Source organism: Bacillus sp. Root131, assembly GCF_001429475.1.
GTDB lineage: Bacteria > Bacillota > Bacilli > Bacillales > Bacillaceae_G > Bacillus_A > Bacillus_A thuringiensis_S.
The window spans coordinates 1-57671 of the sequence record NZ_LMJQ01000010.1; the positions used below are offsets into that span (position 1 = coordinate 1).

Consider the following 57671-nt stretch of genomic DNA (forward strand, 5'->3'; position numbering starts at 1 on the left):
GAATTCAAGAAAAATTAAACCACCTATCCCCTAAAGAATTTAGGGAACAAGTGGTTTAGGTGTTTTGATTGGTGTCCCGTTTTCGGGGTTCACTTCATTTCTTGAGGGTGTTTTTGTTTCATTCTACTGCTGCCCATACCCTTCAAACTTCTTCGCCAAATTCTCCATCTCATCTTCTGGCAAAAGCTTCGGTTCTCCGACGCTTTTCGTTTGATAATAAATTTGAGCACAAAACTCAATCTCTTCTGCAACAGTAAACGCCATTTTTATATTATTTGCACCAGCAATTAAACCGTGATTTGCAAGTAGCACAGCACGACGATCAATCATGCCTTCAAAAGCAGCATCCGCTAATTGCTTCGTACCAAATGTTTCATACGGTGCACAGCGAACATTCGGGCCTGCGAAAGCAATTAAATATGAAACAGCAGGAAGCTCCCATCCTAATGACGCAATCGTCTTTGCGTAAGGAGAATGTGTATGCACAAGCGCATTTATATCTTCACGATTTCTATAATAAATAAGATGCATATCTAGTTCGCTTGATGGCTTTCTCTCTCCCTCTACCACTTCACCATCTAAGTTTAATATAACTACATCTTCAGGTTTTGTTTCATAATACTCTAAACCACTTGGACTAATCGCAACAAGACCTTGTTCGCGATTGAAAATACTAATATTACCCCCAGTCCCCTTTGTTAAACCACTAGAGATCATTTTCTTTCCATACGCTACAATTTCTTCTCTTTCTTTTTGTAATAACATATACATCCCCCTAAGTATGAAGCTTATGATGACTGACTTTTATATTTATCTATTTATTGAAATAGCTTTTTTAAATTCTCCGTAAACGGTGCCTTTACAATCCCTTTTTCTGTAATAATCGCTGTTACATTTTCATATGGAGTAACATCAAATGCTGGATTATATACTTTACTTTCTTTCGGAGCTGAATATTGTCCGAAACGATTAATCACTTCAGAAGCATCCCTTTCTTCAATCGGAATTTCTTTTCCTGTCGGTGTTTTTAAGTCGATTGTTGGTGTTGGCGCTGCTACATAAAACGGAATGTTGTAGTATTTAGCTAAAATAGATACGCCTAATGTGCCAATTTTATTTGCTACATCACCGTTTGCTGCCACGCGGTCACATCCAACGATTACAGCATCGATTTTTCCTTGTGACATGACCATAGCTGCCATATTATCCGTAATGACAGTAACATCAATTCCCGCTCGCTGTAGTTCTAATGCTGTTAACGTTGAACCTTGTAACCTAGGACGAGTTTCATCTGAATAGATTTTTAAGTCCCATCCTTTTTCTTTCGCTAAGTACATTGGTGCTGTCGCAGTACCATACTTAGTCGTCGCTAACGCACCAGCATTGCAATGTGTTAATACTCCCATTTCATCATGGAATAATGTTAATGCATGCTCTCCAATTTGACGATTAATTTCTTCATCTTCTCTATGAATCTCTTTTGCCTCTTCTAGTAATCTGTCTTTCAACTGGACGATTGATAAGTGCGCGTTCTCTGTCGCTACCGCTTCCATTCTTTCAAGTGCCCAGAATAAGTTTACTGCTGTTGGCCTTGATGTTGCCAAATATGCACATACCTTTTTGACTTCCTCTATAAAGTCTTCCATCTTACTTTGAATAACTTCCTTTGTTCCTAAATACACACCGTACGCTGCCGAAACACCAATTGCTGGTGCTCCTCGTACTTTCATTACTTGAATGGCATCCCACACACTTTCAGCTGTCTTGAAAGATTCATAGACAACCTCATTCGGTAATAATGTTTGATCTAATAAAACTAAAGCATCATCTTTCCACTGAATGGGTATTAATTGCTCTTCCATCATATTCTCCCCTTACTTCGCGTAGTGCATTGACTGTTCTTTTAACGTTTCTACAAAACGTGCACCCGTTCTATATTGATTCGCTCGTAAAATAAAACTCTTCGCTACTTGAAGACAAATTCGCTCCGCTCTAGCACGTGCTTCCTCATTCTCAATACAAGTAATATCTTTTACTTTCGCTAATCCAACAATACGGCGAATTAATTCCAGACCTGTCACTGCAGCCGTATCCTCTAATACAGATTGTAAATATACTTCGCTAAAGCCTTCTTCCTTCGCCATAATCTCGGTCACATGAATATCCCAAGCATCTAAAAACTTCTTCTTAAATAAATCAATTACCTCTACCATCGTAGTTTGTAACCAATCCATATACGTATCTTTCTCCGCTCCAGGTGGCATCGTTGCATCTGCATTCACCCAAGCAAACATTAAATTCGCCATTACATTCCCAACGTCATATCCCATAGGTCCATAAAAAGCAAACTCAGGATCAATAACCTTTGTAGAATCATCTCTTACAAAAACAGAACCAGTATGTAAATCACCATGAAGTAATGCCTGTGCATTCGTCATAAAAGAAAATTTACGTTTCGCTACTTCCATACGAAGCTCTTTATCACTATAAATATGTTCCCTAATCCATCCCTCATTTAACGGAAATAACTCATTACGCTTATTATGATTGGTAAATGGTTCTGAATATACGAGGTCCTCTGTAATCTCACATAATTCAGGATTTATATAATTCTTCACAAGTTCCTTCTTCTCTTTATGATTCATTACAACATCCGATGTTAATAAAAGTGTATTTACCATAAAAGTAGTTAAATCATCCGCAAGCCTCGGAAATATTTGATGATTTATAAGTGCTGTACGTAATATTGTGTGATCCGATAAATCTTCCATTACGCAACAATTCATCACACTATCAAATAAATACACCTTAGGAACAAGTCCGGGTGCTAACTCATCCTCTAACTGCAAAACATCTGATTCTATACGAATACGTTTTGTCGACAACTTAAACTCATCTGAAATGCGAGCTGTATCCCCAGCTTGCTTTACGATGACTGACATGTTCTCTTTTTCATCCCAAACGCGGAACACATAATTTAAATTGCCATCACCTATTTCTTTACACTGTAACTCCTTTGCATGTTCAAACTTAGACAATTTCTCTTTCACATATGCAATCACATCTTTAGCTTCCATTAAAAAATACTTCGTGAACTTAGACATGGTTTCCCCTCCACACTAATTGTAAGCGTTTTCTAAAAGCTATAAAAAATAATAGGTTGAATTTTTTCATCCTATAAATATGTATTCTTCTTTTTGAAAGATATATCTAGGTTTTATTATATCTTGTTAGCACTTTGAGTCAATGTTTCTAACTATCATCTTAATATACTTCCTAATTATATATTTGAGATGACAAAAATTGTTCAAAAAATTTCCGATTCATTTTATTTTATTTATCACAAAATTCTTTGTAAAATAGAAGTAAGCAGTTCCTTTTCAAAACCACAACTTCTAAGAAATATTTCCTTCCTAAAAAATTAAACTTACACACTATCTCTAACATACACACTAAACTTTTCAAACACTCATCTAAAATTTATAGACTTAAAATTACCTTTCTATTCCCTGATAGCCTTAATTGAGAATAAATATTAATTAAATTGGAATAAAGTTGGTTTATTCGCTTGACAAAATAACCAATTCTATATGATAATTAATATCGAATTAGAATTATTATAGTTAATTAAAAAATATATTTTATGAGCACACTATTTTTTGATGCTCAAACCAACATTTAGGAGGAATTTTAACATGTTATTAATCGGCACAGAAGTAAAACCGTTTAAAGCTAATGCTTACCATAATGGAGAATTTATCCAAGTTACTGACGAAAGTTTAAAAGGAAAATGGAGTGTAGTTTGTTTCTACCCAGCTGACTTCACATTCGTTTGCCCAACTGAACTTGAAGACTTACAAAACCAATATGCAACTCTAAAAGACTTAGGCGTTGAAGTATACTCTGTATCTACAGACACTCACTTCACTCACAAAGCATGGCATGATAGCTCAGAAACTATCGGCAAAATCGAGTACATCATGATCGGTGACCCAACTCGAACAATCACTACAAACTTCAACGTTTTAATGGAAGAAGAAGGTCTTGCTGCTCGTGGTACATTCATCATCGATCCAGACGGCGTTATCCAATCTATGGAAATCAATGCTGACGGTATCGGCCGTGACGCAAGCATTCTTGTTAACAAAATTAAAGCTGCTCAATACGTACGTAACAACCCAGGTGAAGTTTGCCCAGCTAAATGGCAAGAGGGTTCTGCAACACTTAAACCAAGCCTTGACCTTGTAGGCAAAATCTAAGGAGTTCGATCAAAATGATACTAGATGCAGATATAAAAACACAACTATCCCAATACCTTCAGTTAATGGAGAACGATATTTTACTTAAAGTAAGCGCAGGAGACGATAACGTATCTAAAGATATGTTAGCTCTAGTAGACGAATTAGCTACTATGTCATCTAAGATTACAGTAGAAAAAGTTGAATTAGAGAGAACACCAAGCTTTAGCGTAAACCGCCCTGGTGAAGACACTGGTGTCGTATTCGCTGGTATTCCATTAGGACACGAATTTACATCATTAGTGTTAGCTTTACTACAAGTAAGTGGACGCGCTCCAAAAGTTGAACAGAAATTAATCGATCAAATTAAAAACATTCAAGGCGAATATCATTTTGAATCTTATATCAGCCTAAGTTGTCATAACTGTCCTGATGTTGTACAAGCTCTTAACGTAATGAGCGTTCTTAACTCTAGTATTACACATACTATGATTGATGGCGCTGCATTCAAAGAGGAAGTAGAAAGCAAAGACATCATGGCAGTACCAACTGTTTACCTAAACGGCGAATCTTTCGGAAGCGGTCGTATGACACTTGAAGAAATTTTAGCTAAAATGGGTAACGGTCCAGATGCATCAGAGCTTTCTGATAAAGATCCATACGATGTTCTTGTTGTTGGTGGCGGCCCTGCTGGTGCAAGTGCAGCAATTTACGCAGCACGTAAAGGCATCCGCACTGGTATCGTTGCTGAGCGCTTCGGTGGTCAAGTAATGGATACTATGGGCATTGAGAACTTCATCAGCGTAAAAAAGACTGAAGGTCCTAAGCTAGTAGCAAGTCTTGAAGAGCACGTAAAAGAATACGATATCGATGTAATGAATCTACAACGTGCGAAACGTTTAGAGAAAAAAGAACTTATTGAAGTGGAACTTGAAAACGGCGCTATTCTGAAAAGTAAGAGCGTAATCGTTTCAACAGGTGCTCGCTGGCGTAACGTTGGCGTACCGGGTGAAGCTGAGTTCAAAAATAAAGGTGTAGCATACTGCCCACACTGTGACGGTCCATTATTCACTGGAAAAGACGTAGCAGTTATCGGCGGAGGTAACTCTGGTATTGAAGCAGCTATCGACTTAGCAGGTATTGTTAAGCACGTAACTGTTCTTGAATTCATGCCAGAATTAAAAGCTGATGCTGTATTACAAGAGCGTCTTAACAGCTTACCAAACGTAACTGTTCTGAAAAACGTTCAAACGAAAGAAATTACTGGTACTGATAAAGTAAACGGTATTTCTTACATCGATCGTGAAACTGAAGAAGTTCATCACGTTGAATTACAAGGTGTATTCGTACAAATCGGTCTTGTGCCAAACACAGACTGGTTAGGCGAAACAGTTGAACGCGCTCGCGGTGAAATCGTAACAGACAAGCACGGCGCTACAAACGTACCAGGAGTGTTTGCTGCAGGTGACTGTACAAATAATCCGTACAAACAAATCATCATCTCTATGGGTTCAGGTGCAAACGCAGCTTTAGGTGCATTTGATTACTTAATTCGTAACTAATAAAAAAACAGGTGCCTTAGCATCTGTTTTTTTTACCTTAATGTATAAACTAAAAACCTCTCATTCCCATTCTTCTCATAAGCACCTGGCAATCTAACTTCTTTCTTCAGCTCAAACGCAGTCTGATTTTCTAAGAAGAAAATATAGTCCTCAGAAGGATAATATAAAATAATATCCACTTCTCTCCCCGTTTCTTCTACCGAAAGCAAAATGTTATTTACTACATTCATAAACACTTGTACAGAAAATGGATTAAAAAAATAAAACCTATTATCATGCGGATCAATCTCATATTCCTGCGCTAAACAACATTGGAACTGGATTTTCCCCTTACTGTTTCGTGTCTTTCGTGCATAACGATCTCGATTATCCATCGCTTCTTTATAAAACTCTTCATTCATTTCAATTCCAACTGCTGATGCACCACATTTATGATGCATATAAAAGTTTAATCTTCCTTTTCCGCACCCAAAGTCTACAATTCGGTCGCTACTTCGTATTTCATATTGATTCAGTAACTCATCTAATCCGCTATAGGGCGTCGGTTCATAGCGGTGATAATGCATAGACTTGTTAAACCCCTTTTGCTCACCGACTGTTTTTATATGTAAAACTGCATCGTAATATTGTTCGTTCATTCGTTTTCTCCTATTAAAAAATGGTACTTATTATTATACACCATGTACTGGAGATTCATTTTTAATCAAATTAATAGGTACGTGAAATTATATTAACGATTTTCTTAATATATCTATCGTAACTTCAAATATATCAACGATTTTTCAAATATATCGATTTACCGACAATCCACGACAAAAAAACAGGAGCTCTCTAGCCCCTGTCTTCTAACACTTTCAATACAGTTTGTTTCAATATTTCTACTCCATCCATAATACAACTATGATCAAACCTCATATACGGATGGTGTAATCCAGGTTGTAGGTCTGCTCCTAGTCCAAGCATGACAGCTTTTAAATGTGGTCTTTTCACTGTGTAATAATGGAAATCATCGCTTCCTGTCGTATAGAGAGGTCCCGTACATCTCTCTTCCCCATACACTTCGATAATACCTTTACGCATAAAGCGCTCTGCTTCTTCGGAAACCTCTGCTCCTGGTGCAAGATCCATCCATTCATATGAAGTTTTCGACCCCATCGATGCAGCTGATTCTATTACATGCTCAATCTTTTCCTTTAATTCTTCTAATAGTATATTACTCTCTGCTCTTACATCTAAACTGAAATGACCATTTCCCGGAATGATATTTAAATTATCGCCACCAGCTTGGCATCTCGTCATTTTTACTGAATAGGAACTTTGCGGTGGCAACCAAATATTTTTCAAACCGATATTAATCATGGAAATGACATCAATTGCATTCACACCTTGGTGTGGTCTCGCCCCGTGTGCATCCTCCCCATGAATCATCCCCTCTAAAAATCCAGCTGCTCCATGGCGAATAGATGAGGCTCCTTGTTTCAAAGATAGTTCTTCAATCGGTCTTAGATGGACACCAAATAAGAAATCAGCATCATCTACAGCACCTTTCTCCACCATCTTCAAAGCACCATTACCCTTCTCTTCTGCCGGCTGAAAAATAAACCTAACCGTACCACTTTTCCATCTCATATTTTTCAATTGTAAAATAACTCCCATTACAATGGTCATATGAGCATCATGACCACATGAATGGTTCGCTTTAAATTCTCCATCTACTTCTTGCCAAAGTGCATCCATATCAGCACGAATCGCAATAACTGGATTCCCGCCTCCAATCTCAGCAATTACACCTGGACAATCATCAAATGTTCTATATGAAATTCCTTCTTCTTTTAAAAAGTCAGTAATATACGCTGTCGTTTCATATTCTTTCCAACTTACTTCAGGGTTTTCGTGTAAATGCTGAAAAATCTCCGTTAAGCGCTCTTGTAGTTCTAATGTTTTCAACGTTCCAGTCTCCTTCCCAAATTATAAACCATCAGGTTAATTATACTTATGAAAAACAGATGTTTTTATGAACATATTGAATTTTAAGAAAAAAGTCAATTATTTATTTTTAGATACTTCAAAAGCTTACTACGCATCTATATTACAAACTAAACAAACAACTATAACATTCATTATTTTCTGATTTTTATATTGACGCTTACATAAACTTTTAGTTATCATAACCTAATAAACGTCTATTTTACGACAATTCTAAAAATACAAACAAACATACGTAACAAGGAGGAACTTTATGAAAAAAGAAATACCTTTTGGAATAGCAATTATCCCTATTATCATTACCGTTGCAGTTATGATGGTTACAATTGTTGTATTAAAACAAAGCCCTCACGTTCCACTTATTATCGGTACAACCGTTGCTTCTATTGTCGCTTGGCGTTACGGTTACAAATGGAATGATCTTGAAGAAGCAATGTATAAAGGGATTCGTCTTGCATTACCCGCTATCGTCATTATTATTCTTGTTGGCTTAACAATTGGTGCTTGGATTGGCGGTGGAATCGTCGCAACGATGATTTATTACGGTTTAAAACTTTTAACTCCATCACTATTTTTAGTTTCCATTACTGTCATTTGTTCTATCGTTGCATTAGCGATTGGTAGCTCTTGGTCTACAATGGGTACAATTGGTGTTGCTGGAATGGGAATTGGCCTAAGTATGGGAATTCCAGCTCCAATGGTTGCTGGTGCCATTATTTCAGGCTCTTATTTTGGCGATAAAATGTCACCGCTTTCAGATACAACTAACTTAGCCGCAGGATTAACAAATACAGATTTATTCGCACACATTCGTCATATGTTATTTACTACAGTTCCCGGTTTAATTATTACTCTTATCGTATACGCGGTCTTAGGAAGAAGCTTCGGCGCTAACAATATTGATGCGAAGAGCATCGATCAAACGTTACAAGTATTGCAACAAAACTTTGTTATCTCGCCTTTCCTACTCATTATACCCGTAGTCGTTATGGTATTGGTCGCTAAAAAAGTCCCTGCTATACCAGCGATTCTCGTCGGTATTATTTTAGGATTCTTATCACAAGTCTTTATTCAAGGTGGTTCTGTCTCAGCATCTGTCGGTGCACTCCAAGCTGGATTTGTTATAGACACTGGAAACAAGCTAGTAGACGAACTATTTAACCGCGGTGGCTTAGATTCGATGATGAATACAGTCTCTATGACAATTGTCGCTATGACTTTCGGAGGAGTATTAGAACATACAGGTATTCTTCGCTCAATTGTAAATCAAATTTTAAAGTTAGCGAAATCAGCAAAAGGGCTTATCGCTTCTACTATCGCATCTTGTTTTGCAACAAACCTTACTTGCTCTGAACAATATATTTCAATTGTTGTCCCTTCAAGAATGTACGCAAATGCATACACGGAAAAAGGACTACATTCAAAAAACTTATCCAGAGCATTAGAAGATGGTGGAACATTAACTTCTGTCTTCGTTCCTTGGAATACGTGCGGTGTATTTATTCTCGCAACACTTGGCGTAGGTGCATTTGAATATGCTCCTTATGCTATTTTGAATTTCATCGTACCTATTATCTCAATCATTTATGGTATAACAGGCTTCACAATTGTAAAACTATCAGACATTGAAAAAGCAGAACTACTAAAGAAACAAAAAGCTCAACTAGAAGCTTAAAAATAGCGGTAAATTCAGTTCATATAGTGCGCGAGGTCGCCCTTGTTGATAGGGCATTTCCTCGCCGCAAATATGAGCATACCCGTAATCAACTAATTTCTTTAACAACCTTTCTGTCGATCTTCGAGTCACTTGTAAGTACTCAGAAAGGTCAGCTGCTGTAAATTTCAATGACGGATGCGATTGACTAAATTGAATAATTTTTGACAAGTTGGCCGGACTAAGCTTCGTTTCCTTCGCTATTTTCATTAGTTCCGGATTATCATTTTTCAAACTTTGTACTCTCTGTTCTTTCGGGAATGGACCAAACAAATCTTTATCACTTGTTAGTATATAAAAACAACGATCTATTGGATTATTCTTTGCAAAACTTTGAGCAATTTTTGCATTTTGCTCCGCTTCTTTCACGGTTTTTCCATAACCAAATCCAATAGCTATCGTTCCTTCTACACTCGCAAACAAGTTATCTATCGCATTTGTTTTAATAATTGATTCGATATCACCACGAGTTGTATACAAAATGCATGTCATTTCATCCACTTGTTTAAATGAACCACGTAGTTCTTTTGAAATGACATCTAGTTTTTCAAGCAAACTCGTTCGTAATTCTAAGGACGAAATAATACAAGTACCAACAGTAGCTGAATAGCTTTTTGCTAACTCAGCTTTTATTTTTGCATCTTTTAGCCCATGTATAATGGATTGTGTTGGATCAATCATACGCTCTGAAGGAACACCCATTTTTTGAAGCTCGTCGTAAACAGCGTGAATACTAGTTAAAGCTAAATGAGCTTCTCCAGATTGATATTTAGCTACATGAAAATCGATAACTCTATTTATTTCATCTTTACTCCACAGCATATTTTCATAATCCAACACTTGCGGACTTTCTTTTATACCGATATCATGGAACACATTTGTAATAAACGAGCGGTCTACTAAATCGATGGAAATGTTATGTGGTTGAATACTTTGATGATACATGATAGAAAGAATGGAAGATGCGACAGTTGTCTCGTCTTGCTGTAAGTATGTACTTGGAATTCGTAATTGTTCTCTTACTTCTTTTGCCATATAATAAGGTAAAGCACCTGAGAAAAAGATGACATCACAAGGCTTTAGACACTTTAATAGTTCAGAAGATTCTGCCGGATGAAGGTAAATATAGGAATCAATTTCTATTCCTTCTAATTTTTGAGCAATAGGAAAAAGGTTCTCCATAAACTCCTTTGAACCGACAACTGCAATTTTTATCATCATTTTCTCTAACTCCTTATCATTAATTAACGACTATTTAACGTCAACTATATCAAATGTATAAAACTATTGTAAACAGGAAGGAGTTTCTATTCAATGAAAATTACAGCTATTCATCTTTACGCAATTCGTTTACCGCTTCGCAGTCCGTTTGTTATTAGTTATGGCTCTTATTCTGATATGCCCTCTATTATCGTCAAAATGGAAACAGATGAAGGTATTATCGGTTACGGTGAAGGCGTTGCTGATGATCACGTCACAGGTGAATCATGGGAAAGTACTTTCCATACTTTAAAACATACGCTAACCCCTGCTCTAATCGGGAAAAATCCAATGAATATCGAAAAAATACACGACATGATGGACAATACAATTTACGGTGTTCCAACAGCGAAAGCCGCAATTGATATTGCTTGTTTTGATATAATGGGCAAAAAACTAAATCAACCTGTATATCAATTAATTGGTGGGCGCTATCATGAAGAATTCCCTGTCACTCACGTTTTAAGTATTGCCGATCCTGAAGATATGGCTGAAGAAGCTGCTTCTATGATTCAAAAAGGTTACCAATCTTTCAAAATGAAAGTTGGTACGAATGTAAAAGAAGATGTGAAACGTATTGAAGCTGTACGAGAACGTGTAGGAAATGACATCGCTATTCGCATTGATGTAAACCAAGGCTGGAAAAATAGCGCGAACACATTAACAGCACTGCGTTCATTAGGACATTTAAACATTGACTGGATTGAACAACCTGTTATCGCGGACGATATTGATGCCATGGCTCATATTCGTTCTAAAACAGATCTCCCGCTTATGATTGATGAAGGACTAAAAAGTTCTCGTGAAATGCGCCAAATTATTAAATTAGAAGCTGCCGATAAAGTGAATATAAAACTAATGAAATGCGGCGGCATATATCCAGCTGTAAAGCTCGCTCATCAAGCTGAAATGGCCGGCATTGAATGCCAAGTGGGATCAATGGTCGAATCCTCTGTTGCCTCTTCCGCAGGATTCCATGTCGCTTTCTCAAAGAAAATCATTACGAGCGTAGAGCTAACAGGACCATTAAAATTCACGAAAGACATTGGAAACTTACATTACGATGTACCATTCATTCGCTTAAACGAAAAGCCGGGACTCGGCATTGAAATAAACGAAGATACACTACAAGAACTAACCGTCTTTCAAGACGTTGTACGCTAAAGGAGGACTATCATATGACGGTTCTATACGAAGGAACATTAAAACAAAATAACGAATCATTTCACGTTACATTACTATCACTAGAGCACATCGAACAAATTTTATCACTACAAAACATTGTAGTTGAAGCACTAGAAGATAAAAGTCGTTTACAACCACTCTCACAAGAAGAATTTCAATACATTCTAAAAGGAAACGGCATGATGATCGGTGCTTTTATCGAAAACGAACTCATCGCATTTCGCGCTCTACTCGTCCCGCCTATCGATGATGAACATTTAGGGCTTGATATTGGTTTGCCAGAAAGTGAACTACACCGCGTCATCTATCAAGAAATCTCAAACGTTCATCCGAACTGCCGAGGAAATGGTATGCAAAAAATATTAGCAAACATCATCATGGACGAATTGCAAAAAGAAGATAGCAAATATGATTATGTATGCTGCACCGTTGCTCCTTTTAACATCCCGAGTTTGAAGGATAAATTTGCGCAAGGGATGGAGATTGCTGTGTTGAAGGAAAAGTATGGTGGTAGTCTGCGGTATGTTTTTGTGAAGAAATTGCGCGGAGATAATGAAAGAGATTGGACGGATGTTCAAAGTATTCTAATGAGTGATGCTAGTGGACAGCAGGCTTTGCTTTCGGAGGGGTATCGTGGGTATGAGATGGAGAAAGTTGATGAAGAATTTGTTGTGAAGTTTGGACGATAATCTATATACTCGAAAAGAGGAGATGTCCCTTGTGGCATCTCCTCTTTTCGATTTGTTGAACAATCCTGTAGTAAATGAAATTATATCAACGATTTTTCGAATATATCTATCAAAACTTACAATATATCAACGATTTTTAAAATATATCTATCAAAACTTACAATATATCAACGATTCGACAAGAAATATCGATTTACCGACAAAAATTGATATCCCTTCCTAAACCGTCATCTTCCAACTAGATAAAGCTAACCAGTTCTCCATTTCCTTATAATCAGGCATTATCTTCCCGACAAGACGCCAAAAAGAGCGATCATGATTTAAATGAACCATATGACACATTTCATGAACGACTACATAGTCAATTACTCGCTGTGGTGCCATTGCTAGCTTCCAATTGAATGTTAGTTGTAAATTCGAATCGCAAGTACCCCAAGTACGACTACTATCTGTAATACGAATAGAACGTGGTTTTGTTTTGAAATTACTTTGATGCGCTTTAATACTCTTCTCTACTAAAGATTTACACTGCTTATAGTAAAATCGTTTTAAAGCTTGTTGTATTTTCTCATCCTTAAGCTCTTTCACATAAATATGTAACTTATCCCCTTCAAATACTGCGTTGTCTTGCTCAATGCTTGCATCTTGGGAAATCTGTATCGGATACGTATTCCCTAAATACAAAAAGCCCTCTCCTTGATCATAATCCTTTTCCTGTGGTCCATGCGCTCGCTCCGCCATTTCCTTACGAGTTGTCTGAATCCAATCCCACTTCTCCTCTAGCAACTGGACTAAGTATTCAACAGGTGTCCCTTTCGGAGCCTGCACTTCCACATTTCCATACGAATCTACAAAAAGACGCACGGACTTTTTCTTCTTATAAGTTATATGAAAATTAATTGTCTCACCTAAATATGTATGTACCATTTCATCACCTAGCGTATTATTTTACAAATAAAAAAGAGTAGGATACAAACGTCCTACTCTACCTATTATATCATTTACTGCTTTAACGAACTCATTATCCTCTATACTTTACACCTAATCCCTTAATGAAATTCCTTGCGTATCTATCGCCGCACTCTTTGTAATTTTTATGACCTTTTTTTCTTAATAGAGCGCCTAACTCTCCTTTTGTTACCGTAACGCCTACGCTATCTAATATATCAAGTACATCCTCACTCGTTAAAGATAGTGCGATTTTCATTTTCTTTAGAAGAAGGTTATTGGCACTCTCCTTACTCTGTACAGGTGCAGGCTGCCCTGGTTTCGGATCTTGCTTTCCTCTTTTTAAAGTAATAAATCCATTGAAAAATGCCTCTAACATCATCATATCGCATGTTTTTACGTACTCATCTTCGATTACATCCGCATCTTCGGCTTCATGCTGAGGAGCTCTCTTTATTTTTGTAAGCATATCAACTACGTCTTCTTTCGTTACTTCCATCCCGCCGAGTTTAAAGATTTCCACCATATCTATATCTCTTATATCTAAAGCGTATCGTACTCTTTTTAATATATCGTTGTTGCTCATTGCCATTGGGTTTCCTCCTGAAATGTTGATTATTTATTCAGCAGTTAAAGTTTATCCTATAACGTGCTTTAAATTATCATGTTTAAATCTAACCTTTTAGTTATTGTCCGCTAAATTAATACTTTAACATTTTAAAGATATGTTTTATAGTCTTACCCGAACTTTTCTCTATCATTGTATCTACAGAGCTCTTACGTGTTTTTTATATGCCTTTAAAAAGATTTCTCTCTTAACATTAACTAAAAGAAAAAAACAGTGCTTTGATTTCTCAAATACACTGTTCTTTTCCAGCTCTACGCTTATTTTCAACTCACTCATGTCATACACTACATATGAAATGATTTAACTGCTTAAAAGTTAAACCGTCTCACTATCCTGAGCAACACCAACACTATCCTCAAACTTATCCAACAAAGCACGCACCTCATTGGTCGATTTCGTACTCATCAATTGATTTCTCAATTCCGCAGCTCCTGGGAAGCCCTTCACATAAATTTTGAAGAAGCGGTGAAGTCCTGTGATTGAGCGTGGCAGTACTTCTGCATATTGATCTTGAAGATCAAGTTGTAGTCTTAAAAGATCTAGATGTTCTTTACTGCTATGCTCTCTTGGCTCTTTTTCAAAAGCAAATGGATTTTTGAAGATGCCTCGTCCGATCATTACGCCATCAATGCCGTATTTTTCAGCAAGTTCCAGTCCCATTTTACGATCAAGGATGTCTCCATTGATTGTTATTAACGTATTTGGTGCGATACGGTCACGTAATTTTTTAATTTCCGGAATTAGTTCCCAATGCGCATCTACTTGGCTCATTTCTTCTCTTGTGCGTAAATGAATAGAAAGGTTCGCAATATCTTGTTTGAAAATGTGCGTTAACCAATCTTCCCACTCGCTTAACTCTTTAAAGCCAAGTCTTGTTTTTACGCTGACAGGTAGTCCGCCCGCTTTTGCTGCTTGGATAAGTTCTGCTGCAACGTCTGGACGTAGAATAAGACCACTACCTTTTCCTCTTGATGCTACATTCGGTACAGGGCAGCCCATATTAATATCAATGCCTTTAAATCCTAACTCTGCCATACCAATACTCATTTGACGGAAATATTCAGGATTATCTCCCCAAATATGTGCCACCATTGGCTGTTCATCTTCTGTAAAAATTAAACGACCACGTACACTTTTCATACCTTCTGGATGACAATAGCTATCTGAGTTTGTGAACTCTGTAAAGAATACATCTGGACGACCAGCCTCACTTACTACGTGACGGAAAACAACGTCTGTCACATCTTCCATTGGTGCAAGTACGAAAAATGGTCGTGGTAATTCACGCCAAAAATTATCTATCATTTCAAATTCAAATCCTCTCACTATGAATACAATTTCAAAATCTCAATTTATAATTTGTGAAAATCAGCAATATTTATTTTAACTAAAATCGCTTATGAATGGTATTTTTGTAAACCAAAAAGCAGATGGTATAGATTTTCCTATATCAACTGCTTTCCTATTATACTAACTTAAGCCAAGCCACACACTCCACATGAGTCGTATGCGGGAACATATCAACAGGCTGTACTTCCTGTGTTTTATATCCGCCTTCTTCTAGTACTTTTAAGTCACGTGCTAATGTTGCTGGGTTACACGATACGTATACGACGCGGTTTGGCTTCATGTCGATGATTGTGTTTAGTAATGCTTCGTCACAGCCTTTACGCGGTGGATCTACGACCATTGTGTCGGCGATTACGCCTTCTTTGTACCATTTTGGAATGACTACTTCTGCTTCTCCTACGCCAAATTCAGCGTTTGTCATGTTGTTTAGTGCTGCGTTTCGGTTTGCGTCTTCGATTGCTTCTGGGACGATTTCAACGCCGTACACTTTTTTCGCTTTTTGCGCTAGGAATAACGAGATTGATCCGATTCCGCAATAGGCATCAATTACTGTTTCGTTACCATTTAATTTTGCGTATTCTAACGTTTTATCGTATAGCACTTTCGTTTGTTCTGGGTTTACTTGATAGAATGAACGTGCTGAAATCGCAAATTTAATGTCACCGATAAAGTCATAAATATATTCTGATCCGTACAGTACTGTCGTTTTATCTCCGAAAATTACGTTTGTACGCTTCGTATTTACGTTTTGAACGATTGATTTTACTTCTGGGAATTTCGCTGCAATTTCTTCAACGATTGCTTTTTTGTTTGGCAATTCCGCTGTACGCGTAATGAAGACAAGCATAATTTCCCCTGTTACTTGTCCGTAACGAGCCATTACGTGACGAAGTGTTCCTTTGTTACGCTCTTCGTTATACGCAGTGATACCGTGCTTTTCACAAATACGTTTTACTTCTTGAATTAATGTATCGTTTTCTTCTGCCTGAATTAAGCATGATTCCATATTAATGATGTCATGCGTTCCTTGGCGATAGAAACCAGCTACAAGCCCACCTTCACGTTCTCCGATTGGTACTTGTGCTTTATTGCGGTATACCCACGGGTTCTTCATGCCAAGTACAGGATGAACAGGAACATCACCTAGTCCTCCGATACGCTGCATAACGTCACGTACTTGTTTTTCTTTCGCTTGTAATTGTCCTTCATAAGTTAAGTGCTGAAGCTGACAACCGCCGCACTGATTATATACTGGGCATTCAGCATCTTTACGATATGGACTTTCTGTATGAAGCTTCATTAAACGACCAAATGCAAAGTTTTTCTTCACTTTAATAATTTTAATTTGCGCTTCTTCACCTGGTAATCCGTTTTTAACGAAAATAGGATAGCCCTTTACTTTCGCAACACCGGCACCATCATGTGTTAAATCTTCAAATACTACATCTATAAACTCGTTTTTCTCAACTGGTGGCGTCATTTTAGTACTCATTTTCCGACCTCTCTTTTTCATAACACTGCGTTACATTTTATCATACTTATATGGTCTTTTTCTATTGGAAGAAAAAAAGCTATTGACGATACTTCTCTGTTAATGTTACGCTACTACTAATTTAATACGGACGATGTTACCTCATATATACTTGATAATATGGATCGAGAGTTTCTACCCGGCAACCTTAAATTGCTGGACTATGGGGAAAACTAATGAATATTAGCCTATGCGTAAAAAAGGACTCATATTGATTAGCTTTCTCTCATAGATGAAAGTGAATCCATATGGGTCTTTTTTTATTTTTATTTTTCTAAAAGGTCAGACATCTTACGTATGACATAAAACCTCGTTCTTTTATTTTTAGTAATATAACGAACGTTTTATGTACAAACTTTATACGAACTTCTGAAAGGGGCAACTACATGCAATATGTAATGAGCATTATCGGTATTCTTGCCGTGTTAGGTTTATGTTTTGCTTTGTCAAACAACAAAAGTAAAATCAACTTCCGTGCAATTGCAATTATGATTGGTTTCCAAATTTTAATCGGTTGGTTTATGTTTGCTACAAAGATTGGTCAACAAATCATTATTTTCATTAGTAAAGTTTTCAACAAACTAATTAAACTTGGTACGACAGGTGTCGATTTTCTCTTTAATGGAATTCACAGAGATTTTGTCTTTTTCTTAAACGTATTATTAATTATCGTATTTTTCTCAGCACTACTTTCAATCTTTAGTTATTTAGGTGTTTTACCATTCATCGTTCGTGTTGTCGGCGGTGCAATTTCAAAAATTACTGGTTTGCCGCGCGTTGAGTCATTCCACGCAGTAAACTCTGTATTCTTCGGTTCAAGTGAAGCGTTAATCGTCATTAAAAACGATTTACAGCATTTCAATAAAAATCGTATGTTTATCATTTGTTGTTCTGCGATGAGCTCCGTTTCTGCTTCTGTTACAGCATCATACGTAATGATGTTAGATGCAAAATACGTACTAGCAGCTCTTCCGCTAAACTTATTCTCAAGCTTAATCGTTTGTTCGTTATTAACACCAGTTGATACGAAAAAAGAAGATGAAGTGATTCAAAAATTTGATAGAACTCTATTCGGAGACAGCTTTATCGGCGCAATGATTAACGGTGCGCTTGATGGTTTAAAAGTAGCTGGTATCGTTGCCGCATTAATGATCGCCTTTATCGGTGTGATGGAAGTTGTAAACTACGTAATTAGTGCAGCTTCAGGCGCAATGGGACATGCTGTTACTTTACAACAAATCTTCGGTTACGTACTTTCTCCATTCGCATTCTTAATGGGTATTCCAACTCAAGATATTATCCCAGCTGGTGGTATTATGGGTACGAAGATTGTTTTAAACGAGTTTGTAGCAATCCTTGATTTAAAAGACACAGCTACAACATTAGCTCCACGTACAGTTGGAATCGTTACAGTATTCTTAATTAGCTTCGCAAGTATTAGCCAAATTGGTGCAATCGTTGGTACAATCCGTGCCCTTTCTGAAAAACAAGGAAGCGTTGTTTCTAAATTTGGTTGGAAAATGCTATTTGCATCAACACTTGCTTCTATTTTATCTGCAACAATCGCTGGATTGTTTATTTAATAAAAAATCACCTTACTTTAACGAGTAAGGTGATTTTTTTGATTCTTTATGAAATCGAACGGAATTCGACTACTTCCTCGTTACTAATAAGTTTTCCTTCGTGTATGCCTTTTACTGAAATAACCATAACAGATTTATCTTCTCCTTCAAGCTTTCCTAAAGAGAATAAATAGATTAAATTTTCTTTTTGTAACATCCATTGTTTGCCATTTACTCGACCTAATATTCTTTTTTCTGAAGATGGCTTTATTTCTCCAACATACTGACATTCTCCAAAAGAAGTTTTTATTATATTCTTCTCTGTATCAATTACTAGATGCTGGAATAGTTCTAGGTTTCTACTTGAAACAATTTCAATTTCATGGTTACTTTTTTGCTTAAATCGAAGTTTTCCATCACTTGTATTAGATAAACTACTATTCTCAACGGCGTTTCTAAAAAAGTTATATTCTTCTTCTGTAATACCAAAGTTAGGATGATACGGTTTCACCTGTTTATCTATATGCCCTGATATATAGTTTATGTACCACTCTTTATCATTCTTTACATGATCACTCATCTTTTTAGTAATAACCTCTACTTTTTTACGTGTATCACGATCCATCTCTAGTGTCATAATATCCGCCGTCACTTCCGCATTCATAAGATGCGATGGAATATACTCTTCCACACTATTCGCTTTACTCACTTCACTTTGACAACCAACTATAAATAGCGATATGAAAAAGATATATATTATTTTTTTATATTTCATTTCTATTCTCCACTCCATACATTATCCTTACTTAGTTTTATAGCGGTTTTTATTATAGTATAAAATCTTTATATTTTAATAGAATCCATACCCGTATGCAAAATTGCATATTAATAAGTCTTCTTCTTACTTTAAAATTAGCTTAAATCACTTTCCAAATTATACAAATAACAAGTTTAAAATGTTATAATTTTCAAAAAGCCATTGGAGGATATTATGAAAGCCCACGCAATTTTCGATTTCTTACATTTACTAGTCTTAACCCTAAAAAGCTATTATGTATGGGGAATGCCTATCTATGTCTTTATTATTCCTCTTATCTTTGTAGTCGGTTATATTATTATTAATTCTAATAAGAAACAAAAAAATACATCTATTCAAAGTCACTAATCTATTACCTTAATAGCCTCCTAAAAATCATATTCCCCTCATTTTCTTCAAATGATATGATGAACAAGGGTATATCCCCACCACTCTTATAGCGGTGGGGATTTTAATGTCAATATGCAACATACTACACAATAGAAGGTGATTTTTATGAGAAAATACGCAACAATTGCTTTATGTACGTCTGCCATTCTAGCAGGCTGCAATACTAGCAATGTAAGCCAAGAACCTAAAAAAGAGAAAAAGGTTCAAGAAGTAGCTAAACAAAAAGAGACTGTACAAGAACAAGGTAAAATTTCTTATACTCCCATCACATACGAATCTACAGACACTACTATTCATATGACAGATATAAAAGATAATTTAACTGAGGTACAATATAAAATTTGGCGCACAGCTGATGGAAAGGAAAGTGCTAAATCTTTTTCTTCTAAAGAAAAAGAGAAACAATTTACACTTCCTTTTGATATAAAAGAATTTGAAGGAAAACGCGGTGAGTTCCAAATTGAAGCAACAGGAATGAAAGAAGATGGGAAAACAATCTCGCTTACGAAATCTACTATTACTTTCGAACAAAAGGTTCCTGTTCTTATGTATCACGCAATTGATGATTATCATGGTCAAGGTATTAAAGACTTATTCGTATCACCAGCTAACTTTGAAGCACAAATGAAACATTTAAAGGACAATGGTTATACGCTGTTAACGTTTGAACGCTGGAGTGATATAAATAAAGTAAATAAGCCGATTTTCGTTACATTTGATGACGGTATGAAAAATAATATGAATGCATTTCGCGTTTTACAAAAGCTAAAAGATGATACTTTCAAACCGGTAGCAACAGAATATATGATTGTTGATAACGTTGATGTAGAAGGAGCATTGTCTACTTCTGAAATAAAAGAAATGGTTGATTCCGGCATTTTCTCGGTGCAATCTCATACTGCAACACATGCAGACTTGCCGAAAATTACAAACTATGAGGAAGAGTTAAAAGGTTCAAAAGAAAAGCTAGAAAAAATAACAGGTAAGCCTGTTATCGCAATCGCATATCCATTCGGCCATGTAGATGATAAGGTTGTTGCAGAAACGAAGAAGTATTATCAATTTGCGACGACGACAAAGCCTGGGCAATTCATTACGAAGGGTGAACCTGATGAATTGTTAAAGATGAAGCGCGTTCGTATACACCATACAACGACTGTAGAGCAATTTGCTTCTTCAATTAAGTAAATGTAAGAGCTCAATACATTTTGAGCTCTCTTTTTGCGCTATATTTATATATATTTTTAGAATTTTCTTGTATTATATATAGTAAGAAATCTTTCAAATTAAAGGAGATTATACATATGTCATTTGAACAAACGTTAGAGAAATATGCTGCTCTTGCAGTTAATGTTGGTGTTAATATTCAACCTGGACAAACTTTATCAATTAGTGCACCTCTTGAAGCTGTACAATTTGTACGCCTCGTTACAGAGAAAGCATATAAATCTGGTGCAAAACACGTATATGTGGATTGGAATGATGAGACGTTAACACGCTTAAAGTTCGATCTAGCTCCTGAAGAAGCTTTCTCTGAATTCCCTTCTTGGAAAGCACATGCTCGTGAGGAATTAGCAAAAGAAGGCGCTGCATTTATGTCTATCTATGCAGAAAACCCTGATTTATTAAAAGGTGTAGAAGCATCGCGTATTGCAACAGCTCATAAAGTAGCTGGAGAAGCGATGAAAGTATACCGTGATTACGTACAAGCCGATAAAGTAAGCTGGTGTGTAATTTCTGTTCCTACGAAAGAATGGGCTGCGAAAGTATTCCCTGACATAGCGCCAGAAGAACAAGAAGCAAAGTTATGGGATGCTATTTTCAAAGCTACTCGTGCTGATTTAGAAAATCCTGTAGAAGCATGGAAAGAACATGATGAAACATTACATACAAAAGTGGATTACTTAAACGAAAAGCATTATAAAGCTCTTCACTATACAGGTCCTGGAACAGATTTAACAATCGAACTTCCAGAAAAACATGTATGGGCTGGTGCTGGTAGCTTAAATGAAAAGAACGTACCATTTATGGCTAATATTCCAACTGAAGAAGTATTTACAATGCCACTTAAAACAGGTGTAAACGGCCAAGTTTCTAGTACAAAACCGTTAGTATTTGCAGGTAATATTATCGATAATTTCACGTTAACATTTGAAAACGGACGTATCGTAGACTATAAAGCTGAAGCTGGTGAAGAAGCTTTAAAACATTTAGTAGAAACAGATGAAGGTTCTCACTTCTTAGGAGAAGTAGCTTTAGTACCTCATGACTCACCAATTTCAAACACAAATGTTTTATTCTACAATACACTATTTGACGAAAATGCATCTTGCCACCTTGCAATCGGAAATGCTTATGCATTTAACTTAGTTGGCGGAAAAACAATGTCTAAAGAAGAACTTGCTGAAAACGGCGCAAACGCTAGTATTACACACAACGACTTCATGATTGGATCCGCTGAGCTTGATATCGATGGTATTACAGCTGATGGCAGACATGAGCCTATCTTCCGTAAAGGTAACTGGGCGTTTTAAATCTATTACCATAAAGAAACACATTGGATAATCCAATGTGTTTTTTATTTATTTGGTTTCAATTCAAATTTTATCGTTCTATTTTCACGCGTAAACTCCGGTCTATACGTAGCGATATACGTATTTTCTTTCGCTACGTCAAATAGCATGATATCTTGAATTTTTTCATCTGGTGCTAACTTTTTACTAATAAAGCTATCAGGGTTATTATATTCTTTAAATCTTGTACCTTTCTTATCGATAATCTCAAATTCATAAAATGCAAAAGGTATTTCCTTTTTACTATTATTTTCCACTTTGAAAATAACCCCCAAAATCTCTTCTTTCTTTTTATCCTCATCATAATCCGGATATCCTAATTTAACTGAATCGATAGTTACTTGCAAACCATCTACGTCTACTGTCTCCCCTATTTTATACACTTTATCTTGAACATCTTCTTGTTTACTTTCATTACTATCTTTAGTCTCAGTGCAAGCACTTAAACTAAAAGCTATGCCAAAAATTAAAACAATTTGACTCACCTTTTTTAACATACTCTTTCCTCCACATAAGACAATATTTCATATGTATCATAACAAAACGCTTTACTCTTTCTTGTCATATTTTGTCGTATTAATTGCTAACTGCACAAATAGAAAAAAGCTATCTTCTACAAAAGATAGCTTTCAGGATGCCGATGAAACCTTAAGACCAATGACACCCAAAACAATAAAAAGAATACAAAATGCTTGGAATAAGCTAATGTGCTCTTTAAAAAAATACACACTAATGATTGTAATAAGTAATGTTCCAACGCCAGACCAAATAGCATAAGCAATACTTAAATGAATCTTCTTCACAACGATGGCGAACACGCTGAAACAAATTCCATAAAATACGAAAATCAATACACTTGGAACGAGCTTTGTTAAACCATTTGATAGTTTCATCGCAATTGTTCCAGCCACTTCAAAAATAATTGTAACAAGTAATAATAGCCAATATACCATACTAGAATCTCCTTCTCTGTTACCTTATAGAGATTCTAGTATACTACTTATAGTCCTAATGAAATATATTTAATTTCTAAATATTCCTCGATGCCGAAATGGCCTCCTTCACGGCCGATACCACTTTCTTTAAAGCCACCGAATGGTGCTTGTGCAACTGATGGAAGACCGTCATTTAGACCAATAATACCGTACTCTAGCGCTTCACTAATTTGGAATGCTTGGCTAATGTCTTTCGTGAAAATATACGCAGCTAAACCGTATGGTGTATTATTTGCACGTTCGATTACTTCATCAACTTTTTTAAATTTCGCAACTGGTGCCACTGGCCCAAATGTTTCTTCGTTCATACAAAGCATCGTATCATTTGCCAACCCAATTACAGTCGGTTGCATGAAATGTCCCTCTAACTCTGCGACCTTTTGACCACCATATAAAACTGTTCCACCTTTTTGAATAGCATCTTCAATATGTTCTTGTACTTTTGAAACTGCATTCTCATCAATAAGTGGTCCGACAGTCGTTCCGTCACCGAAACCGTCTCCTACTTTCAACTGCCCTACTGCCTTTTGGAACTTCTCTACAAATACTTCGTATACTTCTTCTTGAACGAATACTCGGTTTGTACATATACACGTTTGTCCTGCGTTACGGAATTTCGAACCAATCACCGCTTCTACTGCTTTATCTAAATCTGCATCATTCATTACGATAAACGGAGCGTGACCACCTAACTCCAGTGAAACTTTTTTCATCGTTTGCGCCGCACTAGCCATTAACTCTTTTCCGATTTCCGTTGACCCTGTAAAGGACACTTTTCGCACACGACCATCTTCCATCCACGTATCAGCAATTGCTTTTGCACTACCTGTTACGATATTAATTACACCCTTTGGAATATCCGCTTCATGTGCTAATTCAGCTAATTTTAATGCAGTTAGTGGTGTTTGACTTGCAGGTTTTACAACTGCTGTACAGCCTGCTGCAAGCGCTGGGGCTACCTTTCTCGTAATCATAGCAGCTGGAAAGTTCCATGGTGTAATAGCTGCCATAACGCCAACTGGTTGCTTCATAACTAAAATGCGCTTATTCGGATGAGAAGCAGGAATCATTTCACCATATACACGTTTCCCCTCTTCTGCATACCATTCAACAAAGCTATTTGCATAATTTACTTCACCAAGCGCTTCTGCAAACGGCTTTCCTTGTTCCTTCGTCATAATCGCTGCGATCTCTTCTTTATTTTTATCAATAAGCATGAACCACTTTTTTAACTTCGTTGCACGATCTGCTGCCGTTAACTTAGACCACGTTTTAAAAGCTTCATGTGCAGCATCAACAGCTTGCTTTGCCTCTGTTACTCCGCCTTTTGGTACAGTTGCAAATATTTCCTTCGTCGCAGGATTATTTACTTCAATTTGTTCTTGTAGTGTAATCCACTCACCATTTATATACATCGCCTTTTTATCTATACTTACGAAAGTCGCCTTTTTATCCAATGTTTTCTTCCCCCTCTATGAACTTCTTAATTTTCCTAGTAGCAGCAGATTGACTAATTTGCAAAAACTCAGCCACTTTATAACTTGATCCATACGTTTTATACGCTTTAAGAATAATATTTCTCTCTACCTCTTCCAGCATTTTATAAAGGCTTTGCCCCGATTGTTCAACTGCAGCCTCTTGCATAGAGAGTGGCAAATCCTCTACCGTTACAACATCATCGACAGTAATAACAATTCTCTCAATTACATTCTCTATTTCTCTATTGTTTCCTTCCCACGGATATCCAACAAACATTTGTAATGTACCCGGTGCTAGTTTCACATCACGTCCGTACTTTTTATTAAAGTGCTGCAAGTAATGATAAATAAGCGGTAAAATATCTTCTGTTCTTTCCCTAAGCGGGGGAATTGCAATTGGAATGACATTCAGACGATAGTATAAATCTTTCCGAAATGTTCCTTGTTTCACCATCTCGCTTAAATCTCTATTTGTTGCCGCGACAATTCGAACATCCACTTTTTTTAATTCTCTTCCGCCTATAGGACGAAATGTTTTTTCTTGCAATACTTGCAAAAGCTTCGCTTGGATTTCAATCGGCATTTCACCGATTTCATCTAAAAAAAGAGTTCCTTTATGCGCGGATTCTAATAGTCCCTTTTTCCCTTCACGATTTGCACCTGTAAAAGATCCACCTGAATATCCAAAAAGCTCCGATTCAATTAAATTAGTTGGCAATGCCGCACAATTAATTTCATAGAAACTTTCATTCTTCCGATGACTCACCTCATGTAAATGGCGTACTAATCGACTTTTTCCTACTCCAGTCTCGCCTAAAACGAGAACAGTACTATCCACTACAGATACTTTTTTGATTGTATCGACTATTTTTTGCATAGCTAGACTTTTAAAAATAAGTCCTTCATGCTCATATGTTTCTCTTAATTCTTTTTTATATGTTTTTAGCTGATTATCCATTTCCTCTACCTTTTGACGTAATTGATAGAGTTCAGTAAGGTCGCGAGAATAACTAATCACTCTTCTTAAATTTCCCTCATCATCAAAAACAGGCCTTGTACGAACGTGTAAATACTCTCCTGATTTTGTAGTTTGAACGAGTTCAATTGGCCTCTTTTTTTCAATCACTTCTAATGTCGCTGATGGATAAAAGATTCCATCCTTTTGTAGTTCTTTTACATGCTTACCCACTAACTCTTCGGCAGCTAGTTGGTAGTGCCTTTCACATGTACTATTTACACGCACAACGATCCCTTGCTCATCTGTAACAAAAATTTCGTCAAACGCATATTCAAATACATCTTTTAAATCCATTAACACTCGTTCCTTTTCTGCAACCATCCTAGCCACCCCTAACTTCAAATCCATCGACCCACTTCACTACCTTTATTATAAAGTGAATTTTCTGGATTTAATATAGAGTCAGCTAGAATGTTTGCTATTTATACTTCAGTTTTTAAACGCGAGCGATGTTTGTTTGCTCATAACAAGCTTGCAACGATTCTTCAATTATTGTTAATCCTTCTTCAAGTTGCTCATCTGTAATAATTAAAGGCATTAACACACGTATAACATTTCCATACGTTCCTGCTGATAATAAAAGTAACCCACGCTTATTTGCTTCTGCACATAGATTAGCCGTTAACGTTTTGTCAGGTGCTTTCGTCTTACGATCTTGAACGACCTCAAATGCACACATTGCGCCTAACCCACGCACATCACCGATGCAATGATATTTATTTTTCATCTCTTCGAATCGGTTCATTACGACTTTTCCTAATTCTATCGCTCTATCATTTAGTTTCTCATTTTCTATTACATCGAGAACAGCTAATGCAGCCGCACATCCTAATGGACTTCCTGCATACGTTCCACCAAGTTCACCTGGTACAGATTCATTCATAATTTCTTTACGTCCAATGACACCACTTATCGGTACACCAGCCCCTAATGATTTAGACACTGTAATTAAATCTGGAACGACATCATAGTGATCAATTGCAAAATATTTTCCTGTACGACTAAAGCCTGTTTGTATTTCATCCGCTACAAATAAGATGCCGTTCTCTGAACAAATGCGGCGTACTTCTTGAACAAATTTCTTACTTGGGACGATAAATCCACCTTCCCCTTGAACAGGTTCCATTACAACAGCTGCAATTGTTTCTGGTGCTACTTCCGATATGAAGAAGTTCTTAAACTCTTCAATAATAAAATCATCATACTGCTCTTCCGTTAATCCCTCTGGGCGACGGTATTCGTATGGAAATGGCGCTTTATATACTTCTGGAGCAAAGGGACCAAACCCAAATTTATATGGCTTCACTTTACTTGTCATCGTCATTGTCATTAATGTACGCCCGTGGAAACCTTTAGAAAATGCGATAATACCAGGTCTCTTCGTATATTTACGAGCGATTTTCACCGCGTTCTCAACTGCTTCTGCACCACTATTTAAAAATAGGACTTGCTTATCGAAACTTCCTGGTGCCAATGCCGCAAGCTTTTCCGCTAATTCAATATATGGCTCATACATCATGACATTAAATCCAGTATGAATGTATTGATCGACTTGTTTATGGAGCGCTTCTTTAACCGTTGGATGACAATGTCCTACGTTAATTGTCCCGATTGCTCCTGCAAAATCAATGTACTGATTGCCATCAACATCCGTTACAAGAGCACCATTTGCAGATTGTACAAACGTTGGGATGCCGTTACTTACTCCTTTTGGTACTATATTTTGACGGCGTTCCAATAAAGATGCCGCTTTCGGTCCTGGAATTTGTTCATTTACTTTAGCAAATTTTTTTGTGTTCATTGCGTACCCCATCCTTTTCTTTACATTGTTTTCTCTTCTTATTGCAAAATGTATGCCAACTTTCCTTTCTAGCATTTATCCTATATTCTTTGTATCCAGGCATAAAAAATAAGTCTATAAAGACTCATTAAGAGTCTTTATAGACTTATTTTCCTTACACATTAGACTTTTCTTTCTCCCAGAAAAACTCACCCGATTGAGAAATAAACTCTCCAACAGAATCTAACACTAAATCAGCAAGTGGTTCTAATGTTGGACGGTCTCCCGTACCAGATAGCACCCCAATTGCATAGCAATCACCACCATTTTTAGCTAAATGTAAATCAGTTGGCGTATCTCCAACAACCGCAACCTCACATGATTCTAAATTAAATTTCTCACAAAACACTTCTATAATCTTTTTATCTGGTTTTTGCGCAAGGAATGTATCCGAGGCTATAATATAATCAAAAAAGTTCTCCAACTTATATTGTTTTAAAAATAATTCTGTTGGTGCGAAATCATCCGCCGTGACAACCCCTAATATAAATCCTTTATCTTTTAATGCCTGTAACACTTTCGGTAAATCTGCTGTCATTTTCATATGCGAACGATGCTCATACATAAGGGAAAATAACTTCTCACTTACCCAATGATGCATCTCTTCTTCTCTAGCAGACTCAATATAATTACAAAGCCCCTTCGCTACATCAAGGCTTGTTCCAGCAGCTATTGCACTCCTCGGATTAACAAATGCTCCCTCTACACCAATCTCTTCTAATAAGGTCTGCCCTATTGTACTTGGTAAATGATATAAACTTATACATTCAGCTACAAGTTCTTCAGCTACTTTTATCCAAATTGAATGAAAATCCATTAATGTCCCATCTTTATCAAATAGTATTGCTTTTACCTTCTCCATAGCATCCTACCTCTCGTTTCTTATCTCCTCCAGTGTATCAATAAAATATGGATGTAAAATAAAAGAATTGTAAAAATACCATAAAAATCAAACTAACTCCCAATTTACAATTCATTTTAACAAAGTAAAAAAGGATGCCTTTACAAGGCATCCTCTTGATGTTCAGGAACAAATAGTTCTAAACAATGATATATATTTTCAAATTCCATCGGTGCATCTCCACCATACTCACCATCTAAATTAATCATTAGTTTATCTGGTGAATGTACTTTAATTCGGTTCGCTTGTGTATATAACACTTTTGGATTATTAATATGTTCACCACGTTGTGCTTGTGTTGCTGCTTTAATTAAATCAGCGATAGAACCTTTTTTCAGTACTAATAGGTCAAATAACCCATCGTTAATAGATGCATACGGTGCTACCTTTTCAAATCCACCTACTGAACGAGTATTCGTAATTAAAAACATCGTAATTTCTTCTTGTAGTAACTTTCCATCATACTCAATTTCAACATATGTCGGATGCAATGATGGTAACATCTCGATACCTTTTAGGTAATAAGCAAGTTGTCCTAATACTGTCTTTAACTTACTCGGTACTTCGTATGTTAATTCTGTAATACGACCGCCACCAGCGATGTTAATAAAATATGTATCGTTCGCTCTACCGAGGTCTAATGGCACTGTTTTTCCTTCGCAAATAATATCTGCTGCCTCTTCAATAGAACGAGGTACACCAATCGCACGTGCAAAGTCATTTGTCGTTCCAACTGGAATAATTCCAAATTTCGGGCGGAATTCATGTCCAACTAAACCGTTTACTACTTCATTTAATGTACCGTCGCCACCAGCGGCAATAACAACATCAAACTTACGATCCGCAGCTTGCCTCGCCGCCACAGTAGCGTCTCCAGGACCCGTTGTCGCATGACAAGATGTCTCATAGCCAGCTTGTTCTAATTTTTGTAATACTTCTGGTAAGCTCTTCTTAAATAGCTCACGCCCAGAAGTAGGATTATAAATAATTCTTGCTCGCTTCATCATTTATTAGCACAGGAAATTTCTTTATGCATCGAAAAAGAACATACCGAACTTCTATTCAGTATTCCCATGCCTACCTCCTCTCATCTTGCTATCCTTCTTTTATCCCGCTCAAACAGGCAGTAAGAACCCGATTCGTGTAGTCCATCAAAAGTAAATATTCATTTCAATGGTTTTGTTTTATTTGACCCAAAAATTTATCCCGCTATTTGTGGGCAGTAAATGCCCGATTGGTGTGGGCTAATAATCAGCTTTGGATGAACCTCCCACTGATTAAAGTTTCACTTTATTTCTATCCATTCTTCCATAAAAATTTACATATAACGAATAATAACTATCTATTATTTCATGAGATGAAAAAAACCTCTATGTTTAGATTTATCATTATTCCCACCTTTTTGCAACTATCATACCATAGTTGCTATACAAACATTTTTCCACTTTTGACAGTTAATCAAACGTTTGTTTAAACGATTTTGTCTCATTTAAACAAACGTTTGATTAACCTAGAAAAACACCCATGTACGGGTGTTTTTCTGCTTAATCTTTAAAAGTCACTACTATTATCGCTTATTAATCTCTTCAAGTAAGATTTTGTTAACAAGCGGTGGATTTGCTTGTCCTTTTGTAGCTTTCATAATTTGACCAACTAAGAACCCAATTGCACGGTCTTTACCGTTTTTAAAGTCTTCGATAGATTGCCCATTATTATCAAGAATTTCTGTTACAACTTTACGAAGTGTACCCTCGTCAGAAATTTGAACAAGACCTTTCGCTTTAACGATTTCTTCTGGGTCTCCACCTTTTTCGATTAATTCATTAAATACTTTCTTCGCAATTTTAGAAGAAATTGTACCTTTTTCAATTAATTGAACCATTTTAGATAAACCAGCAGGCGTTAATGCAACGTCTTTTAATTCTTTTTGTTGTTTGTTTAAGTATGCAAGTACTTCACCCATTAACCAGTTCGATGTTAATTTCGCATCAGCACCGTCTGCAACAGTCGCTTCAAAGAAATCAGACATTTCTTTCGTTAATGTTAATACGTGTGCATCATAAGCTGGTAAGCCAATTTCTGCAACGTAGCGAGCTTTACGCGCATCTGGAAGTTCTGGAATAGAAGCTCGAACTGCTTCTTTCCACTCATCGTCGATGTAAAGTTCAACTAAGTCTGGCTCAGGGAAGTAACGGTAATCGTCAGATCCTTCTTTCACACGCATTAAGATTGTTTTCTTCGTTGCTTCATCATAACGACGTGTTTCTTGTTGGATGATACCACCAGATAACAGTTCTTTTTCTTGGCGCACTTGCTCGTGCTCAAGACCTTTTTGTACGTAAGTGAATGAGTTTAAGTTTTTCAGTTCCGCTTTTGTACCAAACTTCTCTTGTCCAACTGGACGAAGAGAAATGTTCGCATCACAACGCAGAGAACCTTCTTCCATCTTACAATCAGATACACCAGTATATTGAATGATTGATTTTAACTTCTCTAAATATGCATATGCTTCTTCTGGCGTACGCATATCTGGCTCAGATACGATCTCGATTAAAGGCATACCTTGACGGTTGTAGTCTACTAATGAACCATCAGCTGTATGCGTTGATTTACCAGCATCTTCTTCTAAATGAAGACGTGTAATACCGATACGTTTCTTTTTACCGTCTACTTCGATTTCAATCCAACCATTTTCACCAATTGGCTTATCAAATTGAGAAATTTGGTAAGCTTTCGGATTATCTGGATAGAAATAGTTTTTACGGTCGAACTTCGTTTCCGTTGCGATCTCACAGTTTAATGCCATTGCAGCTTTCATTGCAAAGTTAACTGCTTCTTTATTTAAAGTAGGAAGTACCCCTGGGTATCCTAAGTCAATTACACTTGTTTGTGTATTTGGCTCCGCTCCGAATTCTGTTGGACTCGCAGAGAAAATTTTCGAATTTGTTTTTAACTCAACGTGAACCTCTAAACCAATAATTGTTTCTAAATTCATCTATGCTCGCCTCCTTACAGACTTGCTTTTTTTGTATGATAGTCTGTTGCTTGCTCAAACGCATGTGCAACGCGGTAAATTGTCGCTTCATCGAAGTGTTTACCAATGATTTGTAGACCAAGTGGCATGTTGTTAGCACCGAATCCACATGGAACTGAAATCGCTGGAACACCCGCTAAGTTTACTGGGATTGTTAAAATGTCATTTGCATACATTGTCATTGGGTCGTCAACTTTTTCTCCAACTTTAAATGCCGGAGTTGGTGTTGTTGGTCCAATAATAACATCATAGTTAGCAAATACATTTTCAAAGTCATTTTTAATTAATGTACGTACTTGTTGTGCTTTTTTGTAATATGCATCATAGTAACCAGAGCTAAGGGCAAATGTACCAAGCATAATACGACGTTTAACTTCATCACCGAAACCTTCACTACGTGTGTTTTTGTAAAGATCTAATAAGTTATTTACATTATCAGAACGAACACCGTAACGCACGCCATCAAAGCGTGAAAGGTTAGCAGATGCTTCAGAAGAAGATAATAAGTAATACGTTGCTAGAGCGTATTTAGAGTGCGGAAGAGATACTTCCTCCCAAGTTGCGCCCATACCTTCTAATACTTTTAAAGCAGCTAGTACTGACTCACGAGCTTCTTCGCCAACACCTTCGCCTAAGTATTCTTTCGGTACAGCAATGCGTAAACCTTTAACATCGCCTGTTAAACCAGCTAAATAGTTTCCAACTTCAACATTTGCAGAAGTTGCATCCATGCGGTCAATACCTGAAATAGCTTGTAATAAGTATGCATTGTCTTCTACTGTACGTGTAATCGGTCCGATTTGGTCAAGTGAAGATGCGAATGCTACTAATCCGTAACGAGATACGCGTCCGTAAGTTGGTTTTAAACCTACAACACCGCAATATGCAGCCGGCTGACGGATAGAACCACCCGTATCAGAACCTAGAGAGAATAGTACTTCTCCCGCTGCTACAGCTGCTGCAGAACCACCACTAGATCCGCCCGGAACGTAATCTAAGTTCCATGGGTTTTTCGTAGCGTAGAATCCTGAGTTTTCATTTGAAGAACCCATTGCAAACTCGTCCATGTTTAATTTACCGATTGTAATCGTGTCAGCAGCTTTTAGCTTTTGCACAACTGTCGCATCATAAATTGGATCGAAGTTTGCTAACATTTTACTCGCACAAGTTGTACGAAGGCCGTTAGTTACAATGTTATCTTTTACACCAATCGGCATACCGAATAATAAACCATTATCTTCAGCGCCGATTTTTGCATCTAATTCTTTCGCTTTTGCGCGTGCATTTTCTTCATCTAATGTAAGAAAAGCTTTTACGTTATCTTCAACATCCGCAATACGTTTGTAAGATTCTTCTACTAAATCCGTAACGGAAATTTCTTTGTTGTTTAATTTCTTATGTAACTCTGATACTGAATGATCAAATAATGACATCGAAATTCCCCTCCTCTATTCTAATACTGCTGGAACACGGATTTGATTATCTTTGTGATCCGGTGCATTTTTTAATACTTCTTCGACTGGTAAACCTTTTTCTGGTACATCTTCACGCATAACATTTTTCATAGTTAATACATGAGTTGTTGGTTTTACATCTGTTGTATCTAATTCATTTAACTGTTCTGCAAATGTAACAATTGCATCTAGTTGTTTTTGAAATTTTTCAGCTTCTTGATCAGTAATTGCAAGACGTGCTAAATGTGCTACGTGCTTTACATTCTCAACGGAAATTCTTGACACGGCTAGGCCACCTCCATAATATATCGTTCAATCTACAATACTATTGATGATACCAAATTTTCAGTACTTCAAGCAAGTCAACACACGGCACTTACGCCATTTTTACATAAAAAAAGAAAGGCAAATGCCTTTCTTTACAATTTACTCTTTATCTAACGGTTTATTTTTCGGAAATCTCTCGTTATCTTCTTCATTATCACGAATTGTTTTTTGTAACACAAAACAAGACATCGTTAAAAATAGTGTTCCAATTAAATAGTATCCTTTTACACTAAGCGTTTCATCTAACGTATAAATCCCAATTAGCATACCTGAAAGCGCACAAACAAATGAAGTCCATGCTAAAAATGTGAACGCTTGCGTATTACGTCTTCTCATCGTTCTCCCCCTCGTTAGCTGTATACCCATTATAGATAAGTATATTTACCATGATGGATTTTTATGTAAATTCTAGTTTTATATTTATAAATCTATCATAAAAGAATACTATTTTAAAGGTAGTTTTCTTTTTAATCTGAAAAATCAATTAAAAACATTGACAATTATTTCTATTCTACATAAAATAAAAATAAATATTACGAACCTCGAAATATACGGGAGTGGAATTAATTGTTGCAATATGAACATTTTTTAGACTTACTGCTAGATAACGCCAAGAAACTTTTCTATCCTGAAGAATGGGTAAGCCTAGATTTAACACTTTCTAAAACAGAAGTATTTTGTTTACTTTGGATGGAGCGAAATACAGATATTACAATGACAAAAATTGCTGACCTTCTTGATATACCGATGAGTACAACGACAGGTGTTGTAAATCGCCTCGTAAAAAAGGGATATATTGAAAGGTACCGTGATGAAAACGACCGACGCATTGTATTAATTCGTTTAACAGAAAACGGCGTAATGCTCGTCCAAGAAGTAAAACAAAATGCAGCCCATTACTTTAACCTAGTGACAGAAGCATTATCAGAAGAAGAAAAAGCATTCTTACTACAAATCTTCCAAAAGATCATGAATCACATCGCTACGTCACAGCAAAAAACAGAAGAAAAGGTTTCTACACCTAAAATGAAAAACATTCCGATTGAATAAAACCCTAGTTGGGTTTTTATTCAATATTTTATTTCGATACTCGTAATATTCGACACTCGAAACAAAGGGGATAGAATAATGAGAATTATTTTGTATACAGGTAAAGGCGGCGTAGGAAAAACTAGCATTTCAGCAGCAACAGCGCTTCAAAGCGCAAAACAAGGATTAAAAACATTAGTAATGAGTACAGATCCTGCTCATAGTTTAGGAGATTCATTTGGTATAAAGCTATCTTCTGAGCCATTAGAAATTCGTGAAAATTTGTGGGCACAAGAAATTAATACGATTTATGAGATGGAAAAAGGCTGGGGGAAATTACAGAAATATATTACGCTACTCTTCACTTCCAAAGCAGCTGATGATATTACAACAGAAGAGTTAACGATGTTTCCTGGTATGGAAGATTTAATTAGCTTACTTCGCGTACTCGATTATTATAAACAAAACACATATGATGTTATTATCATTGATTGTGCTCCAACAGGAGAAACATTAGCAATGCTCAGCTTTCCAGACATGCTCAGCTGGTGGATGGAAAAACTCTTTCCTATTAAAAGAAAAGTTTTAAAAGTTGTTCGCCCTGTAGCTCAACCACTTCTTGGTGTTCCTCTTCCAACCGATGATATTATGGACGAATTAACGAATACACTTGAACAGCTCGGAGAAATGAGAGATATTTTATCAAACCGAGAAATAACAAGTATCCGCATCGTTGTAAATCCCGAAAAAATGGTCATTAAAGAAGCTCAGCGTAGCTTTACTTATTTAAATTTATACGATTATAACGTAGATGCCATTATGATTAACCGCGTCATCCCTAACACTGTCACCGATCCTTATTTTCAAGCATGGAAAGATACTCAAAAAAAATATAAAACATTAATTCAAGATAGTTTTCAGCCGCTTCCTATTTACGAAGCTCCAATGTTTGAACAAGAAGTTGTTGGTTTACCTATGTTAGAGCGTGTAGGAGATGCTTTATTTAAAACTGATCATTGTCCTACTGAAGTGAAATTTAACGGCCGCACACAATATGTAAAAAAAGATGGCGATGATTATATTTTCATTCTTTCTATTCCCTTCTCAAATAAAAGTGAACTTTCATTAAATCAAAAAGGTGATGAACTTATTATTCGAGCCGGTTCTGTTAAACGGAACATCACGTTACCCAAAACATTAACACACCTTTCTATTCAAGGAGCAAAATTTGAAGAAGATGTACTAAATATTCGCTTTGGAGGTGTAGTACATGCATGAGGAATTACTACGAAGGGTAATTCTTACAAAAGTAAAAGTCGGGATGCATATATTAGAAGAGCTACCTAATCCAATCCAGCAATCAGCTAAGCAAATATTAAATATTTTACAAGAGGAACTAGCTGCTTATCCGAAAGAACGAGAGCATCATGATGTTAATTTAAAAAATATCATAATTGAATAACTATCTCTGTATAGAGGGCCTTTTTTAGGCTTTCTATACTTTATTGGAGTGATGTAAGTTGATGAAAAAGCATTCCACTACTATACTCTGGATCATTCCCTTATTATTTTTCATTCATAACCTTGAAGAAGCTTTCCAAATGCCACAATATCTTGCTAATCAATTTTCAATCCGTATTATAACTAGCCAACAATTCTTCATTGCCATTTCCGTATTAACAATCTTTGTATTACTTATCGTCTTTCTATATCAACTTAACTTCTTGTCTTCTATATGCTGGATTATTTTTATACAAGGGGCCATCTTCTTTAACTCTGTTCAACATATTATTTTGTTTTTCATTTATCGCTCCTATAACCCCGGCGTAATATCAGCATTTTTCATTACTCTCTTTTCTATTTTCTTTTTTTTATCAAAAAAACACTTAATTCATCAAAAGCAATTCGTAATTACACTCCTTTTCAGCTTATTTTCTTATCCCATTATAATTTGGATTACCTTACTGTTCGCTATCTACTTTCATTCATAAAAAAAGACCAGGAAAACTCCTGGTCCATTACTCTACTTAACAAACATTGGATTCTACGTTATACAAAATTGGAAGGTACAGAATTAGGGTTCGTTTGTTAAGTAGATTATATGTTGAACGAACTAACAGCGGAGGGGTTCCTTCTGTTAGTCCATTAAACCCAATCATTATTTTACGATTTTTTCAAGCTCCTCAAGTGAAAGGTCAACTGAAATTGAACCATCATTTGTTTCTTTCTTAATTGCATCTGTTACTTCTTTTGAATGATATAATTCAATTACTTTTTTCAGTGTTGGATCATCTTTATCTTTCGTACGAGCTGCGAAAATATTAATATAAGGCTTCGCATTTTCATTCTTTGGATCTTCTAAGAAAATAGGATCCTTCGCTGGATCTAATCCAGCTTGACCAGCAACACCGTTATTAATAACTGAAGCTGCTACATCTTTTAATACACGAGGTGTTTGCTGTGCGATAACCGGCGTGATTTTTAATTTCTTCGGATTTTCAGCAATGCCGCTTGGATCTCCAAATAAGCCAAAATCTTTTTTAAGCTTTAATAATCCAGCTGCATCAAGAAGTTTTAATGCACGTGCTTGGTTCGTTGGATCGTTTGGAATTGCAATTTCTGAACCATCTGGGATTTCATTTGCTTTCTTATATTTTTCAGAGTATAAACCCATTGGTGCAATTTGCGTTGTACCAACAGCTGTAATATCTAACTTATGCTCTTTTTTAAATTGCTCTAAGAAAGCAATATGCTGGAATGAGTTTAATTCAATATCTCCATCAGCTAACGCTTTATTTGGCGTTGTGTAATCAGAGAACTCAATCAGTTTAACTTTAATCCCTTCTTTTTCAGCTTTTTTCTTCAAGATTTCCCAAGCGTCTCCATCCGTTCCAGTTACACCGACGCGAACTACTTTTTCTTTCGCTCCTGCACCCGTGTCTCCACTTGAGCAGCCGCTTAATGCTGAGACTCCTACAATCGCTGATAATGCAAATGCTAAAATTTTCTTCATTTTCTTTTCCTCTCTTCCTTTTTATGATCTGCGTAACAAGACTTTCGGAAAGTAGTTTCCTAAATTTTGAGCTATCTGTACGAGAATGATAAGTAACACGACCGTTACGAACATAACCGATGTATCAAAACGTTGATAACCATATGTCATTGCCAAGTCACCAAGACCGCCACCACCGACAAGCCCAGCAACTGCAGAAAATTCAATTAAACCAACTGTCATAAACGTGACACCTAAGATTAATGGTGCTAACGCTTCTGGTACAAGGATTTCAAAAACGATTCTAATTGGCGAGGCGCCCATTGCTTGCGCTGCTTCAATTACTCCTTTCGGAACGGAAACAAGATTTGTTTCAACCATTCTAGCAATACCAATTGATGCGACTAACGTCATCGGGAAAATTGCCGCTGCTGTTCCAATCGTCGTTCCAATAACGCTTCTTGTTAGTGGGCTTAAAGCTACTAAAAAGATAATGAATGGTACCGGACGAATTGTATTAATTATGATGTTAAGAATAGAAAAGACCCATTTATTTTCTAAAAAGTTTCCTTTTCTCGTTACATATAAAAGTAAACCTAGAGGTATACCCAGAATTGTAGCGAATATAAGTGTTACAATTACCATTAAGAGGGTATCTCCCGTCGCATCTAGTATGCGCGGCCAAAATATACTCCAATCAACTCGCATGAGCTTCTACCTCCTTCAGCTGCACTTGCAGTCTTAGATGTTGTAATGCTTTTTGAATTTCCCTCTGCTCACCTTGCAATTCTACAAGCAGATTTCCAAATAGCACATTTTGAAGTTCAATAATATTTCCGTACAGTACATTTACATCAACGTTATAGTTTTTTGCGATATATGATAGTACCGGCTGTCCTGTCTCCTCACCAGTAAATGTTAGACGATAAATTTGACCACCATTTTGAATTTTCGCTAGAACACTTTCTGGTAAATGATCATTAATAACAGAACGTACAAAGTTTTGAGTCGTCTTTGTTTTTGGTTGCGTGAAAACATCAAACAGTTTTCCTTCTTCAATAACTTTTCCCTTCTCCATTACAGCTACACGGTGACAAATTTCTTTCACAACATGCATTTCATGTGTAATAAGAAGAATTGTTAAATTGTATTCTCGATTTACTTTCTTTAATAAGTTTAGAATTTCTGTCGTCGTTTCTGGATCTAAGGCTGATGTTGCCTCATCACATATAAGAATATCTGGCGATGTCGCAAGTGCTCTAGCAATACCAACACGCTGCTTTTGTCCCCCTGATAGCTGTTCTGGATAATAGTTTGCTTTATCTTCTAACCCTACAAACCTCAGCAGTTCATTCACTCGTTCCTTTATCTCGTTCTTTGGCAATTTCGCTAACTTTAATGGATAAGCAATATTCCCAAACACTGTTCTTGAATTAAATAAATTAAAGCTTTGAAAAATCATTCCGATTCTTTGTCTTAGTTTGCGTAATTCTTTCGTCGATAATGATGTAATATCTTTATCATCTATTGAAATCGTTCCTGCCGTCGGTCTCTCTAACATATTTACTAAGCGTAATAATGTACTCTTTCCAGCTCCACTAAAACCGATAATGCCAAAAATTTCGCCTTTCTCAACTGATAATGTTACATCCTCCACCGCATGAACAGATTGCCCAGCTGATTCATACACTTTACTTACATTGTTAAAAGAAATCATTTTTCCCCCTCCTATATGCTGTAAAAACTTAAAGTAGAGCTTTCGAGGTAAAATAAAAAGTGCCCTCCTTCTTATCAACCATAAAGATAAGAAGGAGAGCACTTATATGTACTCGTTCACATCTTCTCATCTTCCAAGCCTTTATATGGCTTGCTGGAGTTAGCACGGTATTAAAAAACCCGTTGCTGAGGTATCGTAGGGCCAGTCCCTCCACCTCTCTGGATAAGAATGTATCGATTTAATTGTCGTTTAATTAATTCTCATTATAGAACTCAGAATAATAAGAGTCAATACATTTTTTAGAAAAATATTAATTATTCCTTTATTAAAATTTTCAGATGAATATTCATCTGAAAAATAGTAACTTTCAAGGTTATTTAAAATTCTTCTTCCTCATATTTTTAAACAGGAGAATCCTCTCTACAAATTGAATAAATTTATTTGAATATGAAACTCGGAGGAAGATAAATATATGAAAACAGCTCTTTTACTCGTCGATATTCAAAACGATTATTTTCCAAATGGAAAGATGGAATTGCGTAATCCAGTAGAAGCAAGCGAATATACTAATCAGTTATTACAACACTTTAGAACAAACAGCGAACCTATTTTTCATATCCAACACATAGCTATAAAAGATGACGCTACTTTTTTCCTACCTAATACAGAAGGTGTACATATTCATGAAAGCGTACGTCCACTTAGAGAAGAAACAGTTATAGTCAAACATTATCCAAATAGCTTCCGAGAAACTAATCTTCTAGAGCAATTAAAACGTTTAAATATTGAACATGTCGTTGTATGCGGGATGATGACTCATATGTGTATCGATGCAACAGTAAGGGCTGCATTCGATTTTGGCTTTCAATGTACCGTTATACATGACGCTTGTGCTACAAAAGACCTTTCTTTTAAGAACGCTACTATACCAGCTGTTTATATTCACAATACAATTTTAGCTAGTTTAAATGGCGTATATGCAAATGTAATAAGCACGCAAGAATTTTTAGCTACATAAAAAAACACTCCTTTCAGTGAGCAAAACTGAAAGGAGTGTTCCTTGTCGAACCATAGATTTTCTTTCAAATTGTATTATACAGGAAATTCTCAAAATGAATACTAAAAAATATGACTAATAAGTCAACTTTTCTCATCATTTTATTTCTGTTCACATGTTTATCACGCTATTAATAGGTTTTAGCTCATTCCCTTCGAACGATGGTAATATATAGGATTTCAATTTTAAAAGGAGCTCTTCACATTCTGTGAAGAGCTCCTCTACTATTTCTTATAAAGTTTCAGAAGTAGTTTTTGCTTGCATGTGAAGTGCTAAGTAATCAGGTCCACCAGCTTTAGAGTCTGTACCAGACATGTTAAAGCCACCGAATGGTTGGTAACCTACGATTGCACCAGTACATCCACGGTTGAAGTATAAGTTACCAACGTGGAAGTCTTCGCGTGCTTTTTCAATATGGTCACGGTTGTTAGTAATAACAGCACCTGTTAAACCGTATTCCGTATTGTTTGCAATTGCAAGTGCATGATCGAAGTCTTTCGCTTTACAGAATGCTACTACTGGTCCGAAGATTTCTTCTTTCATTAAGCGAGCATCTTCTGCAACGTCAGCAACGATTGTTGGTTGGATGAACCAGCCTTTAGAATCGTCTCCTTCGCCACCTGCTAAGATTCTACCTTCTTCTTTACCAATTGCAACATAGCTCATTACTTTATCAAATGCAGCTTGGTCATTAACAGGACCCATGTTTGTACCTAATACTGCTGGGTTAGCAACTGTTAATTCTTTCGTTAATTCAACAGCACGATTTAATACGTGATCGTATACATCTTCATGGATTACTGCACGAGAACATGCAGAACATTTTTGTCCTGAGAATCCGAATGCTGATGCAACGATAGACTTAGCTGCTAATTCAAGATCTGCTTCTTTATCAACAACGATTGTATCTTTACCGCCCATTTCAGCGATAACACGTTTTAACCAAATTTGTCCTGGGTTTACTTTCGCTGCACGCTCATAGATACGGATACCTACATCACGAGATCCCGTGAAGCTTACGAAACGTGTACGAGGATGATCTACTAAGTAGTCACCAACTTCAGAACCGTTACCTGGAACGAAGTTTACTACGCCAGCTGGTAAGCCAGCTTCTTCTAATACTTCCATAAATTTCGCTGCTACTACAGGAGTTGTACTAGCTGGTTTTAGTAATACTGTGTTACCAGAAACTAAAGCAGCTGTTGTCATACCTGCCATAATTGCGAATGGGAAGTTCCAAGGAGAAATGATAACACCTACTCCTAATGGAATGTAAGAGAAACGATTATATTCAATTGGACGGCTTTCTACTGGAATACCGTCTTTTAATTTTAACATTTGACGACCATAATATTCCATAAAGTCGATTGCTTCTGCTGTATCAGCATCTGCCTCATTCCATGGCTTACCTGCTTCTTTTACAAGAATAGCAGAGAATTCATGTTTTCTGCGACGAACGATTGCTGCAGCACGGAATAAAATGTCTGCACGCATTTCTGGCTTTGATTTTCTCCAAGTTTGGAATGTTTCATCCGCTACTTGCATTGCTTTTTCAGCTAACTCACGGCTTGCTTTTGAAACACGACCAACAAGTTCCTCTTTATTTGCAGGGTTTACAGAAACAATTTTGTCTTCTGTAGTGATTTTTTCTCCCCCAATAATTAATGGATAGTCTTGTCCAAGATAAGATTCTACTTTCTTTAAACCTTCTTCAAACGCTAATTTGTTAGCCTCCACTGAAAAATCTGTAAATGGCTCATGTTTGTATGCTACTACCATTTTTTTTAGCCTCCCCTTAGAAAAACGTTTACATTTTACAACATTATTCTACACGATAATTTAGATTTATTCAAATATTCCTAGACTTATATTTTAAAAATTAATAAATTTTTAAAATATAATAAAAAAAGAGATTCATACATGCGTATGAATCTACAAAATATGAGTATATTCCAAAACATTTTTCCCGATCAATAATATAGTAACTAATAAAAATAAAGTTCTTACATATCCAACACCTTTTTGAACCGCAAACTTCGATCCAAAATAAGCACCTAAGATCATTGATAATCCCATGATAATACCGTATTCAAAATGAATTATGTCTAAAAATAAAAAAGTAATTAAAGATACAATATTACTAACAAAGTTCAAAAGTTTTCCAGATGCTGCCGCTTGAATAAAATCCAAGCCAATTAATAAAAATGCAAAAATTAAAAACGACCCTGTCCCTGGTCCAAAAAATCCATCATAAAATCCTATCATTAAAATAGCAAAGAAAAATATTAATGTTTTTCTTTGCGTCATCTTCTTATAGGTAGACACACTTCCCCAATTCTTTTTTGCAATAATATAAATAGCAATAAATACCAACATTACAAGTACTAATGGGCGTAAAATATCCGATGGAATAAATTTTACTACTAAAGCGCCTGCAACAGCTCCAACAATAGTTAACGGGATTAACTTTCCTACAATTTTAAAATCAACTTTTCCTGATCGAATGAAATACATCGCACTCGTAAACGTCCCCATCGTTGCCGCTAATTTATTCGTTGCAATTGCCGAAGCTGGCGATAAGCCAACAAACATAAGCGCCGGAAGCGAAATTAACCCTCCTCCTCCAACAACCGAATCAATAAAAGCTGCTAAAAAACCGAATGCAATTAATAAAATAATGACTTGAAAACTTAATTCTTCCATGAGCTTTACCCCTTACCCCTATTATTTACAACATTGTAAATTATAACAAAATTGCATAAGAAAAAAAGCTGTTCCTTAGAGGAACAGCCTTCATATTTAATCTAAAATTTTCACAAGTGGTTCATCTTGTTTTGCTTCACGTATAATAATGGCTTCTGGGCGTTCTACAGATTTAATTGTTACTTGTACTTTCATATAATTCGGGAAGTATTCCATAACAAGCCCTGCCACATATTGTGTAAAACCAACTATTTCAGCTTTTCCATTAAATTGGACAGGAATATCAAGCTTCATTTCTCTTAATTCATCATCTCTATACATACCCGTACCAATAACAGCTGTATAGTCGCCTTGGAAATAATCGCTTAGTTTTGCCTTAAAGTTGGATACTCTTGCAAGATCTTCACGTTTATTATCTGTTTTCGCTTGCTCTGATGGGAACAAATAATATTTTTCATTAATTTGTTTCCAATCTTCAACCGTTTCACTACCTTTTTCAACATTTGCATAAGAAACAAAATTACCTGGCACAAGTGACGCCTTCGGAGCCTGACGATAAATTGCAAATGTTATCGGAAGGTTTTTTGTTTCAGGATCTTTTTGATGCATAAACTTCAAGACTTCTTGCGCCATTTTTTTCCCTTCAGCTAACATTTTTTCATTCGAGATTGTAGCTTCACGCGGGTAACCATGTTCTTCATTATAATAATGTACTGAATTCATTGCTAATCCAACTACAATGCCGCTACGCTCATCTTTGTCGCCGTTTTTCACATAATAATCATGCTCTAAAATATTGGAAATATATATTGGATTTTTTTTGTTTTTTTCTTCTAGTATTTCGGATCCTTCACCTAAAGCTGGATTTAATCCTATGTTTGGAAATTTAACTGCATCTTTTTTTAATGTATCTTCTAGTTCTTTCTGTTCAGCATTTGTACGCTTTCTTTTAACAAGCATTTGTACATATTGAGCCTCTAGAGTATCTCCGCCTTTAAAGAAATGATCTTTCGTACTAAATGATTCCTTCGCAATACGCATTAATCCTGTTTCAAATTCATCTATATCAAGACGATTATTTACTCCTTGCACGACTAAACCACGTGCCTTTCCACCATAAAATGGAATAGTCGTCTTATAATATTCATCCGACATAGCGTATTTTGGGACAACTGATTGTTCTTTTGCTTTCCCCGATTTCTCAGACACTTTTTCATCTTTGTCGGCACCTGCACTACACCCACTTACAAGTAGGCCAAGGCTTAATACCGCTAATGCTATTTTTTTCATGGTAAGTTTGCACCTCTTACTTATTTAGCTCTTGTAAGAACCTCTCTTCATTCCAAACCTCAACATTATGTTTCTCCGCTTGTGCTAATTTCGAACCAGCCGATTCACCTGCAACAACCAAATCTGTACTCTTACTAACACTTCCTGTTACTTTTCCACCTAATGCCTCAATCTTCTTCTTCGCTTCACTTCGTCCCATAACTTCTAGCTTACCTGTTAAAACAACCGTTTTTCCTGCGAAGTAAGATTCAACATTTTGTAAATCTGCAATTTTTATACCTTTGTATGTCATATTCACGCCATACTCTTTAAACTGCTGTAATAACTCTAATACATCTTCATTATCAAAATATGTCACAACAGATTGAGCCATTTTTTCGCCAATTTCATTAATTGCTTTTAGTTCTTCTTCTGTTGCTTTTACAAGCTCATCCATCGTTTCAAAGTGCTCTGCAAATGTACGTGCTGCTTTCGCTCCAACGTGTCGAATTCCAAGACCAAATAATAATCGCTCTAACGAGTTTTCTTTAGAATTTTCAATTGCTTGTATTAAGTTTGTTGCTGATTTTTCACCAAAACGTTCTAACTGTAATAACTGCTCTTTCGTTAATGCATATAAATCAGCAAATGTACGAATATAATCTGCATCAAAAAGTTGTGTAATGACACGTTCTCCAAGCCCATCAATATTCATTGCATTTCTTGAAACGAAATGAATTAATCCTTCGCGAATTTGAGCTGGACAAGTTGGATTTATACATCGAAGTGCTACTTCTTCTTCTAAACGAACAAGTTCACTCTCACATGCTGGGCAATGCGTTGGCATGCGGTATTCTTCTTCTTCACCAGTACGCTTATCAAAAATAACGTTCACAACTTCAGGAATAATATCTCCAGCCTTCTTCACAACAACGTAGTCACCAATTCGAATGTCTTTTTCACGAATTAAATCTTCGTTATGTAAAGAAGCACGACGAACGATCGTACCAGCAACTCTCACTGGCTCTAGCTCTGCAGTCGGTGTTACAACCCCTGTTCGGCCAACACTTAATTCAATGCCTGTTAATCTCGTTACAACTTCTTCAGCCGGGAATTTATAAGCAATCGCCCATCTTGGACTCTTCGCTGTAGTTCCTAGACTTTCTTGAAGAGCAACATCATCTACTTTTATAACGATTCCATCAATCTCATAATCAAGATGCGGACGTTTTTCTTGCCATTCTTCTACATAAGCTATAACCTCTTCGATTGTTTCACATGTACGGCGATTTGGATTTGTCTTAAATCCGAGTTCACCTAGGAAATCAAGCGATTCACTGTGCGATGGAATTGTTTTTTCTTCTACATTCGCAAGACCGTACACAAACATAGATAAGTTACGCTTCGCTGCAATTTTCGGATCAAGTTGACGTATTGAGCCTGCTGCCGCATTACGCGGATTCGCAAATACATCTTCTCCATTTTGCTCTTTTTCTTCATTTAGTTTAACAAATGAACGCTTCGGCATATAAGCTTCGCCTCGTGCTTCTAACGTTACTTCTTCATTTAAACGAAGTGGGATAGCTTTAATCGTTTTTAAATTTTGAGTAATATCTTCACCCGTTACACCATCACCACGTGTCGCCCCTTGAATGAAGCGTCCTTTTTCATAATGAAGCGAAACGGCAAGCCCGTCAATTTTTAATTCACATATATATCTTACATTCGCATCATCAATTCCTTGACGTACTCTTCTGTCGAAATCACGTAAATCTCCTTCGTTAAATGCATTTCCTAAACTTAACATTGGTGACTTATGTGTTACTTTTTCGAATATATCAAGAATAGTTCCCCCAACGCGAACGGAGGGAGAATCCTCACTCATAAACTCTGGGTTCTCTGCTTCTAATTCTATAAGCTCCTGCATATTACGGTCATATTCCGCATCAGAAACAGAAGGATTGTCTAATACGTGATATTGATAATTAAATGTATTTAACAAATCACGCAGTTCTTCTATACGTTTTTTTGCTATCTCTTTTGACATATCCTCATTCCTTTCTATTGTTTCGTCACAGGTGCAAATTTTGCTAACAAACGTTTAACACCAATCGGGCTTGGGAAGGCAATATCTAATTCTTTTGCATCACCTTCACCTTTTACACTTACAACTGTACCGATTCCCCATTTTTGGTGGGAAGCTTTATCGCCTACTGCCCAGCCAATTTGCTCACCGCCTGTCGTCTTAGCTGCAGGACGCGCGAAAGCTGAACGAGAGCGTGTTGTGGTTGTCGTTGTCATTTTACTGCTACTTGCTGTTCTGCCTTTTGCACCAAACGAATTTTCACGCTTCGGCGCTGTTTCATTTAATGATTCCACTAGTTCTGTCGGGATTTCTGTAATGAAGCGAGACGCAGCGTTCATACTTGTTCTACCAAATAAAGTACGCATTTGCGCATTAGATAAATATAGCTCTTCTTCTGCACGAGTAATACCTACATAAGCAAGACGACGTTCTTCTTGCATTTCATCCTCTTCCATAAGAGAACGAGTATGAGGGAATATCCCTTCCTCTAAACCAACAATAAAGACAACCGGGAACTCTAATCCTTTCGCTGAGTGCATCGTCATTAAGATAACTTCTTCACCAGCAGTTGGGTCTTCATCTACACGATCAATATCAGCAACAAGTGCTAAATCTGTTAAGAATGCAACAAGACTCTTATCTTCGCTTTGAGATTCAAATGTTTGCGTAACAGATAAGAACTCGTCTAAGTTTTCTAAACGACCTTCCGCTTCTAAAGAACGCTCATTTTTCAACATATCGCGATAGCCTGTTTTTTCAATAACTTCTTCTACTAATTCTGTAACAGATAAATACTCTTGCATATTTACCCAGTTGTGTAATAAACTTGCGAATTCTTTTACTGCCTTTGTAATTTTTGCACTTACTCCAACATGCTCAATCTCATCAAATACAGCAGTTAATGAAATTCCGTTTTGCACACCATAATTAATAATTTTATCAATAGAAGTCGCACCAATACCACGCTTTGGCATGTTAATAATACGTGCAAAACTAATTTCATCATCTGGATTACCGATTAAACGTAAGTACGCCAAAATATCTTTAATCTCTTTACGGTCGTAGAACTTCGTACCCCCGACAATTTTGTACGGGATGTTAGATTTAAGGAAAATCTCCTCGACCATACGAGACTGAGCATTCGTACGATATAGTACTGCAAAATCAGTGTATTTTCGTTTCCCCATTTGAAGATCGTCACGAATTTTTTTCGCAACAAAATACGCTTCGTCCTTTTCAGTTGCAGCACGATAATACGAAATTTTGCTCCCAACTTGATTGTCCGTCCATAATTTCTTCGGTTTACGATTCGTATTTTTTTCAATAACAGCATTCGCTGCATTTAAAATATTTTGTGACGAACGATAGTTTTGTTCTAACAAAATTACTTGTGCATTCTCATAATCTTTTTCGAATGACAAAATGTTAGAAATATCTGCACCACGCCAGCGATAAATAGACTGGTCAGAGTCACCTACAACGCAAAGATTTTTAAAACGCGCTGCCAAATGTTTAACAAGAAGATATTGCGCTTTATTCGTATCTTGATACTCATCAACGTGAATATATTGGAACTTACGCTGATAAAACTCCAATACTTCTGGAACACGTTCAAATAGCTGAATCGTCGTCATAATTAAATCATCAAAGTCTAATGAATTATTTTTCAAAAGACGTTTTTGATACTCTGTGTATACATCGCTCGTTAATTTTTCATATGGATCAGCCATTGTAATTTTTTTTGCATATTTATCCGCAGATAACAGTTCATTTTTCGCATTACTAATACCCGCTAAAATAGAGCGCGGCTCAAATTTCTTCGGATCAATATTGCGCTCTTTCATAATTTTTTTGACTACCGTTAACTGATCACCTGAATCTAAGATTGTAAAGTTACGATTAATGCCAATACGATCGATATCACGTCGTAAAATACGTACACACATAGAGTGGAACGTCGAAATCCAAATATCTTCTGCTTCTGGTCCCACAAGTGTATCAATACGCTCGCGCATTTCACGAGCTGCTTTATTTGTGAAGGTAATAGCTAATACATTCCATGGTGCTACACCTTTTTCACCAAGCAAATACGCAATACGGTGTGTTAACACACGTGTTTTACCACTACCTGCACCTGCCATTAATAGAAGTGGTCCATTCGTTGTTTGTACCGCTTTTTGTTGCTGTGGATTTAAACCGTTTAATAACTTATCTGTCATACTCATATACGCCTGCACCTACTCTCCTTTTACTGCTTTAACTGTTTTTAACGCCGATTTTATATCATCATAAATAATATTTCCAACAACTACTGTATCAGCATATCGTGCCATTTCTTTCGCCTGTTCTGCATTAGAAATACCGCCGCCATAGTATAACTGAGCTTGTTTCAATTCTGCTTTTACATTTTTAACAAGTTCAACTTCTCCATACGTACCGCTATATTCTAAATAAAATATCGGTAAATGTAATAACTTGTCTGCTAAACGAGCATATGCAATAACGTCATCTTCTGTTAAATCACATTTCGCATCTGTAAGCTGGGCTACTTTCGCTTCTGGATTTAAAACACAATACCCTTCCATAAAAATTTCGTCCCAGTCCATAATATCCCCAAATTCTTTCAATGCCTCATGATGAACACCTGTTACCCATTCTACTTTTCTGCTATTTAACACACTTGGGATGTAATAAAAATCAAATCCTGGTGTAATTGCTTCTACATCAGAGACCTCTAATACACAAGGAACAGCATATCTACGAATGCTAACTAGCATGTGTAATACGTTATCAATTGTAACCCCATCACTTCCGCCTACAATAACCGCATCAGTTCCAGACTCACAAATCATTTCTAAATGTTCATCGCTTAACTCCTTATTTGGATCAAGCTTAAATACATGTTTCCATCCGGAAATATCGTACATGAAAACACCCTTCCTTTTCTCTAGTTATATCTATAGTTCTGTTTAAAATAACAGTTAGTTTTCATCTTGTTTTTTAAATATTTTTCAAAAAGAATGATTTAATTTCATCTTCTTTTTATGCATTCTTTCATTATAACAAAAAAAGCTACTGACACACACGCCCATTCCAACATCTTTTTCAACGTCAAATGTTGGATTACATATCCCCAAAATCACACGGGATACTAATAAGAGAAGTAGTATTCACTATTTCAATTTTCATAAAAAGGAGTGTTTTTCTAATGAAGCAAAACATCGGGACAATAAACGCTCTAATTCGAATTACACTTGGGCTTGTCCTCTTCGGATGTAGTGCAACTAAACTTGTACGCAAGCCATGGTGCACTTGGTCTAACATTTTTCTATGGATTGGTGCAATGAAAGTTGCAGAGGGAATTGTTCGCTTCTGCCCTATTGTTGAAGCGTGGAAGTTTGGAAAATACATGAATATGGGTGCATTTAAAATGCCTAGCATGAATTTTACTGAAAAAGGACATGCTAAAGAAGAAGTGAATCAAACTTCCTCTCATGACAAGCCAAAGTCAAAAGGAAGTTATGACGCTTCTGACAAAGAGATTGAGTCAGCGATTGAAGAAATAATCCTGGCAAAACCGCTTTGAATCATTTGTCACGATGCAAGATGCTCTCAAAGGGACTTAGCTGCTGCAGTGGGCGGTTAAGTCTTCTTTATTTTACCATAAAAACAGAACGTATATTCCCTTTTTAAACTTAAAATGTATATAAAGATATCAATCAATAAAATTCAGAAAATTAGGTGCATACCTCTTGCTTAAAATGATATAAAAGTGATATCATTTTTATATCAGGAGGCGATCATATGAAAGAAAAACAAGTATTTTATGTAAATGGTTTTCTCGGTATTATTGGAATTTTGATTTTAGCGGCTATCGGTGTATTTTTCCTTGCACAAGAAATTTTTATAGGAGCAGCACTAACTATTGTATTAGCCGCAATTCTCGCTACGGGTATCGGGATTGTTCAACCAAATCAAGCGAAAGTTATTACGTTCTTTGGTAATTATTTAGGAACAATTCATCAAAACGGTTTATTTTTAACGATTCCGTTCGCATTCCGTCAAACTGTATCTTTACGTGTTGAAAACTTTAATAGTAAGAAATTAAAAGTAAACGATGTTGAGGGAAATCCGATTGAAATTGCAGCTGTTATCGTATATAAAGTAGTTGATTCTGCAAAAGCAATGTTCGGTGTTGAACATTACGATCGATTTGTAGAAATTCAAAGCGAAACGGCAATCCGCCACGTCGCAACAAAATATCCATATGACAATTTCCAAGATGAAACTTGCATTACGTTACGCGGAAATACTGAAGAAATCTCTGAAGAATTAAAACGTGAGTTAGAGGCACGTCTTGAAATTGCTGGTGTAGAAGTATTGGAAACTCGTTTAACGCATTTAGCTTACGCAACAGAAATTGCCCATGCAATGCTACAACGTCAACAAGCAAAAGCAGTATTAGCTGCTAGAAAAGAAATTGTTGAAGGTGCTGTGAAGATGGCCAAAGATTCAATCCATATGTTAGATGAAGAAGGCGTACTGGAACTCGATGACGAGCGTAAAGCAAATATGGTAAACAACTTATTAGTTGCCATCGTTTCAGATAAAGGTGCGCAACCGGTTATTAATACAGGAAGCCTATACTAAGGGCTATAAGTAATTATGGCTAAAAAGAAAAGCTTTCCATTACGTATTGATCCTGAATTACACGCAGTCATCGAAAAATGGGCAAATGATGAGTTTCGTAGCGTCAATGCACACATCGAGTATTTACTTCGAGAAATGGCAAAGCAAAAAGGGAAATTAAAAAAAGATAAAGATGCATAAAAAATCCCGCTGATTCCTCAGCGGGATTTTTACATATTAACTTCTCGTCATCTTATGCTCAATTGCACGATATCCTATATCACTTCGATAAAATAGACCATCACTCTCAATTTTACCGATTTCTTTATATACTTTATCTTTTGCTTCTTGTAAACTATTCGCCTTGCAAGCAACAAATAGTACACGGCCACCGTTTGTTACAAAATCACCATGCTTCATCGCTGTGCCTGAATGGAAAACAATCGCATCTTGCAGTGCATCTAATCCTTTAATAATGTCACCTTTTTTATATGCTTCTGGATATCCTTTCGAAGCAAGTACAACACCAATTACTGCTTCCTCTGACCATTGTAACGTTAGCTCACTTTCATCTAATACAGCGTTACATACATCAACTAAATCGTTTTCTAAGCGAGGTAATACTACTTCTGTTTCAGGATCACCAAAGCGTGCATTAAATTCAATTACCTTTGGACCATCATTTGTTAAAATAAGACCTGCGTATAAAATGCCTGTAAACGAACGGTTTTCTGCAATCATCGCTTTAGCAGTTGGATGTAATACCGTTTTTATCGCCTCTTGAACTGCTGATTCTGGAATTTGTGGCACTGGAGAATACGCACCCATTCCGCCCGTATTTGGACCTTTATCACCATCAAAAGCTCTTTTATGATCTTGGGCGATTACCATTGGATGTACAGTTGTTCCATTCACGAATGCCATTAATGAAAATTCTTGTCCATCTAAAAACTCTTCAATAACGACCTTCTTACTTGCCGCGCCGAATTTCACATCTTGCAGCATTTCTTTCACAGCTTGTAATGCCTCTTCAAGTGTCATTGCTACTGTCACGCCTTTACCAGCAGCTAGGCCGTCAGCTTTAATAACGATTGGTGCACCAACTTTTTGAATGTACTGTACTGCTTCTTCATAATCTGTAAAAGTTTCATACGCCGCAGTTGGAATATCATATTTTTTCATTAATTCTTTCGTAAAAGCTTTACTACCTTCAATAACAGCAGCCGCTTTATTCGGACCAAATACGCGAAGTCCCTCTTCGTTAAATCGATCAACAATTCCATTCATAAGTGGAATTTCTGGTCCAACGAAAGTTAATTCAACCTTATTCTCTTTAGCAAATAAAACTAATGCATCAAAATCATTTTCATCAATATCAACTGGTGTTGCAACATCGCGCATACCTTCATTACCTGGTGCTACATACACCTTTTCTACTTTTTCAGATTGTGCAAACTTCCAAGCTAAAGCATGCTCACGCCCACCGCGGCCAATTACTAAAACATTCATATTTCATCCCCCAATAATTAAATAAGTACAAACTAGAAGCTATGCTCCTAGTTTGCTTTCTCATATCAATAAAAGTTTAAAAGGAGGATCGAGAGAACCGAGCTGGTCTAGGCGCATTTGCCAGGAGGACACGGAGTGTAGCTTTCCTACATGAGTACCGCACTGGCATTGCAACGACGACTTGCGAAGGTTATCTCGACCGGACCTTTTAAACATCCNCCAGGAGGACACGGAGTGTAGCTTTCCTACATGAGTACCGCACTGGCATTGCAACGACGACTTGCGAAGGTTATCTCGACCGGACCTTTTAAACATCCATATCAATAGAAGTTTAAAAAGGAGGATCAAGAGAACCGAGCTGGTCTAGGCGCATTTGCCAGGAGGACACGGAGTGTAGCTTTCCTACATGAGTACCGCACTGGCATTGCAACGACGACTTGCGAAGGTTATCTCGACCGGACCTTTTAAACATCCANGCCAGGAGGACACGGAGTGTAGCTTTCCTACATGAGTACCGCACTGGCATTGCAACGACGACTTGCGAAGGTTATCTCGACCGGACCTTTTAAACATCCTCTATTAGTGTTTGAAATGACGTACGCCAGTGAACACCATAGCAATCCCATACGTATCCGCCACTTTAATAGAATCTTCATCACGGATTGATCCGCCCGGTTGAATGATTGCTGTAATTCCTGCTTTTGCTGCTTCTTCTAATGTATCTGGCATTGGGAAGAAAGCATCAGATGCAAGTGCGCTACCTTGTGCTTTTTCACCAGCTTGTGTAATTGCGATTTTTGCAGAACCTACACGGTTCATCTGTCCTGCACCGACACCAATTGTCATATCATCTTTCGCTAAAACAATTGCATTTGATTTCACATGCTTTACAACTTTCCAAGCTAGTTTTAAATCTTTCCATTCTTGCTCTGAAGGTTCACGTTTCGTTGGAATTGAAATTGTACTTTCATCTAATGATAACGTATCTTCCTCTTGAACGAGAAGCCCACCTTGTACAGAAGTTAGTTTTTTGCTTGCACTTGTCGCTTTTTCAATATTTACAGTTAGTAGACGTAAGTTTTTCTTACTTTGCAATACTTCTAAAGCTTCTTTTGAGAAAGAAGGTGCAATAATGATTTCTAAGAAAATTTCGTGTAACTTTTCTGCTGTAGCTTTATCAATTTCACGATTTGCTGCAATAATACCGCCGAAGATTGATACTGGATCTGCTTCATAAGCACGAGTATATGCTTCGTGAATATCAGTTCCTACTCCAACACCACATGAATTCATATGTTTTACTGCTACTACTGCTGGTTCTGTAAATTCTTTTACGATGCTGAGCGCTGCGTCTGCATCATTAATATTGTTATACGATAATTCTTTACCGTGTAATTGTTCTGCGTATGCAACAGAAGAAGTTGCTGCGAATGGCGCTTTATAGAAAGTTGCCTTTTGATGTGGGTTCTCGCCATAACGTAAGTCTTGCTTTTTCTCGAATGTCACAGTTAATGTTTCTGGACTTTCTTCACCCATTTGCTCTGTTAAATAGTTAGAAATTAGCGCATCATATGCTGCTGTATGACGGAATACTTTCGCTGCTAGTTTACGTTTCGTTTCATCCATTACTTCGCCGTTCTCTTTTAGTTCTGCTAATACAACATCATAATCTACTGGATCTACAATTACAGATACGAATTGATGATTTTTCGCAGCAGAGCGAATCATCGTCGGGCCACCGATATCAATATTTTCAATTGCATCAGCAAATGTTACATCAGGCTTAGCGATTGTTTCTTTAAATGGGTATAAGTTAACAACAACAAAGTCAATTGGCTGAATACCTAATTCATTCATTTGCGCTACATGTGTTTCATTATCACGAACTGCTAATAGACCACCATGAATATTTGGATGTAATGTTTTCACACGGCCATCCATAATTTCAGGGAAACCAGTTACTTCAGAAATACCAATTACTTGTAAGCCGTTTGCTTCTAGTAACTTTTTCGTACCACCTGTTGAAATAACTTCAATCCCTTGTTCTAGTAATCCTTTAACAAATTCTACTACTCCTGTTTTATCTGAAACACTTACTAATGCACGCTTTTTCATTTATCTTTCACCCCTGGTTGTATGTTAGTTAACAGTTGATTCTTTCACAGACTGAACAATTTGATTCACTGTATTTACGTATAATTTATGTTCAACTTGTTGAATTTTATTTTGTAAGCTTTCTCTCGTATCCCCTTCAGAAACAACTACTGCTTCTTGCGCAATAATTGGCCCTGTATCCATACCTGCATCTACATAATGAATCGTTACTCCAGTTACTTTCACACCTGCTTCTAATGCTTGACCGACAGCATCTTTACCCGTAAAGCTCGGTAGTAATGATGGATGAATATTAATAATCTTCCCGCCGTATGCTTCTAGTAACGTCGGCCCGATTAAACGCATATATCCAGCTAAAATAACATAGTCAATTTCATATTCTTCTAGCTTCTTTAATATCTCTTTTTCAAACGCTTCTTTTGACTCATATGCTTTCGCTGAAAAAGCAAAACACGGAATATGATGATAATGTGCCCGACCAACAGCGCGTGCTTCTGGTTTATCACATACTAATAAACTAATTTCTGCATCCAATCTTTTTTCTTCTACCGCATTAACGAGAGATTGAAAGTTAGATCCGCTTCCAGAAGCAAAAACCGCTAATCTACTCATAGTGCTGTGCCCCCATTAAAAGTAACACCAGCTCCTTGTATAGTACGTCCAATAATACGAGCCGTTTCTCCTTGTTCTTCAAGAAGACGAACAACATCTTTTGCATCTTCTTCCTTTACTGCCACTACCATACCAATACCCATGTTAAAAATATTGAACATGTCTTTCTCTTCCAGGTTTCCAACTTCTTGAAGTAAACTAAAGATCGGCTGAATTTTCCAAGATCCTAGTTCAATCTCAGCACCGATTCCTTCTGGCAACATGCGTGGAATATTTTCAATAAATCCGCCACCTGTAATATGCGCCATACCGTATACTTCATGTTTCTTCAATAGTTCTAAAATAGGTTTGACATAAATTTTCGTTGGTTTTAATAATTCTTCACCAAGAGGTAGCTCTAAGCGACCATAAATACGCTCTAAAGATAGTTCTCCATCTTCTAGTAACACTTTTCGTACTAAAGAGTAACCATTGCTATGAATACCGCTAGATGCTAAGCCAATTAACACGTGACCAGCTTCAATTTTTTCACCTGTTATAATTTTCTTCTTATCAACAATCCCAACTGTAAAACCAGCTAAATCATATTCTTCCGTAGAATACATTCCTGGCATTTCAGCTGTTTCTCCACCGATTAATGCACAACCAGCTTGGCGACAGCCCTCTGATATACCTTTGACGATGTTTTCAATTTTACTAGGTTCAGCTTTACCACAAGCAATATAATCAAGGAAGAAAAGCGGCTCTGCTCCTTGGACAACAATATCATTTACACACATTGCTACTGCATCAATACCAATTGTGTCATGTTTATCTGCCATAAAAGCGAGCATCAATTTCGTTCCCACGCCATCTGTTCCAGATACTAATACAGGTTCTTCTAATGCAAATTTTGATAGATCAAACATACCTCCAAAACCGCCTAAACCGCCTAGTACTTCTTTTCTCATAGTTGTTTGTACGTGTTTTTTCATGCGAGATACCGCTTCATATCCAGCTTCAATATCTACTCCTGCTTGCTTATATGCATTCGCCATCGTTATTTACACCTCGTCTTTTAATTTCTCCCCATCCAGGGCGGGCTATTTTAAGAAAGGAGCTAGCTTCTACATCAAAAGAAGTAGAAGCTTTTTTCACTTTTCTTATTTCATACTTTCTAAAAGCTCTTGCTCATAATCATAAAGAGCTGTTGGATAGTCCCCATTAAAATAAGCCATACATAGACCGCCATATTTCCCTTCATATGGACGCCCAATTGCATCTACTAATCCATCTTCGCTTAAAAATGTTAAAGAATCTGCTCCGATCATTTCACGGATTTCTTCTACTGTATTATTTGCTGCAATTAATTCTTTTCTCGTTTGAATATCAATGCCATAAAAACATGGATACTTAAGAGGTGGTGAAGCGATTCTTACGTGAACTTCTGTCGCTCCAGCTTCACGAAGCATACGAACAATTCGTTTACTTGTCGTTCCTCTTACGATAGAATCGTCAATCATAACAACTCGTTTCCCTTCCACTACACCTCTTACTGCTGAAAGCTTCATCTTAACCCCTTGCTCACGCAGTTCTTGAGAAGGCTGAATAAAAGTACGTCCAACGTAACGATTTTTAATTAATCCTAATTCATACGGAATGCCTGTTGCCTCCGCATAGCCAATCGCTGCTGAAATACTAGAGTCTGGTACACCAGTAACAACATCCGCTTCAATAGGAGCTTCCGCTGCTAAACGTTTTCCCATATTTTTACGCGCTGCATGAACGTTAACACCAGCAATATTAGAATCTGGTCGTGCAAAGTAAATGTATTCCATACTACAAATCGCATGTTCTACATCGTTTGTAAAACGATCTACGTGAATTCCTTCATCATTAATGATAAGTAATTCACCAGGTTCTACATCGCGAATGTATGTTGCACCTACTACATCAAAAGCACATGTTTCAGATGCTACAACGTAAGCATTCCCCATCTTTCCAATTGAAAGCGGACGGAATCCATTTGGATCTAACGCAACGATCATTTCATTTCCAGTTAGTAAAAGATACGCAAACGCACCTTTCACTTTATTCAGAGCCTCTTTTACACTTTCAATTAAAGAGTCTTTCGTACTACGTTTAATAAGATGTAAAAGTACTTCTGTGTCTGAACTTGTTTGAAAAATACTTCCCTCTGCCTCTAATTCACGGCGAAGCATTTTTGCATTAATTAAATTCCCGTTATGAGCTAGCGCCATACTATGATCAGAAAAACGGAACAACAATGGTTGAACGTTAGCAACTTCACTTCCACCAGCTGTTGCATATCGTACATGTCCGATTGCTGATTTTCCATTTAATCCTTCTAGCTCGCCTCTTGAAAACACTTCTGATATTAAACCTAACCCCTTGTGACCGACGATTTTCTCACCATTATTTACGACAATGCCTGCGCCTTCTTGTCCACGGTGCTGTAAACTGTGCAATCCGT

The 57671-nt window shown here is 36.7% G+C and carries 52 protein-coding genes and 2 riboswitches (1 of these 54 running past the window's edge); of the genes, 16 read left to right on the forward strand and 36 right to left on the reverse strand.

What is annotated here, in order from left to right; all coding sequences use genetic code 11:
• Window positions 1-123: 123 nt before the first annotated feature.
• Genes ASE54_RS20180 through mtnK form a run of 3 tightly spaced genes read right to left on the reverse strand, consistent with a single transcriptional unit; the run spans window position 124 to window position 3104 of the window.
• Window positions 124-765 (reverse strand): L-fuculose-phosphate aldolase, encoded by a 642-nt coding sequence (locus ASE54_RS20180; RefSeq protein WP_000926560.1) that lies wholly within the window; start codon window positions 763-765, stop codon window positions 124-126.
• Window positions 766-818: 53 nt separating this feature from the next.
• Window positions 819-1862, reverse strand: coding sequence for an S-methyl-5-thioribose-1-phosphate isomerase (mtnA, locus tag ASE54_RS20185; RefSeq protein ID WP_000392488.1), 1044 nt, complete (start codon window positions 1860-1862; stop codon window positions 819-821).
• 12 nt (window positions 1863-1874) lie between these two features.
• A complete protein-coding gene (gene mtnK, locus ASE54_RS20190; protein WP_000033214.1) occupies window positions 1875-3104 on the reverse strand; it encodes an S-methyl-5-thioribose kinase in 1230 nt (409 codons plus the stop codon).
• Window positions 3105-3695: 591 nt separating this feature from the next.
• Between mtnK and ahpC the strand changes: the two genes are divergently transcribed.
• Window positions 3696-4259, forward strand: a complete 564-nt coding sequence (ahpC, locus tag ASE54_RS20195) for an alkyl hydroperoxide reductase subunit C (protein ID WP_000924420.1) — start codon at window positions 3696-3698, stop codon at window positions 4257-4259.
• A gap of 14 nt (window positions 4260-4273) precedes the next feature.
• The gene (gene ahpF, locus ASE54_RS20200; RefSeq protein WP_000599506.1) at window positions 4274-5800 is read left to right on the forward strand and encodes an alkyl hydroperoxide reductase subunit F; all 1527 of its coding nucleotides are present in this window, start codon (window positions 4274-4276) and stop codon (window positions 5798-5800) included.
• A 32-nt stretch (window positions 5801-5832) separates the two neighbouring features.
• On the opposite strand, the gene ASE54_RS20205 is transcribed toward ahpF, so the two are convergent.
• Both ASE54_RS20205 and ASE54_RS20210 read right to left on the reverse strand, forming a co-directional pair.
• The gene (locus tag ASE54_RS20205; protein WP_001005634.1) at window positions 5833-6438 is read right to left on the reverse strand and encodes a methyltransferase; all 606 of its coding nucleotides are present in this window, start codon (window positions 6436-6438) and stop codon (window positions 5833-5835) included.
• Between the two features lie 193 nt (window positions 6439-6631).
• Window positions 6632-7747 (reverse strand): M20 peptidase aminoacylase family protein, encoded by a 1116-nt coding sequence (locus ASE54_RS20210; protein ID WP_000853510.1) that lies wholly within the window; start codon window positions 7745-7747, stop codon window positions 6632-6634.
• Between the two features lie 292 nt (window positions 7748-8039).
• On the opposite strand from ASE54_RS20210, the gene nhaC reads away from it, so the two are divergent.
• Window positions 8040-9461: a Na+/H+ antiporter NhaC gene (gene nhaC / locus ASE54_RS20215; protein ID WP_000711515.1), complete on the forward strand. Its 1422-nt coding sequence runs from the start codon at window positions 8040-8042 to the stop codon at window positions 9459-9461.
• Here the strand turns inward: nhaC and ASE54_RS20220 are convergent.
• Window positions 9450-10721, reverse strand: a complete 1272-nt coding sequence (locus tag ASE54_RS20220; protein WP_000972820.1) for a hypothetical protein — start codon at window positions 10719-10721, stop codon at window positions 9450-9452. The genes nhaC and ASE54_RS20220 overlap by 12 nt on opposite strands.
• Window positions 10722-10814: 93 nt before the next feature.
• Here ASE54_RS20220 and ASE54_RS20225 point away from each other — a divergent pair, with 93 nt between their 5' ends.
• Complete coding sequence (locus tag ASE54_RS20225; RefSeq protein ID WP_000704500.1) at window positions 10815-11924, forward strand: dipeptide epimerase; 1110 nt, start codon at window positions 10815-10817, stop codon at window positions 11922-11924.
• A 14-nt stretch (window positions 11925-11938) separates the two neighbouring features.
• The gene (locus ASE54_RS20230) at window positions 11939-12634 is read left to right on the forward strand and encodes a hypothetical protein (protein ID WP_000217557.1); all 696 of its coding nucleotides are present in this window, start codon (window positions 11939-11941) and stop codon (window positions 12632-12634) included.
• Window positions 12635-12853: 219 nt separating this feature from the next.
• Here ASE54_RS20230 and ASE54_RS20240 read toward each other — a convergent pair whose 3' ends face one another.
• The 4 genes from ASE54_RS20240 to rlmD form a co-directional block, all read right to left on the reverse strand.
• Window positions 12854-13561, reverse strand: a complete 708-nt coding sequence (locus ASE54_RS20240; protein ID WP_000233758.1) for a SprT family zinc-dependent metalloprotease — start codon at window positions 13559-13561, stop codon at window positions 12854-12856.
• Window positions 13562-13655: 94 nt separating this feature from the next.
• Entirely contained in the window at window positions 13656-14174 is a 519-nt protein-coding gene (locus ASE54_RS20245; protein WP_001251723.1) for a DUF1456 family protein, read from the reverse strand.
• A 351-nt stretch (window positions 14175-14525) separates the two neighbouring features.
• Entirely contained in the window at window positions 14526-15515 is a 990-nt protein-coding gene (locus ASE54_RS20250) for a tRNA-dihydrouridine synthase (protein WP_000566714.1), read from the reverse strand.
• A gap of 160 nt (window positions 15516-15675) precedes the next feature.
• The gene (gene rlmD / locus ASE54_RS20255) at window positions 15676-17052 is read right to left on the reverse strand and encodes a 23S rRNA (uracil(1939)-C(5))-methyltransferase RlmD (protein ID WP_000105037.1); all 1377 of its coding nucleotides are present in this window, start codon (window positions 17050-17052) and stop codon (window positions 15676-15678) included.
• Between the two features lie 121 nt (window positions 17053-17173).
• A riboswitch (purine riboswitch) is annotated at window positions 17174-17275 on the forward strand.
• A 202-nt stretch (window positions 17276-17477) separates the two neighbouring features.
• Here rlmD and ASE54_RS20260 point away from each other — a divergent pair.
• A complete protein-coding gene (locus ASE54_RS20260) occupies window positions 17478-18674 on the forward strand; it encodes a nucleoside transporter C-terminal domain-containing protein (protein ID WP_001200491.1) in 1197 nt (398 codons plus the stop codon).
• A 46-nt stretch (window positions 18675-18720) separates the two neighbouring features.
• Here the strand turns inward: ASE54_RS20260 and ASE54_RS20265 are convergent, their stop codons facing one another.
• The gene (locus ASE54_RS20265) at window positions 18721-19428 is read right to left on the reverse strand and encodes a hypothetical protein (protein WP_000875601.1); all 708 of its coding nucleotides are present in this window, start codon (window positions 19426-19428) and stop codon (window positions 18721-18723) included.
• Window positions 19429-19965: 537 nt separating this feature from the next.
• On the opposite strand from ASE54_RS20265, the gene ASE54_RS20270 reads away from it, so the two are divergent.
• Together ASE54_RS20270 and ASE54_RS20275 are read left to right on the forward strand one after the other, a co-directional pair.
• Complete coding sequence (locus ASE54_RS20270) at window positions 19966-21048, forward strand: polysaccharide deacetylase family protein (RefSeq protein WP_001233761.1); 1083 nt, start codon at window positions 19966-19968, stop codon at window positions 21046-21048.
• 116 nt (window positions 21049-21164) lie between these two features.
• Entirely contained in the window at window positions 21165-22394 is a 1230-nt protein-coding gene (locus tag ASE54_RS20275) for an aminopeptidase (RefSeq protein ID WP_000007370.1), read from the forward strand.
• Between the two features lie 44 nt (window positions 22395-22438).
• Here the strand turns inward: ASE54_RS20275 and ASE54_RS20280 are convergent, their stop codons facing one another.
• From ASE54_RS20280 to ASE54_RS20330, 11 genes are all read right to left on the reverse strand, one after another.
• Window positions 22439-22930 (reverse strand): DUF4352 domain-containing protein, encoded by a 492-nt coding sequence (locus tag ASE54_RS20280; RefSeq protein ID WP_000915107.1) that lies wholly within the window; start codon window positions 22928-22930, stop codon window positions 22439-22441.
• Between the two features lie 132 nt (window positions 22931-23062).
• Entirely contained in the window at window positions 23063-23386 is a 324-nt protein-coding gene (locus ASE54_RS20285) for a multidrug efflux SMR transporter (protein ID WP_000263262.1), read from the reverse strand.
• 47 nt (window positions 23387-23433) lie between these two features.
• The gene (gene gabD, locus ASE54_RS20290) at window positions 23434-24885 is read right to left on the reverse strand and encodes an NADP-dependent succinate-semialdehyde dehydrogenase (protein ID WP_000358125.1); all 1452 of its coding nucleotides are present in this window, start codon (window positions 24883-24885) and stop codon (window positions 23434-23436) included.
• Window positions 24878-26245, reverse strand: a complete 1368-nt coding sequence (locus ASE54_RS20295) for a sigma 54-interacting transcriptional regulator (protein WP_000225139.1) — start codon at window positions 26243-26245, stop codon at window positions 24878-24880. Before ASE54_RS20295 ends, gabD begins: the two co-directional genes overlap by 8 nt.
• Window positions 26246-26360: 115 nt before the next feature.
• On the reverse strand, window positions 26361-27725 hold the full coding sequence (gene gabT, locus ASE54_RS20300) for a 4-aminobutyrate--2-oxoglutarate transaminase (protein WP_001093021.1): 1365 nt from the start codon (window positions 27723-27725) through the stop codon (window positions 26361-26363).
• 154 nt (window positions 27726-27879) lie between these two features.
• Window positions 27880-28626, reverse strand: coding sequence for an HAD family hydrolase (locus ASE54_RS20305; protein WP_000416657.1), 747 nt, complete (start codon window positions 28624-28626; stop codon window positions 27880-27882).
• Between the two features lie 140 nt (window positions 28627-28766).
• Complete coding sequence (locus ASE54_RS20310; RefSeq protein WP_000977679.1) at window positions 28767-29672, reverse strand: diacylglycerol kinase; 906 nt, start codon at window positions 29670-29672, stop codon at window positions 28767-28769.
• Between the two features lie 560 nt (window positions 29673-30232).
• A complete protein-coding gene (gatB, locus tag ASE54_RS20315; protein ID WP_001047684.1) occupies window positions 30233-31660 on the reverse strand; it encodes an Asp-tRNA(Asn)/Glu-tRNA(Gln) amidotransferase subunit GatB in 1428 nt (475 codons plus the stop codon).
• 14 nt (window positions 31661-31674) lie between these two features.
• Window positions 31675-33132 (reverse strand): Asp-tRNA(Asn)/Glu-tRNA(Gln) amidotransferase subunit GatA, encoded by a 1458-nt coding sequence (gatA, locus tag ASE54_RS20320; protein ID WP_000051441.1) that lies wholly within the window; start codon window positions 33130-33132, stop codon window positions 31675-31677.
• 15 nt (window positions 33133-33147) lie between these two features.
• A complete protein-coding gene (gatC, locus tag ASE54_RS20325; protein ID WP_000086999.1) occupies window positions 33148-33438 on the reverse strand; it encodes an Asp-tRNA(Asn)/Glu-tRNA(Gln) amidotransferase subunit GatC in 291 nt (96 codons plus the stop codon).
• A gap of 141 nt (window positions 33439-33579) precedes the next feature.
• Complete coding sequence (locus ASE54_RS20330) at window positions 33580-33816, reverse strand: YiaA/YiaB family inner membrane protein (RefSeq protein WP_001254393.1); 237 nt, start codon at window positions 33814-33816, stop codon at window positions 33580-33582.
• A gap of 231 nt (window positions 33817-34047) precedes the next feature.
• Here ASE54_RS20330 and ASE54_RS20335 point away from each other — a divergent pair, with 231 nt between their 5' ends.
• The 4 genes from ASE54_RS20335 to ASE54_RS34950 all read left to right on the forward strand — a co-directional run bounded on the left by ASE54_RS20335 (window position 34048) and on the right by ASE54_RS34950 (window position 36500).
• Window positions 34048-34530, forward strand: a complete 483-nt coding sequence (locus tag ASE54_RS20335; protein ID WP_000942477.1) for a MarR family transcriptional regulator — start codon at window positions 34048-34050, stop codon at window positions 34528-34530.
• Between the two features lie 75 nt (window positions 34531-34605).
• Window positions 34606-35787: an ArsA family ATPase gene (locus ASE54_RS20340; RefSeq protein WP_079997070.1), complete on the forward strand. Its 1182-nt coding sequence runs from the start codon at window positions 34606-34608 to the stop codon at window positions 35785-35787.
• Complete coding sequence (locus ASE54_RS20345) at window positions 35780-35971, forward strand: DUF3926 domain-containing protein (protein ID WP_000544101.1); 192 nt, start codon at window positions 35780-35782, stop codon at window positions 35969-35971. Before ASE54_RS20340 ends, ASE54_RS20345 begins: the two co-directional genes overlap by 8 nt.
• Before the next feature lie 61 nt (window positions 35972-36032).
• Window positions 36033-36500: an HXXEE domain-containing protein gene (locus tag ASE54_RS34950; RefSeq protein ID WP_002083648.1), complete on the forward strand. Its 468-nt coding sequence runs from the start codon at window positions 36033-36035 to the stop codon at window positions 36498-36500.
• 167 nt (window positions 36501-36667) lie between these two features.
• On the opposite strand, the gene ASE54_RS20350 is transcribed toward ASE54_RS34950, so the two are convergent.
• Genes ASE54_RS20350 through ASE54_RS20360 form a run of 3 tightly spaced genes read right to left on the reverse strand, consistent with a single transcriptional unit; the run spans window position 36668 to window position 39218 of the window.
• Window positions 36668-37522, reverse strand: a complete 855-nt coding sequence (locus ASE54_RS20350; protein WP_000721600.1) for a MetQ/NlpA family ABC transporter substrate-binding protein — start codon at window positions 37520-37522, stop codon at window positions 36668-36670.
• A 21-nt stretch (window positions 37523-37543) separates the two neighbouring features.
• A complete protein-coding gene (locus ASE54_RS20355) occupies window positions 37544-38209 on the reverse strand; it encodes a methionine ABC transporter permease (RefSeq protein ID WP_001261866.1) in 666 nt (221 codons plus the stop codon).
• Entirely contained in the window at window positions 38199-39218 is a 1020-nt protein-coding gene (locus ASE54_RS20360; protein ID WP_000622967.1) for a methionine ABC transporter ATP-binding protein, read from the reverse strand. The genes ASE54_RS20355 and ASE54_RS20360 overlap by 11 nt, the downstream gene beginning before the upstream one ends.
• A gap of 123 nt (window positions 39219-39341) precedes the next feature.
• A riboswitch (SAM riboswitch) is annotated at window positions 39342-39447 on the reverse strand.
• A gap of 243 nt (window positions 39448-39690) precedes the next feature.
• Here ASE54_RS20360 and ASE54_RS20365 point away from each other — a divergent pair.
• Window positions 39691-40236, forward strand: coding sequence for a cysteine hydrolase family protein (locus tag ASE54_RS20365; RefSeq protein ID WP_000844921.1), 546 nt, complete (start codon window positions 39691-39693; stop codon window positions 40234-40236).
• A 270-nt stretch (window positions 40237-40506) separates the two neighbouring features.
• Here ASE54_RS20365 and pruA read toward each other — a convergent pair whose 3' ends face one another.
• The 6 genes from pruA to ASE54_RS20395 form a co-directional block, all read right to left on the reverse strand.
• Window positions 40507-42054, reverse strand: coding sequence for an L-glutamate gamma-semialdehyde dehydrogenase (pruA, locus tag ASE54_RS20370; RefSeq protein ID WP_000259555.1), 1548 nt, complete (start codon window positions 42052-42054; stop codon window positions 40507-40509).
• A gap of 153 nt (window positions 42055-42207) precedes the next feature.
• On the reverse strand, window positions 42208-42978 hold the full coding sequence (locus ASE54_RS20375; RefSeq protein WP_000391975.1) for a TSUP family transporter: 771 nt from the start codon (window positions 42976-42978) through the stop codon (window positions 42208-42210).
• A 96-nt stretch (window positions 42979-43074) separates the two neighbouring features.
• Window positions 43075-44268, reverse strand: a complete 1194-nt coding sequence (locus ASE54_RS20380) for a CamS family sex pheromone protein (RefSeq protein ID WP_000717037.1) — start codon at window positions 44266-44268, stop codon at window positions 43075-43077.
• A gap of 16 nt (window positions 44269-44284) precedes the next feature.
• Window positions 44285-46294, reverse strand: coding sequence for an NAD-dependent DNA ligase LigA (ligA, locus tag ASE54_RS20385; RefSeq protein WP_000031421.1), 2010 nt, complete (start codon window positions 46292-46294; stop codon window positions 44285-44287).
• A 14-nt stretch (window positions 46295-46308) separates the two neighbouring features.
• Window positions 46309-48558: a DNA helicase PcrA gene (gene pcrA, locus ASE54_RS20390; RefSeq protein WP_003309016.1), complete on the reverse strand. Its 2250-nt coding sequence runs from the start codon at window positions 48556-48558 to the stop codon at window positions 46309-46311.
• A gap of 12 nt (window positions 48559-48570) precedes the next feature.
• Window positions 48571-49260, reverse strand: a complete 690-nt coding sequence (locus tag ASE54_RS20395) for a heptaprenylglyceryl phosphate synthase (RefSeq protein ID WP_000272086.1) — start codon at window positions 49258-49260, stop codon at window positions 48571-48573.
• A 281-nt stretch (window positions 49261-49541) separates the two neighbouring features.
• On the opposite strand from ASE54_RS20395, the gene ASE54_RS20400 reads away from it, so the two are divergent.
• The 3 genes from ASE54_RS20400 (at window position 49542) to ASE54_RS34955 (ending at window position 51163) form a co-directional block, all read left to right on the forward strand.
• Window positions 49542-49919, forward strand: coding sequence for a DUF2892 domain-containing protein (locus tag ASE54_RS20400; RefSeq protein ID WP_000812342.1), 378 nt, complete (start codon window positions 49542-49544; stop codon window positions 49917-49919).
• Window positions 49920-50137: 218 nt separating this feature from the next.
• Window positions 50138-50983: an SPFH domain-containing protein gene (locus ASE54_RS20405; protein WP_000660673.1), complete on the forward strand. Its 846-nt coding sequence runs from the start codon at window positions 50138-50140 to the stop codon at window positions 50981-50983.
• 15 nt (window positions 50984-50998) lie between these two features.
• A complete protein-coding gene (locus tag ASE54_RS34955; protein ID WP_001085171.1) occupies window positions 50999-51163 on the forward strand; it encodes a toxin-antitoxin system HicB family antitoxin in 165 nt (54 codons plus the stop codon).
• 36 nt (window positions 51164-51199) lie between these two features.
• Here the strand turns inward: ASE54_RS34955 and purD are convergent, their stop codons facing one another.
• The 5 genes from purD to purF form a co-directional block, all read right to left on the reverse strand.
• On the reverse strand, window positions 51200-52471 hold the full coding sequence (purD, locus tag ASE54_RS20410) for a phosphoribosylamine--glycine ligase (RefSeq protein ID WP_001101961.1): 1272 nt from the start codon (window positions 52469-52471) through the stop codon (window positions 51200-51202).
• Window positions 52472-53050: 579 nt separating this feature from the next.
• Window positions 53051-54586 carry a bifunctional phosphoribosylaminoimidazolecarboxamide formyltransferase/IMP cyclohydrolase gene (gene purH / locus ASE54_RS20415; RefSeq protein WP_000745397.1) on the reverse strand — a complete coding sequence of 512 codons (1536 nt, stop codon included), beginning with the start codon at window positions 54584-54586 and terminating at the stop codon, window positions 53051-53053.
• A gap of 24 nt (window positions 54587-54610) precedes the next feature.
• Complete coding sequence (gene purN / locus ASE54_RS20420) at window positions 54611-55198, reverse strand: phosphoribosylglycinamide formyltransferase (RefSeq protein ID WP_000088579.1); 588 nt, start codon at window positions 55196-55198, stop codon at window positions 54611-54613.
• Window positions 55195-56235 (reverse strand): phosphoribosylformylglycinamidine cyclo-ligase, encoded by a 1041-nt coding sequence (gene purM, locus ASE54_RS20425; protein ID WP_001262424.1) that lies wholly within the window; start codon window positions 56233-56235, stop codon window positions 55195-55197. Before purM ends, purN begins: the two co-directional genes overlap by 4 nt.
• A gap of 105 nt (window positions 56236-56340) precedes the next feature.
• Window positions 56341-57671 carry the 3' portion of an amidophosphoribosyltransferase gene (gene purF / locus ASE54_RS20430; protein WP_000879034.1) on the reverse strand. 85 nt of this gene lie beyond the right edge of the window, so 1331 of the gene's 1416 nt are visible here — the last part of the coding sequence; its start codon lies off the right edge, out of view; its stop codon occupies window positions 56341-56343.

What these genes read in the sequence shown, in the direction of transcription:
- ASE54_RS20180 (WP_000926560.1), bottom strand. Translation starts at nt 765, where the DNA reads ATGTTATTACAAAAAGAAAGAGAAGAAATTGTAGCGTATGGAAAGAAA.
- mtnA (WP_000392488.1), bottom strand. Translation starts at nt 1,862, where the DNA reads ATGGAAGAGCAATTAATACCCATTCAGTGGAAAGATGATGCTTTAGTT.
- mtnK (WP_000033214.1), bottom strand. Translation starts at nt 3,104, where the DNA reads ATGTCTAAGTTCACGAAGTATTTTTTAATGGAAGCTAAAGATGTGATT.
- ahpC (WP_000924420.1), top strand. Translation starts at nt 3,696, where the DNA reads ATGTTATTAATCGGCACAGAAGTAAAACCGTTTAAAGCTAATGCTTAC.
- ahpF (WP_000599506.1), top strand. Translation starts at nt 4,274, where the DNA reads ATGATACTAGATGCAGATATAAAAACACAACTATCCCAATACCTTCAG.
- ASE54_RS20205 (WP_001005634.1), bottom strand. Translation starts at nt 6,438, where the DNA reads ATGAACGAACAATATTACGATGCAGTTTTACATATAAAAACAGTCGGT.
- nhaC (WP_000711515.1), top strand. Translation starts at nt 8,040, where the DNA reads ATGAAAAAAGAAATACCTTTTGGAATAGCAATTATCCCTATTATCATT.
- ASE54_RS20220 (WP_000972820.1), bottom strand. Translation starts at nt 10,721, where the DNA reads ATGATGATAAAAATTGCAGTTGTCGGTTCAAAGGAGTTTATGGAGAAC.
- ASE54_RS20225 (WP_000704500.1), top strand. Translation starts at nt 10,815, where the DNA reads ATGAAAATTACAGCTATTCATCTTTACGCAATTCGTTTACCGCTTCGC.
- ASE54_RS20230 (WP_000217557.1), top strand. Translation starts at nt 11,939, where the DNA reads ATGACGGTTCTATACGAAGGAACATTAAAACAAAATAACGAATCATTT.
- ASE54_RS20240 (WP_000233758.1), bottom strand. Translation starts at nt 13,561, where the DNA reads ATGGTACATACATATTTAGGTGAGACAATTAATTTTCATATAACTTAT.
- ASE54_RS20245 (WP_001251723.1), bottom strand. Translation starts at nt 14,174, where the DNA reads ATGGCAATGAGCAACAACGATATATTAAAAAGAGTACGATACGCTTTA.
- ASE54_RS20250 (WP_000566714.1), bottom strand. Translation starts at nt 15,515, where the DNA reads ATGATAGATAATTTTTGGCGTGAATTACCACGACCATTTTTCGTACTT.
- rlmD (WP_000105037.1), bottom strand. Translation starts at nt 17,052, where the DNA reads ATGAGTACTAAAATGACGCCACCAGTTGAGAAAAACGAGTTTATAGAT.
- ASE54_RS20260 (WP_001200491.1), top strand. Translation starts at nt 17,478, where the DNA reads ATGCAATATGTAATGAGCATTATCGGTATTCTTGCCGTGTTAGGTTTA.
- ASE54_RS20265 (WP_000875601.1), bottom strand. Translation starts at nt 19,428, where the DNA reads ATGAAATATAAAAAAATAATATATATCTTTTTCATATCGCTATTTATA.
- ASE54_RS20270 (WP_001233761.1), top strand. Translation starts at nt 19,966, where the DNA reads ATGAGAAAATACGCAACAATTGCTTTATGTACGTCTGCCATTCTAGCA.
- ASE54_RS20275 (WP_000007370.1), top strand. Translation starts at nt 21,165, where the DNA reads ATGTCATTTGAACAAACGTTAGAGAAATATGCTGCTCTTGCAGTTAAT.
- ASE54_RS20280 (WP_000915107.1), bottom strand. Translation starts at nt 22,930, where the DNA reads ATGTTAAAAAAGGTGAGTCAAATTGTTTTAATTTTTGGCATAGCTTTT.
- ASE54_RS20285 (WP_000263262.1), bottom strand. Translation starts at nt 23,386, where the DNA reads ATGGTATATTGGCTATTATTACTTGTTACAATTATTTTTGAAGTGGCT.
- ASE54_RS20295 (WP_000225139.1), bottom strand. Translation starts at nt 26,245, where the DNA reads ATGGTTGCAGAAAAGGAACGAGTGTTAATGGATTTAAAAGATGTATTT.
- gabT (WP_001093021.1), bottom strand. Translation starts at nt 27,725, where the DNA reads ATGAACACAAAAAAATTTGCTAAAGTAAATGAACAAATTCCAGGACCG.
- ASE54_RS20305 (WP_000416657.1), bottom strand. Translation starts at nt 28,626, where the DNA reads ATGGAGAAGGTAAAAGCAATACTATTTGATAAAGATGGGACATTAATG.
- ASE54_RS20310 (WP_000977679.1), bottom strand. Translation starts at nt 29,672, where the DNA reads ATGATGAAGCGAGCAAGAATTATTTATAATCCTACTTCTGGGCGTGAG.
- gatB (WP_001047684.1), bottom strand. Translation starts at nt 31,660, where the DNA reads ATGAATTTAGAAACAATTATTGGTTTAGAGGTTCACGTTGAGTTAAAA.
- gatA (WP_000051441.1), bottom strand. Translation starts at nt 33,132, where the DNA reads ATGTCATTATTTGATCATTCAGTATCAGAGTTACATAAGAAATTAAAC.
- ASE54_RS20330 (WP_001254393.1), bottom strand. Translation starts at nt 33,816, where the DNA reads ATGAGAAGACGTAATACGCAAGCGTTCACATTTTTAGCATGGACTTCA.
- ASE54_RS20345 (WP_000544101.1), top strand. Translation starts at nt 35,780, where the DNA reads ATGCATGAGGAATTACTACGAAGGGTAATTCTTACAAAAGTAAAAGTC.
- ASE54_RS34950 (WP_002083648.1), top strand. Translation starts at nt 36,033, where the DNA reads ATGAAAAAGCATTCCACTACTATACTCTGGATCATTCCCTTATTATTT.
- ASE54_RS20350 (WP_000721600.1), bottom strand. Translation starts at nt 37,522, where the DNA reads ATGAAGAAAATTTTAGCATTTGCATTATCAGCGATTGTAGGAGTCTCA.
- ASE54_RS20355 (WP_001261866.1), bottom strand. Translation starts at nt 38,209, where the DNA reads ATGCGAGTTGATTGGAGTATATTTTGGCCGCGCATACTAGATGCGACG.
- ASE54_RS20360 (WP_000622967.1), bottom strand. Translation starts at nt 39,218, where the DNA reads ATGATTTCTTTTAACAATGTAAGTAAAGTGTATGAATCAGCTGGGCAA.
- ASE54_RS20365 (WP_000844921.1), top strand. Translation starts at nt 39,691, where the DNA reads ATGAAAACAGCTCTTTTACTCGTCGATATTCAAAACGATTATTTTCCA.
- pruA (WP_000259555.1), bottom strand. Translation starts at nt 42,054, where the DNA reads ATGGTAGTAGCATACAAACATGAGCCATTTACAGATTTTTCAGTGGAG.
- ASE54_RS20375 (WP_000391975.1), bottom strand. Translation starts at nt 42,978, where the DNA reads ATGGAAGAATTAAGTTTTCAAGTCATTATTTTATTAATTGCATTCGGT.
- ASE54_RS20380 (WP_000717037.1), bottom strand. Translation starts at nt 44,268, where the DNA reads ATGAAAAAAATAGCATTAGCGGTATTAAGCCTTGGCCTACTTGTAAGT.
- ligA (WP_000031421.1), bottom strand. Translation starts at nt 46,294, where the DNA reads ATGTCAAAAGAGATAGCAAAAAAACGTATAGAAGAACTGCGTGATTTG.
- pcrA (WP_003309016.1), bottom strand. Translation starts at nt 48,558, where the DNA reads ATGAGTATGACAGATAAGTTATTAAACGGTTTAAATCCACAGCAACAA.
- ASE54_RS20395 (WP_000272086.1), bottom strand. Translation starts at nt 49,260, where the DNA reads ATGTACGATATTTCCGGATGGAAACATGTATTTAAGCTTGATCCAAAT.
- ASE54_RS20400 (WP_000812342.1), top strand. Translation starts at nt 49,542, where the DNA reads ATGAAGCAAAACATCGGGACAATAAACGCTCTAATTCGAATTACACTT.
- ASE54_RS20405 (WP_000660673.1), top strand. Translation starts at nt 50,138, where the DNA reads ATGAAAGAAAAACAAGTATTTTATGTAAATGGTTTTCTCGGTATTATT.
- ASE54_RS34955 (WP_001085171.1), top strand. Translation starts at nt 50,999, where the DNA reads ATGGCTAAAAAGAAAAGCTTTCCATTACGTATTGATCCTGAATTACAC.
- purD (WP_001101961.1), bottom strand. Translation starts at nt 52,471, where the DNA reads ATGAATGTTTTAGTAATTGGCCGCGGTGGGCGTGAGCATGCTTTAGCT.
- purH (WP_000745397.1), bottom strand. Translation starts at nt 54,586, where the DNA reads ATGAAAAAGCGTGCATTAGTAAGTGTTTCAGATAAAACAGGAGTAGTA.
- purN (WP_000088579.1), bottom strand. Translation starts at nt 55,198, where the DNA reads ATGAGTAGATTAGCGGTTTTTGCTTCTGGAAGCGGATCTAACTTTCAA.
- purM (WP_001262424.1), bottom strand. Translation starts at nt 56,235, where the DNA reads ATGGCGAATGCATATAAGCAAGCAGGAGTAGATATTGAAGCTGGATAT.